Source organism: Mesorhizobium sp. P2_A8, from assembly GCF_056404935.1.
Map to the genome: position 1 here is coordinate 398059 of NZ_JBFUDB010000004.1, position 56743 is coordinate 454801.

The window sequence follows — 56743 nt, forward strand, 5'->3', positions numbered from 1 at the left end:
TGCCCGCGACTATGCAGCGCTGATCGAGGCGCAGGCCAACGCCCGCATCGAATACGCAATCTATTCGGCGACTGCCTATGCAACAGCGTCGCAACGCTGCGGATGTATCGAGCCGCTCGTCGCTCCGGTCGATTTTGACGGCGCCATCGGCATCCGCTCCGTTCTGCTGACCCGGGACGGCAAGCTGCCTGATCTGGCGGCATTGGCGGGCCATCGCATCGCAATGGCGCCTTCAGACAGCGTCGGCGGTTCTCTCTTGCCATTGGCGGCGTTGGCCGCGGAAGGCCGCAAGATTGCGGAAGATGCACCGTTTCTGGTCCATGCCGATTCGGCCGCTGCGGCGGAAACGATGCTGGTCGATGGCAAGGCCGATGGCCTGTTCGGCTGGGTGACGGCCGCTGCCGACGGCCGGCCGGAAGCATCGGGCACGCAGGCAAGGCTCGAAGCGGCAGGGCTTTCGGCGGCGGCACTTCAGGTCGTATGGACGTCGGGCCTGCTGAGATATGGCCCCCACGCGGTCCGCAGCGATCTCGACCCTGAAGCCAAGCGCCGGCTCACCGTGTTCCTAACCAACCTCAAGTCGATGACGCCAGATGTCTACGACCTCCTGGAAGCGAAGCATTCCGGTGGCTTCGCCGTCGTGACGCCCAAAGACTACGAGACGGCCGCTTCGGTCGTGCGCTTCATCTCGGGCAGTGGGTCGCAGCAGTAACGTGACGCGCTTCGGTTCTGCGTTTCCGTGAAGCGATGAACCGCCTGGCGGCCTCGGTTCAGCAGTCGCTGCAAGGGATCGTCACGCTCCGGCGGGGACGCAGATAATAGGTTTCGCCCATCGATATGTTGTTGAAAGCCGAGGTCAATCCAAGCTTCTGCTGGCTGCCCGCCGACCATGTGATGACCGGCGTGTAGCCGAGATTGCTGTCGACGCGGATAAGGAAGGTGCCGCCGACCCTGAGTGTTGTCGGAACCGTGGTGGTGGTAGGGCCAGCGCTGGCGACGCCATTGACCAGCTTGCGCGACCACACCACCTGCACCAGCGGCGTTGCGTCGGTCGTGACTTGAATTGCCGTCACGGTGATGCTCGGCGTCGAGCGGTTGTAGGGCTGAAGGGTGACGGTGCCGATCTGCATGATGGCGTCGATATCCGCCTTGACGATGGTTGGCTGCTGCGTGATCAGATCAGCCACCATACTGCCGATACGACTGACCTTCTTGCTGGTCTCGATGGCCTGAGACGCCTCCATGGTCACGAAATACATGATCAGCAGAAGAGGCATGATCAAGGCGAATTCGACTGCCGCGATACCACGGCGGTCGGACCAGAACCGGATTGCTTTCCGCCAAATTCCTGTAGTCCTGAGATGTGCCCCCGCACGCATCATGCCCATTGCCCTTTTTTCTTGTACTGCTCGTGAACCCGCCTCGAACTCAATTGTCGAACGGCTCGTTCTGCCAGGTCACCGATGCGAAATGCAGGGTCTTGTTGCCGCCCATGGACTGCGCCAACAGATCGGTCATGATCGGCCATTTGTAAAAGACCCGCAGCATGTTCCTCGATTCCGCCGGACCCGGCGCAACAGTAAAGGACTGTGTGGTGGCGCCGTTCGTCAGGATGACCTCACCGTTCTGGATCTTGAAGCCGGCCGAGGCCGCGGCGGCGAACGTCGCATATTGGCGGAGATCCACCATCAGCAGATTGGGGCAATCCTGGGAGACGATGATCTCCAGTTTGTCGCAGATCTTGTCCCTCAAACTGGTTCCGGCGACGTCGGACGGCCTCAACTGGCCGGTGCGCAGCTGGCGCGCGACATCATCGGTGATGTTGGCCATCACTTCCTGGCCGGCAAATGAGATGCAGCTTTCCAGAATGGCAAAGACAAGCAGCGCGAATGGAATTGCAAGGATTCCGAATTCGATTGCCGTGCTGCCGCGCCGGTCGCGAAGGAAGCGGGCAAAAAACCTTGGGCGTCTCGCCTTGTGCTCATCTGCCGAGCCGAATTCCTTGCTCATGTCTGATCCTGCCGATCTCTATGCGGTCTCGGACGGAGCATTAGCGCAAACCAATTGAGGCCCGGTTTGAATGATCGTTAAAGTCGGCGTTGGCGTCTTAACCAGCCGATAACCTGAACGGCATTCCACCGCGCCATCCTATCGGCTGGCATTCATCTCGGCCTCGGAGGATTTCTCCGCATCGCTCTTGTAGGAGCTTTCGCAATAAGGTGTGCAGGACATGGTCTGTATTTCGGCGCGCCGATAAATACGCACGGACGAGGCGGCCTGCCGCACGACGGTAACCTGCTCGTCGACAATCGGGCTGCCGTCCGTATCGAGCACGACCAGATTGGTGACACCAAAACCCTTGCCGGTCAGCACGATCGTCGAGGCGTCCTGTACGGAAGCGTCGGCGATTGCCGGATTGCCGACCACGATCGTATCGGCGGGGCGCGACAGCTTGACGATCTTGGCCTGGTTCATCGTGACCTCGATGCCGGCGCCGGCCATGGCGGGCGCGACGAAGGCCGTGGCGGCAAGAAGCGCGGCAATCAGGATTGACGATCTCGGCTGGGCCATTGAGGCGCTCCACGCAAGCAGACTGATCAACGGAACATGAACGAGATTGGTGAACCAACGGTTAAGCGGGCACCCTGGCCGAAGCTGCGGGGAGCCAACATGATTGCAGGCGCAAGTGCGGGCCCCACCATCGACCCGAGAAAACGGAAGGGCCGGCAGCACTTAGTCAGAGGTTAACCACGCAATATGTTCGAACCGGGAAAGGAATCGGTAAGGCTGTTTATTAAGCCGATCGAAAGAGCTTCTCCCTAGATTGGCAGCATCCGATCAACCATCACAGAAGTTGACGGAAGTGCTGTAACACGTGGAGTAGGAGCTCTCAAATGTCTAATCTCATCGCACGTTTTGTGAAGGACGAATCCGGCGCGACCGCTATTGAATATGGTCTGATCGCCGCTCTCATCGCGCTCGCCATCATCACTGGCGCCGGCGCGCTCGGCAATGCAATCAACGGCAAGTTCACCCTTATCGGCAACACCTTGAACAGCAGCGGCAGCTAATCTGCCGTATTGCTGGGCGCACTATTGCCTTCTGGAAAAGGGCCGCCACCTGGCGGCCCTTTTTCTATGCCGCTGCCAATATCATTATCAGTCGTCTTTTCATTCCGGGCCTCATCAATCGTTAATCGAACATGTCTAGATTGAGCCCCGTGAAATCGGACAATAGGCATAGCGCCGATGCTTGAAGCCCTGATCTTCGTCGTCTTTCCGTTCTGCATGCTGTTTGCCGCGATCTCCGACATGTTGTCGATGACGATCGCCAATCGCGTGCCGGTCCTGCTTGTCGTCGTTTTCGCGCTGGTTGCGCCGCTGACCGGTATGGAGTGGGCGACCTATGGCGGGCATTTCGCCGCCGGCGCCCTGGTCCTGGCGGTGACGTTCGGTCTGTTCGCAATGGGTGGCATGGGCGGCGGCGACGCCAAGCTGCTGGCCGCCACCGCGATGTGGATGGGTCTCAATGTCCATCTCGTCGAGTATGTTGTGGCATCGACAATCCTCGGTGGCCTGCTGACGCTCGCTATCATCCTCTATCGCAAGTCGATGCTTGCGGCCGTCACCGGCCGAAATCCGTTTCTGCGCCATTTCGCCGATGAGGCAAATGGCGTTCCCTACGGCATCGCACTTGGCCTTGGCGGGTTGCTGACCTATCCGGATTCGCCTTTGATGGTGTGGGCGCTGGCAAGGCTGGCGACCTGAGCACGACGTGATTTCTTTTTATCTCATCAGCATGACCGCGGCCGGCTTTCAACAAGGCCGCGCCGGCCATTTGGGCCGGTCTGGCCACATTCCGGCTAATTTATGTAAACCTTAAATTAATCACGATCGTAAGCATTACATTAACCTTGTTTTGACGATTGCCGCTGCAAAGTCCGGCTTGGCTACGTGGTTTGCCAGGGCAAGGGTTCGGACAGATGCCAGCATCGCGGTTGATAATTCTGAGCGTGGCGGTAGCCGCCGCGGGTGGTGCCGGTTATGTCGCGAAAAACATGGTCGCACCGCCGCCCCAGATCGTCGTCGATTCCGGCCCGCAGGCGCCGGCGGTGGCTCTGCAGGATGTGCTAGTACTTTCGGGCGACGTTCCGATGGGCAACCCGCTCGAGAACAACATCGCCTGGCAATCCTGGCCCGCAGACGGCATCAACGCGAATTTCATCACCCGCACCGCCGAGCCCGAAGCGCTGGACAAGCTGAAGGGTTCCGTTGCCCGCGTGGCAATGTACGCCGGAGAGCCTCTGCGGCGTTCCAAGCTGATTGGCGAGGGGCAGAGCTTCATGTCGTCGATCCTGCCTTCCGGCATGCGGGCGGTCGCCACGGCCATCTCGGCTGACACGTCGGCCGGCGGCTTCATTCTTCCGAACGATTTCGTCGATGTCATCATGACACGCAGGGCCGAAGCCACCGCCGGCGGCGCCACCAATTTCAACACCGAAACCATCCTCAAGAACATCCGCGTCCTGGCAATCGACCAGACCATTCAGGAGGACGAGGAAGGCAAAAAGACCAGGGTGGGCCAGACCGCCACGCTGGAACTGACACCGCGTCAGGCAGAGATCATCACGGTTGCCCAGCAGATGGCGGATCGCCTGACACTGGCGCTGCGGGCGGTCGCGGACACCCAGGAAAAGAATCTGGGTGAGGCCGACTATCTCGTTTCCGGCAATGGCCGCAGGGGAACGGTGAGGCTGATCAAGTCGGGCGAAGTTTCCGAAGTAGGGGCAAGGAAATGAGGCTAAGTGGTAAACTGCCGGCAATCGTGGCCGCGGCATTCGGCCTGCTGCTCGTCGGAACGAATCTGCAAGGCGTTGTCGAGGCAAAGAACGCACAGGTCACCGCATCGACGGCCACCCAGCGCGTCAAGCTTGGTCTCAACAAGTCGGTGGTCATCGACCTGCCGAGCGATGCCTACGACATTCTCGTCGCCAACCCGGCGGTCGCCGACGCGGTGACCCGCACCGCAAGGCGTATCTACCTGTTCGGCAAGGCGGTCGGCGAGACGAACATCTTTGTCTTCGGTCCGAATGGCGAGCAGATCGTCAGTCTGGATCTGGCCGTCGAACGCGACGTTGCCGGCCTTGAAGACTATATCAAGCGCTTCATCCCGACGTCCACCATCAAGGTGGAACTGCTGAATGACAACGTCGTCCTGACTGGAACGGTCGACACGCCGCTGGACGCAAAGCGCGCGGTCGACCTGGCGACGATCTTCGTCTCGGGCGGTGAAGCGACGACGGGGCAATATTCGCAGACCGCGGCCGGCGGTTCGGCTCAGAGCGGTGTCGACATCAACAACCCCGACCAGGAGCGCCGCACCAGCAAGATCGTCAACCTGCTGCAGATCATCGGCGACGATCAGGTCACGCTGAAGGTGACGGTCGCCGAAGTCAGCCGCTCGGTGATGAAGCAGCTCGGCGTCAATATGGTCGGCAGCGGCGGCAGCAACGGCATCAGCTACGGCGCGCTCAGCGACAATTTCACCGGCCTTGGCAAGCAGCTGTCGAATTCGGGCTTCACGATCGGCGCCTCGGGCCTGCAGTCCTATATCAACGCCATGGAGCAGTCCGGGGTCATGAAGACCTTGGCCGAGCCGACCTTGACCGCCGTATCCGGCGAGAAGGCGACCTTCAAGGTCGGTGGTGAATACAACATGGTGAGCAGCGTCTCCGAGAACGTATCCACCGACAACCAGACCGGTCTGAAGAACTATACCATCGACAAGATCGAGTACGGCATTGGCCTGGAATTCCAGCCGGTTGTGTTGTCTCCTGGCCGCATAAGCCTGAAAGTCAGAACCTCGGTTTCCGAGCCGACAACCGAGGGATCCGTGTCGCTCTCCTCAGGTGTGACGAGTCCCGGCATGAATGCCCTGTCGCTGCGCAAGCGCCTTGCCGACACGACGGTGGAATTGCCCTCTGGTGGCTCCATGATGATCGCCGGCCTGGTTCGCGACGATGTCAGGCAAGCCGTCAACGGATTGCCCGGGCTGACCAAGATCCCGGTGCTCGGCGCGCTCTTCCGCAGCAGGGATTTCGTGCGCAACGAGACCGAGCTCGTCATCATCATCACGCCCTATCTGGTGAAGCCGGTGGCACGCAACGACCTCGCCAAGCCGGACGACAATTTCAACGCCGCCAGCGACGGCGCCGCCATGTTCCTTGGCCGGGTCAATCGCGTCTACGGCACCATGCAGACCGACAAGCCCAACGGCCGTTACCACGGCGTTGTCGGCTTCATCTACAAGTAAGCGGGGAAGCGGACATGTCTCAGTCAGCATTGAAGGCAAGCACCATCGCCACCACGATGCGCCTTGGCCGTTCGCGGATCTGCGGACGCGCCGCACCGGTCCTGGCGGTTGCGGTGGCGGCGTTGCTGGCCGGCTGCGCCCAGCGCGACAGCATCACCGTCGGCGCCATTCCGGACGACTATCGCACCAATCATCCGATCGTGATCGCGGAGAAGAACCAGAAGATCGACCTGCCTGTCGGCGCCGGCGATCGCGGCATGACCGGATCGCAGCGCGACACGCTTCTGGGCTTCCTCGACGGCTATGACAAGAGTGCCGCCCCGACGCTGACCATCCAGGTCCCGAGCGGATCGGCCAACGAGGTCGCCGCGACGGCAGCTGCTCGCGATTTTGCCCGGCTCGCGGTCGCCGCCGGTGTCAAGCGCAACCGGATCGTCGTCACCTCCTATCAGGCCGCCTCGGTCGAGATCTCCTCGCCGGTTCGCGTCGCCTATGTCGCGGTGCGAGCCCAGACCGACAAATGCGGGCGTTGGCCAGATGACCTGGTCGATACGGCGGAAAACAAGCACTATGCCGACTTCGGCTGCTCCTATCAGAACAATCTTGCCGCACAGATGGCCAACCCGGCCGATCTGCTCGGTCCGCGCAAGCCATCCACCATCGATGCCGAAAATCGCGGCGCGGTGATCGATGTCTACCGCGCAAGAGGCATTTCGGACGAGTTCCTCGGCAATTCGGAAGTGACGTACTGAGCCGCCAGTCTCGGATAGAACAGGCCACGGGAAAGAGCATGACGATGAGCAACCTCGCCTACGACGCCCCGGTGGATGGCAGCGATACCTCGCAGCAGGACATCGCCGCGATGCAGGCACTGCGGCCCATTCCGCGCATCTCGATCCAGGCATTCTGCGAGACCGAGGGCGTTGCCAATCCGGTCGAACGCGCCGGCGAGGATCGCCGCATGACGAAGGCGCATCTCAAGGTCCACATGGGCGGCGTCCCCACCGCCATCGAATTCTACCAGTCGGCGCCAACGCCCAACCTGATCCTGCTGGAATCGCGCAGCGAGCCGAAGCAACTGCTGGAGCAACTTGCCCAGCTCTCGGAATACTGCGATCCGACCTCGAAGGTGGTGGTGATCGGTCACTACAATGATGTCGGTCTCTACCGCGAGCTCATCCGCTCCGGCATTTCCGAATATGTAATCGCACCAGTGTCGATGGCTGACATCGTCAGTGTGGTGTCGTCGATTTTCATTGATCCGGAAGCCGAGCCGCTCGGCCGCTCGATCGCCTTTGTCGGCGCCAAGGGTGGTGTCGGCTCCTCGACGATTGCCCACAATGTGGCCTGGGCGATGTCCTCCCTGTTCAAATCCGAGGTGGTCGTCGCCGATCTCGATCTCGCTTTCGGCACGGCCAACATCAATTTCGACCAGGATCCGGCGCAAGGTATCGCCGAGGCGGTGTTTTCGCCGGAGCGCATCGATGAAGTCTATCTCGACCGGCTGCTGACCCAGTGCGCCGAACACCTGTCGCTGCTGGCGGCACCTTCGACGCTCGAACGAGTCTACGACTTCGATCCCGAGGCCTTCACGCAGCTCATCGACACTGCCCAGCGCAGCGTGCCGCTGCTGGTGCTCGATGTTCCCCATGCCTGGACGGGCTGGACCAAGAACACCCTGGTCAAGGCCGACGAGATCGTCATCACGGCAACGCCGGAACTGGCCAATCTGCGCAACACCAAGAACCTGGTCGACATGTTGAAGCGACTTCGTCCCAACGACCCGCCGCCGAAGCTGATCATCAACCAGGCCGGCGTGCCCAAGCGCCCGGAGATTTCACCGTCCGATTTCGCCGAGCCGCTCGGCCTGACGCCGATGTCGGTCATTGGCTTTGACCCATTGCTGTTCGGCAATGCCGCCAACAACGGGCGCATGCTTGGCGAAATGGATGCCAAGAACTCGGTTGTCGCAATGATCAATGAAATCGCGCATGTGCTGACCGGTCGCAGTGAAATCAAGACCAAGAAGAAAGCCGGGCTTGGCAATCTGCTTGGCAAGCTCTCGCGCAGCAAGAAGTGACGTTTCAGCGGTGGAATCGGTAGCAGATCATGTTTGGTAAAAGAGGCAGCGACGACGGAAGCCGGTTCACGCCGGAGTTTCGCCAGCCAGCACCGGCGCCTGTTGCACCGGCGGCCGCAAGTTCTGCGGATACGGCGGTTCTGGCCCGGCCTGCGGCTGCGCCCAGCGCACCTGTCGCGCCGCCGGCGCGGCGCGCGATCGAGGCTCCGCCATCGGTGCCGGAGCCGAAGCGGATCCAGCGCGAAAAGAGCGAAACCTACTACGACACCAAGAGCCAGGTTTTCTCCGCACTCATCGACACGATCGACCTGTCGCAGCTCTCCAAGCTCGATCCCGAAAGCGCACGCGAGGAAATCCGCGACATCGTCAACGACATCATCGCGATCAAGAATTTCGCGATGACGATCGCCGAGCAGGAAGAACTGCTCGAGGATATCTGCAACGATGTGCTCGGCTATGGGCCGCTCGAGCCGTTGCTCGCGCGTGACGACATCGCCGACATCATGGTCAACGGCTCCAAGAACGTCTACATCGAAGTCAACGGCAAGGTCGAACAGACCGGCATCCGCTTTCGTGACAACCAGCAACTCCTCAACATCTGCCAGCGCATCGTCAGCCAGGTTGGCCGCCGTGTCGACGAATCCAGCCCGATCTGCGACGCGCGTCTTCCCGACGGCTCCCGCGTCAACGTCATCGCGCCGCCGCTCTCCATCGACGGTGCCACGCTCACCATCCGCAAATTCAAGAAGGACAAGCTGACCCTCGATCAGCTGGTCAAGTTCGGCGCCATTTCACCGCAGGGAGCCGAAGTTCTCAAGATCATCAGTCGTGTTCGCTGCAACATCGTCATCTCGGGCGGTACCGGCTCGGGCAAGACGACGTTGCTCAACTGCCTGACCAATTATATCGACCGCGAGGAGCGCGTCATCACCTGCGAGGACTCGGCCGAGCTGCAATTGCAGCAGCCGCATGTCGTGCGCCTCGAAACCCGCCCGCCCAATCTGGAGGGCGAGGGTGAGGTGACGATGCGCGACCTGGTCAAGAACTGCCTGCGCATGCGGCCCGAGCGCATCATCGTCGGCGAAGTGCGCGGACCCGAGGTGTTCGATCTTCTGCAGGCGATGAACACCGGCCATGACGGCTCGATGGGAACGATCCACTCGAACAGCCCGCGCGAATGCCTGAACCGTATCGAATCCATGATCGCCATGGGCGGTTATTCACTGCCGCAGAAGACCGTGCGCGAAATCGTTGTCGGCTCTATCGACGTGATCATCCAGGCGGCGCGCCTGCGCGATGGATCGCGACGTATCACCCACATCACAGAGGTGATCGGAATGGAGGGCGACGTCATCATTACGCAGGATATCGTCCTCTACAATATCAAGGGCGAGGACGCCAATGGCCGGCTGCTGGGAGAGCATGTATCGACCGGCATCGGTCGTCCGCATTTCTGGGACCGGGCTCGTTATTATGGCGAGGAGCAGCGCCTCGCCACTGCGCTCGAGGCGATGGAGAAACGCGCTGACTGACGGCGTGAGGGTTCTGGCCAATGTTTGGATTTGACGGCACAGTACTGGCGTTTGTCGTGCTCGCCGGCTTCAGCGCCGGCGCGGTCGCCTATGCATTTCTGTTCACCCGGATCAGCAACGAGAAACAGGTCGGCAAGCGCCTTGAAACGATCAAGACCGCCGAGACGGATCGCTCTGTCGTCAAGGCCTCGCGCGACCGCGCGGCGGAAGCCGTCAAGCGGCGCAAATCGGTTCAGGATTCGCTGAACGAGCTCGACGCAAAGCAGAAAACCAAGGACAGCGCGGTCAAGAAACCACCGCTGAAAGCCCAGCTTCGTCAGGCCGGCCTGAAGACCACAGTCGAGCGCTTCTATGTATACTCCGCCATATGCGGCCTCGCTTTGACGATGGCTGTCTTTGTGGCAGGAGCGCCGCTGATCGTGTTGCCGGGTGTGCTGCTGGCCGGCGCGCTCGGCCTGCCGCGCTGGTTCGTCTCGTTTCGTCGCGCCCGCCGCGTCAAGGCATTCCTCAACGAATTTCCAAACGCGCTCGACATCATCGTGCGTGCCGTCAAATCTGGCCTGCCGCTGAACGACGCCGTGCGCCTGATCGCCAACGAATCTCCCGAACCGGTGAAGACCGAATTTCGCCGTATCGTCGATTCCCAGCAGATGGGCCTGTCGATTCCCGATGCGACGTTGCGCATGCCCGAAACCATGCCTTGCACGGAGGCAAGCTTCTTCGGCATCGTCATCCAGATTCAGTCGCAGGCCGGTGGCAATCTATCCGAGGCGCTGGGCAACCTTTCGCGCGTGCTCCGCGATCGCAAGAAGATGAAAGCCAAGGTCCAGGCCCTGTCGATGGAAGCGAAAGCGTCCGCCGCCATCATCGGTGCGCTGCCTTTCATCGTCGCGTTTCTCGTCTACCTGTCGAGCCCGAGCTACCTGATGCCGCTGTTCGTCACCAGCGTTGGACACCTGATCCTTGGGTGCTCGGCAGTCTGGATGTCGATCGGCATCTTTGTGATGCGCAAGATGATGAACTTCGAAGTCTAGGATCGCCGCATGACCGACCAAGTCATCAAATCTCTGACGGATCCGACCTTCCTGATCGCGTTGCTGGTCGGCATAGCGGTGTTTGCGACGGTCTTCACCTTGCTGCCGGCGTTTGGCGGAAACCAGCTCAAGTCACGCATGAAAACCGTCGCGCTGGAACGCGACGAACTGCGTGCCAAGCAGCGCGCCCGGCTTGCCGTCGAGGCGGATCGCCGTCGCAAGGGCCTGCGCGAGGAGCAGTCGGTTGGCATGCGCAACATTGTCGACCGGCTGGATCTGAGGCGCGCGCTCGCCGATGAGGGCACATTACAGAAACTCAAGGTGGCCGGGTTTCGCGGACAGAACCCGCTGACGCGGTTTCTTTTCTTCCGTCTCGTGCTTCCTTTTGTCGGTTTCGCGCTCGCCGCAGTCTACATCCTCGTACTCGGAGGATTGCCCGACAAGCCATTGGTCATCAGGCTGTTCGTTTGCATCCTCGTTGCCTATGCCGGCTTCTACGCCCCGGTCGTCTACGTCAACAACCGCGCTACCAAGCGCAAGCAGTCGATCCAGATGGCATGGCCGGATGCGCTCGATCTGATGCTGATCTGCGTCGAATCGGGCATGTCTGTGGAAGCGGCCCTGCGCAAGGTCGCCGACGAGATCGGCGCCCAATCAGTGGCGCTGGCGGAAGAATTCATCCTCACCAACGCCGAGCTTTCCTATCTGCAGGAGCGCAAGCAGGCCTACGAGAACCTGGCAAGCCGCACCGGCCTGGAATCGGTCAAGTCGGTGTCGCAGGCCCTCGTCCAGGCCGAGCGTTACGGCACGCCGGTGGCGCATGCACTGCGCGTGCTTGCCGCCGAAAGCCGCGACATGCGCATGAATGCCGCCGAGAAGAAGGCCGCCGCCCTGCCGCCGAAGCTCACCGTGCCGATGATCCTGTTCTTCCTGCCGGTGCTCTTCGCCATCATCCTCGGTCCCGCCGGCATTCAGGTCAGCCAGCGCGGCATCTTTGGCGATCATTCGGGAGCAGCACCAACTTCCCAATAGCGGCGAGGCACATCCGGGCATGACATGCGAAGAAGCCGCGCTGAACGCAGCGCGGCTTCTTCATTTTCAAGGTCGTTGCGGATTGTCGTCTAATGCATGTCGGGCTTAAGCGCGTCGACTGGTCCGTTTTCAGCGCGACGCGCTTTAGTTGGTCGCGGGCTTTGCCTTGTCCTGGTCCTTGAGCTGGCTCCAGGCGTTCTGCTGGGCCAGCATCTGGCGCAGATAGGCGACGTTTGCCTGCGCCTGATCGGGAGACAGTTCCTGCGAGGCGATCTTCTCGGCTTCGTCGAAACGGCCCTGCAGGCCGACGACCAGCGCAAGATTCTGGCGCACCCGGCTGTCCGCACTCGGCTGCTGCGCGGCGGAGCGCATATAGGTTTCGGCGGTGCGCAGGTCACCTTCCAGAACATAGGACATGCCCAGGTTGGAGAGTATCGAAGGCTCGTTCGGCTTGAGATCGAGCGCCTTGCGGTAAAGCTGGCGCGCATCGTCCTTCTGGCCGGTCTGGTCGAGAATGGCCGCTTCCGCCGATACCAGCCTCCAGTCCGGATATTCCGGTGTCTGAGCGCGTCGCACGGCGTCCAGCGCAGCCTCGAACTGGCCATTGGCGGCCAGTGCCTTGCCATAGGCGGCGAGCACGTCACGATCCTTCGGCAGTGCGATCGCCAGCTTGCGCATTACGGCGAGCGACTGGTCGGCGTCGCCGTCCATCTGCAATGCCGCCGCATAATTTGTCGCTATCCGCTTGTCGTTGGGGTTCCTGGCGTAGGATTGGCCAAGTGCCCCCGTGGCATTGTGCAATTCTCCCGCCGACATGGTTTCCAGCGGTTTGCCGCTGGTGCGTCCGATCGAGCCGGTGGTGAACTTGTCGGTTGCGCAGCCGGCGACACCTGCCGCGAGCGCCAGCACGAGGGCCGTGGTGATGAGCCGTTTTCCCCTGACGTTGATCGTGCGGTTGGTCGGCATCGGCACCGGGCCTCCATTCATGCGCGGCCATTGCGTGGCCGTCTTCCCTACCCCAGAAATATTCTGTTAACCCTAACGGATGGTTAAGAACGGCGACTCAGGGCCGCCGCACGGAGAACATCGAATGCCTGTCGAACTCGTCGAGAAGAAATTGCCGGGCGCGCTGCCGGTCCATCTGGTCGCCAGGGACGGTCTGGAGGCGGCCGGTCTTGCGCCAGCCGCCATCGCCTGGGCCAGGGCCAACGGCTTTTCCGGCGAGGCCGGCAGGACACTGGTCGTGCCCGGCGAAAACGGCGCGCTCGGTGGCGCCTTGTTCGGTGTCGGCGACGGTGAGGGCGCGCTTGCCGTCGGCGCGTTGTCGAAAGCCTTGCCGGAAGGCGACTGGCATTTCGCCTCGGCGCTGGCCGAGCCGGAACTGGCAGCAACCGCGCTGGTTCTTGGCGGGTATGTCTATACCCGTTACGGCAAGAAATCCGGCAAGGCACTGCGCTTCGACTTGCCGGCCGGCGTCGATGCCGGGCGCGTTCGCCGCATTGCCGACGGCGTCTTCCTGACACGCGATCTGGTCAACACGCCGACCAGCGATATGGGCCCGGAAGAATTGGAGAAGGCGGTGCGGATCTTGGCCGGAACGCACAATGCCGAAGTCTCGGTGGTGAAGGGCGACGATCTCCTCGACCAGAATTTCCCGATGATCCATGCCGTCGGTCGCGCGTCGACCGGGGCGCCGCGCCTGATCGACATGAGATGGGGGCAGCAAGGCGCGCCGAAGGTGACGCTGGTCGGCAAGGGTGTCTGTTTCGACACTGGTGGTCTCGACATAAAGCCGTCGTCCGGCATGCTGTTGATGAAGAAGGACATGGGCGGCGCGGCCAATGTGCTTGGCCTGGCCTCGATAATCATGGCAGCCAAGTTGAACGTGCGTCTGCGCGTGCTCATCCCCGCGGTCGAGAATTCGATCGCCGGCAACGCCTTCCGGCCCGGCGACGTGCTGGCAAGCCGCAAGGGCATCACCGTCGAGATCGGCAACACGGACGCCGAGGGACGGCTGGTGCTGGCCGATGCGCTGGCGCTGGCCGACGAGGAGGAACCGCGGCTTCTGGTCGATATGGCGACGCTGACCGGGGCAGCCCGCGTCGCGCTCGGCCCCGATTTGCCACCCTTCTATACCGGCGACGAAGCGCTGGCGTCCGACCTGGCGGCGGCTTCCGTCGCGGCCGAAGATCCGCTGTGGCGGATGCCGTTGTGGCGGCCTTACGATGCAAAACTGTCATCGAAGATCGCCGACATCAACAACGTCACCACGGACGGTTTCGCCGGCTCGATCACGGCGGCACTGTTCCTCAAGCGTTTTGTCGAAAAGACCGCGGGCTGGGCGCATTTCGACATCTTCGCCTGGAACCCCGCCGACCGTCCGCATGGCCCCGCCGGCGGCGAGGCGCAAGGCATCCGCGCGCTGGAGCGGATCATCTCGAAACGATTTGGCTGATGGCGACGGCAGAGCCGGCAAATTGCTGAAACTGAAACGGAACCGAAACAATTTGCCGTCATGCTGGCTCGATGTCGATTGCGATGCGCCCGAGCCAGGCCTTGCGACTGTGGCAGCAGGTGATGCTGTCGCAGGTGCGCGACGACGCGCCCGATCTGACCATGCGTCAGACGGCGATCTTGTTCACCATCTATCTCGACCCGCCGCCGCACACGGTGCGCGGGCTCGCCGCCCGGCTCAATGTCACCAAGCCGGTGATCACCCGCGCGCTCGACACGATGGGTGCGTTGAAACTGGTGTCGCGGCATCGCGACGAACTCGACAAGCGCAATGTCCTGATCAGGCGCACGGTCGAGGGCGCGCTCTTTGTCGAGCGCTTCGGCGATGGTATCATCGCCAAGGCCCACGAGTTGCCGATCTGACCGACCAATCTTGACCGAGTTGCCGATTTGACTGCCAGGGATGCCCGCCTTCACGCTTTCCGTTCCGACCTTGCCGATGCACGGCTGAAGGGCGAGGTCGCCGCCGACCGCTTCGTCGCCGGTCGGCCGGCGCGGATCACCGCATCCGTGGCCGATGTGCGCAAGGCGCCGCGGCCGGATGCCGGCGTCAATACGCAGCTTCTATTCGGTGACGATGTCCTCGTCTTCGAGGTCGCCGAAGGTTGGGCCTGGATCCAGGCCGAACGCGACGGCTATGTCGGCTATATCGCCGATACCATGCTGGGCGGGCAGGACCATGCCGCGACCCACATCGTGTCGGTGCCGCGCACCTTCCTCTATCCCGGGCCGGATTTGCGGTTTCCGATCGTGGGACAATTGTCGATGGGATCGACGGTGACGGTGGCGGATGCTGCCGAAACCCGGGGCACGCATTATGCCATCCTGCCCTCCGGCGAGGCGATCATCGCTGGTCATGTGCGGCCGTTCAGTAATGTGGCCGCCGACTATGTTTCGGTGGCCGAGATGTTCCTCGGCACACCCTATCTCTGGGGTGGCGCCTCGGGCTTCGGCATCGACTGTTCGGGCCTTGTGCAACTGGCGATGCGCATGGCTGGCAGCGACGTGCTGCGCGATTCCGACATGCAGGCGGCGACCCTCGGCGAGCCGCTCGATCCTGGCCCGGACTATGGCGGGTTGCGGCGCGGCGACTTCGTCTTCTGGAAAGGCCATGTCGCCGTCATGACCGATACCGACACCATGATCCATGCCAATGGGCACACCATGCTGGTATCGCGCGAAGGGCTGAAAGAGGCGATCGCCCGCATCGGCTACCTCTATGGCGGCCCAACCGGGTTTCGGCGGCCTTAATGCATGCCGCCTAAAAGTGGATCCCCGGTTTTGGGGAACGATATGCATCAGCTTCGATCCCCTTTTGTTCCGATTCTTCTTGGCGATTGACCGCCGTCGCGCTACCTCTGGCGGGTGACAGAGCAGCCGCGCCTTGCCGAACAGAATGCCACTGTGGCCCTGCCCGAACCATTCATCAGGTGGTTTGGCGAGAAAGGCTGGTCGCCGCGCGCCCACCAGATCGAATTGCTGGCAAGAGCCCAAAGCGGGCAGTCGGTGTTGCTGATTGCCCCGACCGGCGCCGGCAAGACGTTGGCCGGGTTCCTGCCGTCGCTGACCGAACTGGCCAACCGGCCAAGGCGAAAACCGGGGCAGGCGCATCGCGGTATCCATACTCTCTACATCTCTCCGCTGAAGGCGCTGGCGGTCGACATCGAGCGCAATCTCGGCAAGCCGGTGGAAGAGATCGGCCTGCCTGTCACGATCGAGACGCGCACCGGCGACACGCCCGCGCACAAGCGTCAGCGCCAGAAGCTGGTGCCGCCGGACATTCTGCTCACCACGCCCGAGCAATTGGCGCTGCTGATCGCGGCGCCCGACGCCCGACGCTTCTTCGAGGATCTGCGCTATGTCGTGCTCGACGAGTTGCACTCGCTGGTGACGTCGAAGCGCGGGCATCTGCTGGCACTCGGCCTGGCGCGGCTGCGCAGCTATGTGCCTGGCCTGCAGACGATAGGCTTGTCGGCTACGGTCGCCGAGCCCGACGAATTGCGGCGTTGGCTGGTCGGACAGAATCCGCCGGGCGCCATGGCCGGCCTGATCACCGTGGCCGGTGGGGCCAAGCCCGACATCTCCATTCTCGACTCGGAACAGCATGTGCCGTGGTCCGGCCATTCGGCTCGGTACGCCATTCCCGAAATCTATGAGGCGATCAAAAGGCACCGCACCACGCTGCTGTTCGTCAACACCCGCAGCCAGGCCGAATTGCTGTTCCAGGAACTGTGGCGGGCGAATGAGGACTCGCTGCCGATTGCGCTGCATCACGGCTCGCTCGATGTCGGCCAGCGCCGGCGTGTCGAGAAGGCGATGGGCGAGAATGCGCTGCGTGCCATCGTCGCGACATCGACGCTCGATCTCGGCATCGACTGGGGCGATGTCGATCTGGTCGTTCATGTCGGTGCGCCGAAGGGGGCGAGCCGGCTGGCGCAGCGCATCGGCCGCGCCAACCACCGCATGGACGAGCCGTCCAAGGCGATCCTCATTCCGGCCAACCGTTTCGAGGTGCTGGAATGCCGGGCGGCGCTTGACGCCAACTATCTCGGCGCGCAGGACACGCCGCCGCTGATCAATGGTGCGCTCGACGTGCTGTCGCAGCATGTGCTGGGCGTCGCCTGTGGCGCTCCCTTCGATGCGGACCATCTGTTCGAAGAAGTGCGCGGTGCCGCGCCCTATGCCACGCTGGCGCGCGAGACCTTCGACCGTGTCATCGATTTCGTCGCCACCGGCGGCTACGCGCTGAAGAATTACGAGCGCTACGCCCGCATCCGCAAGACGGTCGGCGGGTTGTGGCGCGTCTCGCATCCGCGCATTGCCCAGCAATACCGGCTGAATGTCGGCACCATCGTCGAAATGCCGGAACTCAATGTCCGCTATGTCAGGCAGGGCCGTGGCATGGCTGGGCGCGGTGGGCCGGTGCTGGGCAAGATCGAGGAGTATTTCGCCGAGACGCTGCGGCCTGGCGACAATTTCCTGTTTGCCGGCAAGGTGCTGCGCTTCGAGGGTATCCGCGAAAACGAATGCGCCGTCTCCAACGGCGCCGGCGCCAACATCATCGTGCCGTCCTATGCCGGCGGCAAGTTTCCGCTGTCGACCTACCTGGCCGATCAGGTACGTGGCATGCTGGCCGATAGCGACCGCTGGCAGGCGCTGCCCGAGCAGGTCGCCGACTGGCTGCGGCTGCAGAAGGAAAAGTCGGTGCTGCCGAAGCGCGGTGACCTGCTGGTCGAGACCTTTCCACGCGGCAACCGCCACTACATGGTCGCCTATCCCTTCGAAGGCAGGCTGGCGCACCAGACGCTCGGCATGCTGTTGACGCGGCGGCTGGAGCGCGCCAATGCCCGCCCGCTCGGCTTCGTCGCCACCGACTATTCGCTGGCCGTCTGGGCGCTGGACGACATGGCGGCACTGTTCAAGGCGAAGAAGCCGTCATTGGCCGCCTTGTTCGACGAAGACATGCTGGGCGACGATCTCGAGGCCTGGCTGAACGATAGCTGGATGCTGAAGCGCACCTTCCGTACCTGCGCGGTCATCGCCGGATTGATCGAGAAGCGCTTTCCCGGGCAAGAAAAGAGCGGCCGCCAGGTTACCGTGTCGGCCGACCTGATCTACGACGTGCTGCGCAGCCACGAACCGGACCATATCCTGCTGCAGGCGACGCGCACCGATGCATCTGCGGGACTGCTCGATGTCAGCAGACTTGCCGAGATGCTCTCGCGTGTCCGCGGTCGAATCATGCATAAGCATCTCGAGCAGATATCGCCGCTGGCCGTGCCGATCATGCTGGAGATCGGCAAGGAATCGGTGAATGGCGGCGCCAACGAGTCGCTTTTGATGGAAGCGGCCGATCTGGTCGAGGAGGCCATGGGCCAAAGATGAGACGGATTTCCTGATGAATTTTTCGCTGGCGCGCACGTCGCTGATCGCCGAGGCCGACCTTGTCGGCATCGCCGGCGAGCGTGCCGTCTGCGACCCGCGCGGCGTGCTTTATTTTCCCGAGCTTCGGCTGTTGGCGGTGTCCGATCTGCATCTGGAAAAGGGTTCGTCACTGGCGCGGCGCGGCGCGCTGATCCCGCCTTACGACACCGGCGCGACCCTGCTCAGACTGCAGGCCGTGATATCAGACTATCAGCCGTCCATCGTCATCAGCCTGGGCGACAGCTTTCATGACGGCGGCGGCGCCGAGCGCATGCATGCGAGCTTCCGCGAACGGCTGGAAGCGCTGATATCAGGCCGCGACTGGTTCTGGGTTGCCGGCAATCACGATCCGGAAGCGCCCGCTGATCTGCCCGGCGAGACGGTGCGTGAACTCGCCATAGGCTCGCTGCTGTTTCGGCATGAGCCGTCGAAGCAGCGTGTCGAAGGTGAAATAGCAGGCCATCTGCATCCTTGCGCGCGCATCGTCCAGCGCGGCCGTTCGGTGCGGCGGCGCTGCTTTGCCGGCGACGGCGGCCGCATGATCATGCCGGCCTTCGGCGCCTATACCGGCTCGCTCAACGTGCTCGACCGCGCCTACGCCGGGCTGTTCCGGCTGGACACGCTGATGGCTTACATGCTTGGCACTGACCGCATTTTTGCGATTTCCCGCTCGATGCTGCGGCCGGGCTAGCGGATATTCAGATTTGCGCCATTGACGATCTGAGTGCAGCCGGGGAGGCCAAACTGCTCGCCCCATATGCATAACGAACCTGCTGCTGCATTGAGCGCCGCTCCGCGTTCTGTCAGCGAATAGACGACCTTCGCTGGGACCTCAGAATAGACCTTTCGGTCGACTAGTCCATCAGCCTCTAGCTCACGCAATTGTTGCGCCAGCATCTTTTCACTGACGCCGGGAAGCGCCTGTCTCAGTCGGCCAAATCTGCGCGAGGCCGTTCCGAGTTCGCAAAGGATATCTACTTTCCATTTTCCTTCGACCATCTTGACGGCCGCTGCAAAGCCATTGTCCGCCGACTTGTTCATCGCGCCTTCCTTACCGTTTGGTGACCACTTACGCCCGGGTGCGTATCGCGCGCCGCTCGTTTTGGCATACCTCTCAAAAAGATTCAGCAAAGCGCGGTCGCGCGCCGCCGATTGATATGGAGCATTGGGATGGAGCGTTCAATCACGGTCATTGGAACGGGCCGCATGGGGTCGGCGCTCGTACATAGCCTGCTTCGGTCGGGATATCGGACGACTGTCTGGAACAGAACAAGACACAAGACCGATCCACTGGTCAAACTCGGCGCGGCAGTTGCGCCTTCCGTGCTGGAAGCCGTCAATGAAAGCGAGATCATCATCGTGAATGTCAGCGACTACGCGGCGACAAAAGCGCTGCTACGCAGCGACCCGATTGCTGCGGTTATTCGCGGCAAGCTGATCGTGGAACTGACTTCGGGAACACCCAGCGGCGCACGGGAAGCTGCTGAATGGTGTACACAGCATGGCGCGTGCTATCTTGATGGCGCGATCATGGCCACGCCGGATTTTATCGGCACGGAAGCTGGAACAATCCTGATTTCGGGGGCCGTTGAGGCTTTCGATTCGAACAGTGACGTTTTTCGCGCTTTGGGCGGCAATGTCCAGCATATCGGCGAAGAACCGGGACGTGCGAACGCGCTCGATAGCGCACTTCTGGCCCTCATGTGGGGCGCTCTGTTCGGAACGCTCCATGCGATCGCCGTGTGTCAGGCCGAAGAAATTGAACTCGGTGAACTGGCGCGGCAGTGGACCGCAACCGCGCCTGTTGTCGACGGCCTTGTGGCGGACCTAATCAAGCGTGCGCGCGCTGGTCGATTTGCAAGCGATGACGAAACGCTCTCGTCGATCTCCGCGCACCATGGATCATTGCAGCATCTGTTGGAGTTGATGCAGTCCCGCAAGATCGACCGCTCCGTGGTCAATGGTTATGATGCGATCTTCAAACGGGCGATAGCGGAAGGCTACTTGGAAGGTGATTTCGCGGCGCTTTCACAATTTCTGGTGACAGGAAAATAACATGTCGCTGGTACATATGATCGATACATATTGTGCTTCGTGGTCCACCGAAAACACCGAGCAGCGGCGGGCGTTGCTGTTACCGATCTTGAGCGACGGGGCGACGTATACAGATCCAACTGTTCACGCTATTGGCGCGGAAGAACTGCTCGTCCACATCGCGGGAATTCAGAGCAAGCATCCCGGTGCCAGCATTCTGCGAACAAGCAACGTGGATGTTCATCACGGCATCGCGCGCTTCACTTGGAAATTCGTGATGCCAGATGGATCATCCTTGCCAGAGGGCTTTGACATAGCTTTTCTTGATGCTGAGCAGGTACAAATCACACGCATCATCGGCTTCTTCGGCTTGTTGCAACGGTCTTGATTTTTCGGTCCGGATCGTGTTTCGGACGGTAGGATCGGGCGACTGAGCAGATGACGAAGAGGCTCGAGCATCGGACCCAAAACTGGTTTTGGAAAATCCGATGCTCAAGCAAGAAGATAGGGCTGCGACACAGTCCGACTTCAAGTTGCGGCTGTGGCTCTATCTTCCGTAGTAGAGCGTGACCGTGTGTTTCGCCTCGGCGAAGAACAGCCATCTTTCGACCAGCATGCCGGCGAACTGAGCGACGGCGGCAAGGACCGACAGCATCGCGGCGAGTGGCCACGGCAAGGCGAACGCAATTGCAAGAAGCAGGACGGGCAAGGCGAAGGCCAGAAGCTGCGTGATCTGGCGCAGGCGGGCGCTGTGCTTGCGCGCGATGCGGAACCCCATTTCCTTGAGCAGGTAGTTCTCCTCGGTATGCGGCCATTCCAGCGACCGTACCGTTCCGTCGGTCAGCCCCGTCGCGGTGTTGGCGGTGGTCGGGATTTCCAGCCGGTCATTGTAGCGCCAGGTCGCCAGTTTCCAACCCCAGCCGAGCAGACCCAGCAGCACCGAGGCCGCCAGAAGGGTCTTCGAGCCGATCGCAAATCCCTGCAGCAACGCGTTCAACAGCACACTGCCGGTCATCGCGGAGAAGATCAGGTAGGCCGGCAAAGTGAAGCGACTGTACCACTGGGCGATCGGCTTGAGCGACGCATAGATCATGCCGGTGGTGCAGACAGTGACGACCGCGCCGATGGCCGCCAGCAATCCGGCGATGGCCACCCAGCCGCCGGTGCGGCCGAAAAACACCCAGCCGATGCCGAACAGTCCCGCCGGGATGAAGGTGACGACAGAGGCAACGCCTTCGCGCGACAGCCATGAACTGCGCCATTGCGAGAACGCCCGCCATGCGCGTTCAGGCCTGCCGAGGTGGCCGGTCGAGGACAACAGCCCGGCCACGATCAGGCCGAGTGCCAGCCCCATGCCGATCAAGCCCAGCCAGAAATCGGGCGCGATGATCTGGAGGCCTCCGAGCACGCCCAGCAGCGCCAGCAGCCCATAGCCGGCGCCCGTGGCCGTGGTGAAGAAGACGACGGAGAAGGCTGGATGCATGGATGTCAGTTCGAAAGCATGCGGTCGACCCAGCCGAGGAAGCCGCCTTCGGCCCGCACCGGTTCGAGTGCCGGCGCGGCCACCGATGCGGCGCGCTTGGTGTGGGCGCGCGGCGGCAAGTATTTGTTGGTCGGGTGATAGCAGAGCTCCGGCATCAGGTCGACGCCGCCGCGCTCCGCCACCAACTGCGAGACGGCCGACGCGGGATCGCCGAGATCGCCGAAATGCCGGGCGCTGGTCGGGCATGCGGCGACGCAGGCCGGCACGCGGTCTTCTTCGGCCAGATTGTCATTGTAGATGCGGTCGACGCACAACGTGCACTTCTTCATCACCCCGACATCGGTGTCGAATTCGCGCGCGCCATAGGGGCAGGCCCAACTGCACAATTTGCAGCCGATGCACTTGTCCTCGTCGATCAGCACGATGCCGTCCGAGGCTCGTTTGTAGGAGGCGCCGGTCGGACACACCGTGACGCAGGCCGGCGTTTCGCAATGCAGGCAGGAACGTGGGAAGTTCACGGTCCGCCCGCCCATCTCGGTGGTGTGTTCGTAGCTGTGGACGCGGTTGAACCAGACGCCGTCGACATGGCCGCCATAGGGGTCGATGTCGGTCAACGGTGCCATGTGGCCACCTGTGTTCCACTCCTTGCAGGCGGTGACGCAGGCCTGGCAGCCGACGCAGGTATCGAGATCGATGACCAGGCCGAGCTTCTTACCGCTTTGACTTGGCAGACAGGTCATTCGGCCACCTCTCTTGCCCGCCGGAAGTCAGCGCCGAAACTGAGCTTGTCGGGTGAAGGTTCGAAATGCGGCGGTTGCTGGAAACGTTCGAATTGCGGCTCGGTGAAGCCGGCTTCCTTGGCCCCGCATTTGACGATGCGCACGCGCAGATCGAACCACGCGGCCTGGCCGGTCACGGGGTCGGAGTTCGAATAGCGCTTGCCATTGGTGTCAGCCGAGGTCTGGTCGCCGATGATGTGGTTGAGCAGGAAGCCGCGATTGGATTCGGCGGCGTCGTCCTTCAGCCCCCAGCTGCCGCGTCGCTTGCCGATGGCGTTCCAGGTCCAGACCGTGCTCCCGTTCACCCCGTCGACCAGCTTGATCTGCCCCTTGACCCTGCCGTTGATACTTTCGATCCACACCCAGTCGTCATCGATCAGGCCGAGACCAGCGGCGGTCCGGTGATGCACGAACAGCCGGTTCTGGCTGGTGATTTGTCTCAGCCACGCATTCTGCGCGCCCCAGGAATGATACATATGCATCGGCCGTTGCGTCAGCGCATGCAGCGGATATTTTTCGAGGTCGACTGCCGCTTCCTCGAAGGGCGTATACCAGAACGGCAGCGGGTCCATGTAGGTCTCGATGCGCTGGCGGTCGCCCTCCGGCGGCAAGACGCGGCCATGGCCACGCGCGGCGAGGCGGAAGCGCTGCAGGGGCTCGCTATAGAGCTGGAAGACGATCGGCTCCGCCTTGGGGACAAAACCCATCTGCACCGCGAAGTCGAGATAGGAGCGGTTCGCCATCTTGTAGTAGCGCTGATCTTCAGCGAAATCCTGGTGCCAGAAACCGCCATTGTCGATGTAGCGCTGCAATTGGTCCGGATTGGCCTCGCCCTTGCCAACTAAGCTTCCGTCCTTGCCGCGCCAGCCGGCAAGTGGGCCGATTCCGGGCGTCCGCTCGTGGTTGACGATGTAATCGGCATAGTCGCGGTATCTGGTGGAGCCATCATCATTGACGAAGCCCGGCAGGCCAAGTCGCGCACCGAGTTCGATCAGCACCGACTGGAACGGCCTGACGTCGCGGTCCGGCTCGACGACGGGATGGCGGATGGCGTCGCCCGGTCCGTCGGCATGGCTGATCGGCCGGTCGAGCAGGCTGATGCAGTCATGGCGTTCGAGATAGGTCGTGTCCGGCAGCACCAGATCGGCGAACGGCACGGTCTCGGAATAATAGGCGTCGGAATAGATGATGAAGGGGATCCGGTAGTTGCCCGCTTCGTCGCTGTCGGTCAGCATCGCCATCGTCTCGACGGTGTTCATCGAGGAATTCCAGGCCATGTTCGACATATACATCATCAACGTGTCGATGGGGTACGGGTCGCCGGCCCAGGCATTGCGGATGACGGTGTGCATGAGACCGTGCGCGGCGAGCGGCGCATCCCAGGAATAGGCCTTGTCGATGCGAACAGCTGTGCCGGCCTCATCGACCAAAAGGTCGTCCGGGCCGCAGACGAAACCGAGTGGCATGCCGTCGAGCGGCGTCATCGGCTTGACGGTCTTGCCGGCGGGCTTCGGCCCGGGCGGCGCGGACCTGGGGTAGGGCGGCTTGAAACGGAAGCCGCCGGGAACGTCCACGGTGCCGAGCAGCACCTGCAAGAGATGGATGGCGCGGCAAGTATGAAAACCGTTCGAATGCGCGGAGATGCCGCGCATGGCATGCATCGAGACCGGCCGGCCCTTGATCGTCTCGTGCCGGCGCCCGGCCCAGTCGGTCCAGGCCACCGGCAGTTCGATCGTCTGTTCGAAGGCGACATGCGCGAGTTCGGCGACGATCCTGCGGATCGTGTCGGCAGGAATGCCGCAGCGCTCCGCGACCGCATCGGGTGCGTAGCTCTCATCGAGGTAGCGGTCGGCAATGAGCTGGAACACCGGAACGCAGCGGCGGCCGTCGACGGTGAAGCTGCCGGTCAGTGCCGGTTTCGCACTGGCATCGGTGGCGCTGACCGGTCGCTTCGCAACCCTGTCCCAGCCCAGCGGGTTGCCGTCGGCGTCGCGGACGAACAGCCCGTCATCGGCCGCGCCCGGCTCCTGGATGACGAGCAAGTGGGCGTTGGTGTAGCGCAGGAGGTAGTCGAGATCGACGCGACCGGCCTTCAGCAGTTCGTGGATGAGGGCGAACACGAACAGGCCGTCGGTGCCGGGCCGGATGCCGATCCAGTCGTCGGCGATCGCATTGTAGCCGGTACGGCACGGATTGATCGAAACCACCTTGGCACCGCGCGCCTTGAGCTTGCCGAGGCCGATCTTGATCGGGTTGGAATCGTGGTCCTCGGCAACGCCGAACAGCATGAAATATCTGGTGTTGTCCCAGTCGGGTTCACCGAACTCCCAGAACGAGCCGCCGATCGTATAGAGGCCGCCGGCCGCCATGTTGACCGAACAGAAGCCGCCATGGGCGGCGAAGTTCGGTGTGCCGAACTGGCTTGCCCACCAGCCGGTGAGCGATTGCGACTGGTCGCGGCCGGTGAAGAAGGCAAGCCTCTTCGGATCGGTCTGGCGGATGGCCGAGAGCCGGTCCGTGGCAATCGAGAAGGCTTCTTCCCACTCGATCTCGCGGAATTCGCCAGAGCCGCGCGGGCCTGTGCGCAACAGCGGCTTCTTCAGCCTTGCAGGACTGTAGTGCTGCATGATGCCGGAGCTGCCCTTGCCGCAGATCACGCCGCGATTGATCGGATGGTCCTTGTTGCCGTTGATGTAGCGGACCTTGCCGTCCTTGATGTGCACATCGATGCCGCAGCGGCAGGCACACATGTAGCAGGTCGTCTTGGCGATGCTGTCGGAAATGCTTGGCGAAGTGTCGACGCCGTCGCCTTCATCGGGCGCGCGCGTGTCCGCAAGCGGGCGTTGCGATGGTGCCGAATTCGCGCCGCGCGGCGGTCCGGGCATCATGATCTGGTGGTGCCTGCGCGGCCGGCGGATTTGGCTCGCGTCTTTGGCCCGGGGCCGCGCATGTAGTGCTCTTCCGGGTGATAGCGGTCGCCGGCCAGCCGCCGCCGGATGCCGCGGGTCCAATGGGCAACTAGGGATCTGAACCGCCCGATCATTTTAGTCTCTGCCATCCAATGGCGAATTTTTTCTAACTTCGCTCGAAAACGTAGAATAAAGCTATCGATCTGTCTAATCAGTTGTTCTTGTAAATTCGATCGATATTGGTTCTTAATGCGCGCATGACCCTGGACCAGTTGCGGATTTTCGTCGCCGTTGCCGAGCGTGGCCACATGACCAAGGCGGCGGAGCTGCTGGGCATTTCCCAGTCGGCCGCGTCGGCCGCCATCCGCGCGCTTGAAGAACAGCACGGCGTCCATCTGTTCAACCGCGTCGGCCGCAATATCGAGCTCGCCCAGACGGGACACCGGTTCCTGCCAGAAGCCAAGGCTGTGCTGGAGCGAGCCGCCGCTGCCCGCAACGTGCTGGAGCATGTCTCGCAGACGGTCACCGGCAGCCTTTCGATCGCCGCCAGCCAGACCATCGCCAGCTATTGGCTGCCGCGCCGGCTGGCTTCCTTCCACGAAGCCTATCCCGCCGTCAGGCTGAGCGTCACCATCGGCAACACCAGGCAGGTCGAGGCCAATGTCCTCGACGGTGCGGCGGATCTCGGCCTGGTCGAGGGGCGCACCGAATCCGACATCCTGCGCCGCGCCAAGGTCGACGTCGACAGGCTGATGCTGGTCGTCGCCAGCTCCCATCCGGAGATCGCCGAGGTCTCTCAGGGCCGGCCCGATATCAAGGGCCTGCGCTGGATCATCCGTGAGGGTGGTTCGGGCACCCGCGAGGTGCTGGAGGATCTGGCCCGCCGCGAAGGCATTTCACTCGCGGACCTGCAGATATTCCTGGTGCTGCCGAGCAACGAGGCGATTCGCCAGGCGGTCGAGGCGGGAGCCGGCGCCACCATCATCTCGGAGCTTGTCGTGGCGCGCGCCGTCGCCGAAGGCAGTCTCAGATCCGTGCCGCTCGAATTGCCGAAGCGCGACTTTGCCATGATCACCCATCGCGATCGCCAGGCAAGCCTGGCCCAGATGGCGCTCAAGGTACATCTCGGCGCCGGCGCCGATGAAACGGTGCCCGCTCGCCCGTGAGTGGGGCGTGTCAGCCGAACTTCCGTTGTGCGTCCAGCGCGAGGCCAAGTCCGACCGAGCCGAACATGTCGCCGTCGATGACGGATGCCTGTGGCACTAGCGACAGGATCTCTCGTCTTGCCAGCGGGATCGCGGTCGATCCGCCGGTCAGGAACACCGCGGTGATGTCGGATGGCTTGACCTGGGCGTCGCGGATGGTCTGCCCGACCGTTGCGGTGACCCGCTCGATGTCCCGGGCAATCGTGGCGTCCAGCCCTTCGCGCGTGATGTCGGCGGCGAACGCCGCGCCCGGCAGCTTCACCGCCACTTCAGCCGATGATCTGTCGGTCAGCTCGATCTTGGCCTTTTCGACAAGCGCTGCCAGCGCATGTCCATAGCGGTGTTCGACGATGTGGATGAAGCGGTCGACCAGGTCGGCGCGCACCGCCTCGTAGCGGATCTGGCGCAGATGCGTCATCGCCTTGGCGGTGTAGACCAGGTTGATGCGCTGCCATGTCGCGAGATCGATGAAGTAGCTGGCCGGCAGGTTGCGCTTGCCGTCCTTGGTCGGGGTCAGATAGCCGAGCTGCGGCATCACATGGGCGATGCTCAGCAGCCGATCGAAATCCGTGCCGCCGATATGGATACCGCGGCTGGCCAGGATGTCGTCCTTGCGGTCGAGCGACCGGGAGCGCTGCGGTGAGACGCGCACGATCGAGAAGTCCGACGTGCCGCCGCCCATGTCGATGATCAGCGCCAGTTCCTCGCGCGTCACCTTCTGCTCATAGTCGAGCGCCGCCGCGATCGGTTCGAACTGGAAGGCGATGTGCTTGAAGCCCTGCGCTCGCGCGGCCTTTTCAAGCTCGCCCTGGGCGTTTGCATCAGCCTCGGGATCGTCGTCGACGAACTGCACGGGGCGGCCGAGCACCACCGTCTCGACCATGCCGCCGGCATCTTCCTCCAGTTTTTTGCGGAGATGGCCGAGGAACAGGCCGACGATCTCCATGAAACCGATCGAGCGGGCCTTGATGCGGGTCTTCTCGTGGGCAAGCGAACTGCCGAGCACGCTCTTCAGCGAGCGCATCAGCCGGCCTTCGATGCTGTCGGTGTAATTGGCGATGGCGTGGCGGCCGAAACTGGTGCGATTGTCCTCGAAGTTGAAGAACACGGCACTGGGCAGCGTGACCTGGCCATCTTCAAGCGCAACGAGCCGCGGCTGCCCATTGCGGACCACGCCGACAGTAGAGTTTGAAGTGCCGAAGTCGATACCGCCGAATGCTGGTCGCATGGCAAGTTTCCTGTATTTCATCTTTTGGGGAGCGGCAGCTCGTGTTCGGCCAGGCCGGGGGCGTGCTCTAACGCAAGACACCGGAAAGGGAAACCTTTTTTCGGAAAAAAGTCCGGCGCTTAAAGCACGTCTGGTCGAAACGGATTCATACGACGCGCTTTAAGCGACATGCATTAGTCCTTTCGGAACACCACTCTTCCGAGCCAGCCCGTCAGCATGGCCAGCGACACCGCAAAGACGCCGTAGAAAAAGGAATAGTCGTGGGCGACGCGGAAGATCGATTGCTCGAAACCGGACTTGCGGATTTCGAGCTGGGCCGAGCTTTCCTTGATGAACAGGCCGCTCTTGAACAGGAAGGCGCGCGCCTTGTGGGTGCCGACTGGAACATTCGGCGCCAGCCTGACCGTGGCGCGGAACAGATTCTGCGACAGGAATTGCACGCCGCCGACATTCTCGCTGTAGAGGCCGGTGGCCGACTTGCGGTCGCGCAGTGCCGCGGTGAATTCCTCGATGGTCGCCGGGCTGTCGCCGGCATCGGCGGGCTGCATGTAGAGGTTGGAGGCGCCGAGTGACAGCTGCCTGTAGCTGTTCGGTTCGGTGATGTCCTGCAGCGGCCGCGTCGTCGCCACCGAATAGGACATCGGCACGTTCTCGAAGGTTTCGGACTCAAGATTGACCCACACGCCGAGCACCCGGTCCTTGCGCCGCACCACCACCGGTCTTGGCGGACCCTCGAGCACGACGATGACATCGTATCTACCTTGACGGGCAACCAGCGGGTCGGGATTTTCCAGCGAGCCGAAAATGGTCAGGTCGGCGCCGGAGAAGCCGGCGGTGATCGACACATTGTCGGTGGAGAGCCCGATCTGGATGCCTTCCGTTAGCGGTGTCTGTGCCTTCGCTGGCACAGCGGCCGCAAGCAGCGACAGGAGAAGGACGGCTGCGAACGCTTTCGGGCCTGTCATCAGTTGAGGCCCGCGGCGGACAGCGAATAGAGATTGGGCGGGGTGACGAAGAGATCGATGGCGAGCCGGATCGCCACCGCCAGCACCAACAGCGCCAGCAGCGCCCTGAGTTGCTCGCCGCGCAGCCTCTGGCCGGCCTTGGCGCCATATTGCGCACCGGCAACGCCGCCCGCCATCAACAGGAAGGCCAGCACGACATCCACGGTCTGGTTGGTGGTGGCGTGGACCAGCGTCGTATAGGCGGAGGTGAAGATGATCTGGAACAGCGAAGTGCCGATGACGACGTTGGTCGGCACTTTCAGGAGATAGATCAGCGCCGGCACCATGATGAAGCCGCCGCCGACGCCCATGATCGACGACAGGAAGCCGATGCCGGCGCCCAGACCCAGCACCGGGATGACGCTGACGAACAGTTTCGAGGCCCTGAACCGCATCTTCAGCGGCAAGCGGTGGATCCAGTTGTGCTGGCCGGATTTCTTCAGCACCGGTGCCGCACCGCTGCGCGTGGCGCGTAGCGCATTGACGCTTTCGACCAGCATCAGCCCGCCGACGGTGCCGAGCAGAACGACGTAAAGCAGCGAGATGAACAGGTCGAGCTGGCCGAGCCTGCGCAGGAAGGCGAAGACGAAGATACCGCCGGTGGAGCCGACGATGCCGCCGGCCAACAAGACGCCACCGAGCTTGAAGTCGAGCGTGCCTCGCTTCATGTGCGAAAGAACGCCGGAGAAGGAGGAGGCGATGACCTGGTTGGCGCCAGTGGCGACCGCGATCGCCGGGGGGATATTGTAGAAGATCAGCAGCGGCGTGATGAGGAAGCCACCGCCGACGCCGAACATGCCCGACAGGAAACCCACTGCCGCACCCATGGCCAGCAGCACGAAGACGTTGACGGAAATTTCCGCGATCGGGAGATAGATGCCCACCCGTCAGTCTCGATCAGTTCTGCCTGTCGGTGAATGCAACCGTTGCGGGCATCTTGAACCCGACAAGCCAATTTGGTCTTGCGCTGGAGGTGCAACGAAGTCAAACGCGTCGCGCCGCCGAAACAAAAAACATCTCAATCAGTTAACAGGCAAATGTGTGGCAAGGGCGTCGTGGAAGCGACGCATCTGCCGTTATTTGCGCGCCAGCAGCGCCTTGACCAGTTTTTCATCGACCGCGCCGGTCGCCGGCATCTTGTTGTCGGTCTGGAAAGCCATGATCGCGGTCTTCGTCTTCTCGCCCATCTTGCCGTCGGCGTCGCCCGCATCGTAGCCATTCTTGTTGAGAATGCGCTGGATGTTCTGGACGGCCTTCTTCATGTCGATGCTGGCGGTCGTCTGCGGCGTGCCGTCCTGCCAGGATTCGGGAATGTCGGCCGAGTTGGCTGCCGCATCCAGCGGCTTGGCCTTCCACAGTTCGGCCGCGGCGCGGGCGCGTTCGAGCTGCTCGGGCCGCAAAGCATTGGCGATCTCGTCGCGCTTGGCCGCTGCATCCTTGTCGCCGGTCTTGGCGACGAGGGCGAACCATTTGTAGGATTCCTCGAGGTTCTGCTTCATGCCGACGCCCTTGGCGGCGAGGATGCCGAGGTTGAACTGGCTGTCCTTGACGCCGACGTGGGCGGCCGCCTGGAACCAGTGCGCAGCCGATTCATTGTCGGTGACACCATCCGCGGCCATGGCGAACAGCACGGCCAGATTGTGCATGGCGCTGGCGTTGCCCTGCTCGGCGCCGAGCTGGTACCAGGTCTTCGCTTTCTTGATATCGCGCGCGACGCCGATGCCCTTCTCGTAGAAATTGCCAATGCGGTATTCGGCCGGCGCGAAGCCGAGCTCCGCTGATTTTTCGTACCATTTGGCGGCTGCCGCCAAGTCTTCCTTGACGCCGCGCGACTCGGCGTAGCGCGAACCGATCTCGAACAACGCCTTGGCGTCGCCATTGCCGGCGGCATCGCGCAATGCGACTGGGCCGACGTCGGTGGGAATGTCGATCTTGGCCGTGGCCGCCGGCGAAGCATCCGCCGGCGGAACCGCGCCTGTCGTGTCCTTGGCGGTGGTCGGCTCGGCCGCCATTGGCTCGGTATCGGCGTCGCTCGCTTGCGCGGCGGTCGCGGCAGTCGGGGCCGAACCCGCTGAAGCTGACGTGTCGGACGCCGCCGCGTTCGCATCGGCGGGCGTGGTCGACGCAACAGGCGCGGGAACCGACTCCGCGGGAGGCGCGGCATCCATCGACGGCTCGATGGTTGGCGGCGTGGCCATCGTACCTTGCGCGGCCATGTCATCCTTGGTTGCCGGTTCGGACGGCTCGGCCTGTCTGACGGCACGGGCCGGTGCGCTTTCCACCGCTGAGGGCTGAACGTCCTTTTTCGGCTGGGCTGGGGCGTCCACCGAGGCGGTTTGCACCGGTTGCGGGGCGACGATCGGCGCGGCGTCGTTACTCGCCACCTGCGCCGGATCGGCGAAGAAAGCCTTGCCCAGCTGCAGGCCGGCAAGCGCCAGCATGATTGCGGCGGCCGCCATCAGGATCGGCTTGCGCCGCGCCTTGAGCAGGTCGCCGATCCGCAGCGCCTTCACCGGTCCGGTCATCGTCGATTGCCGCTTCAGGGCATCGGCTTCGGCGGCAGCGGCCTGCGCCGCACGCCGGGCGGCGGCAATGAAGTCCGACTTGGCGGCATCGGTTTCGCTGGGCTTGGCCGGCTGGCCGCGCTCGTCACGCACGCGCTTCATGATGGCATTGAGATCAGGTGCGCCGGAACCGGGCTCCAGCGGCCGGTTGGCCATTTTCGGGTCAAGCGGTTCGTCGAGGTCGACACTCGGGATCGAGGCAGTCGGCGCCGAGCCGGCCAGCGGTGGAATGTCCGCCTCCTTCTTGCCCTTGAATGCACGTGCCAGCCCGCCGAACAACGATTTGCGTCCGCCTGCCTGTTCACTTTTCTCGGCGATCGTGTCGGAGCTGAGAGCAGCCATGGCCGCGGCAGCGGCGGCCTCGGCCGGCGAGCGCGTGCCCGGGTCGCTGCGCATGACCGGTTCATTTCGCGAACCCGGCTCATTGCGCAGGATGGCAGCGGCGCGGCCATCGAGATCGGCCATGTCTTCGGTCAGCGGCATCGGGTGATCGATATCCATCGACGGGGCATCGACGGCCATCTTGGAGCGCCGCGCGCCGCGCCGGCTGTTCGGTTCGACAGACGCCGCATCCAGGAGTTCGCTCACCGCCTCGACCGGCTCGCCGGGTTCTAGCGAACCCAGCCTGTCGACGATCTTGAGCAGCGTGTCGTGGATGGCCTCGAACGTTCTCGAATTGCGCTCGTCCGAGCGCCGCGTCAGTGTTTCAAGCGTCTTCAGATCCTGGGCGAGGCCGGAAACGGCCATCGTGTTGGCGCTCGAACCGGCCAGCGAATGCACAGCGTTCTCGGCTGCTTCGCGCGCCGCGCCGAGGATGGAATCGCGGGTTCCGGCCAGCGACTTTTCGATCTCGTCGAGACGCGGGCTGATGTCCTCGAATTCCGGCAGCGGCGTGCTGGGCTTTGAAAGGTGTAGGGACAGACCGGCGACCTGCGCCTCCAGGCTGCGGATGAGCGCCGGATCGATGCCGGCCACCTGCGCGGCCGACGCGTCCAGCCGGCTTGAGATGTCTTCGAGCCGGCTCTCTAGGCCCCGGATCGCCGCTTCGCCTGCAGGATCGGGAACACGCGTTTCGATGCGCTTGGCCAGCGCGGTGAAGCGAGCGTCGATGGCTTCCATGATGCCGGCGCTGTCGACTTGCGGCATGCGCTGGTCCAGCCTGTCGGCAACCTCGTCCAACCGTCGTTCGAGATCGCGAAACAGCATGTTGCCCTGTTCGATGGCGTCACCCTGCCGGCGTTCCATCATGCCCGACAGCACGTCGAAGCGTTGCTCCAGTCCGTGGAAGATATAGTCGGCGTCAGGCATGGCCGGCGCCTGGTCGATCTTGTCGGCGATGAGGGCGATCTGCTTGGCCAGGCGCTCCATCGCCTGCTCGGGCAGGTTGGCGCGGCCGGCGAGCTCGTCGACACGGCTCGATAGCGTGCTCAGCCGGTCCATGACCGCATTGCCGGGACGGTCCTGCGCCACCTCCTCGATCTGCTGGGCAAGCGAGTCGATCCGCCTCTCGATGCGCTCGAAGGCTTCGTGGTCGAATGAATTGGCTTGCGCCGCGACCGTCGAGGCGACGATGGCGCGGGAAATCTCGTCCAGCCGCTCGTCGATCATGCCAAGCGTGTCGCTGCCGCGATTGTCCTGCTGGCTGGCGAAATGGTCGACGGCGCCGGCGAGCGTGCGCACCTTTTCCTCGAGCGAACGCAGCGACAGCGATTCCGGCAGGTTGTTGACGGCATTGCTGATCTGCTCCAGCCGGTCGGTCAGAACAGACAGGCCAGGGTCGTCCGAGCGCTTCCGCTGATCGGCGTCGACGCGATCCTCGAAGGCTGTCCAGCGGCGATCGAAATCGTCCCAGCGGCGGTCGACCTTCTGCACGCTCTCCTCGCGCGCCAGTGTGTCAAGCGCGGCTTTGACCTGCTCGAGCTCGAGCCGCAGCATGTTGACGCTTCTGTCATCACTTTTCTCGGCCAGGGTCTGGATGGCGCCGGAAAGCCGCTCGAATTCAAGGCCGAGTTCGGCGCTGCCCTTGGTCGAGGCGCCGGGCTTGGCGCCTGACTGGAAAGCCCGCTCGATGTCATTGCGCAGCGCTTCGAATTCCCGCTGCAGCCCGGCCGTCATCTGGTGGCGCAGTTCCTCGCGCATGCCGCGCAACTCGCCGGCGATCTTGCCGACCATGGCAACGCCGTCTTCCTGGCCGCGCACGCGATCGATGTCGCGGGCAATGGCCTGATAATTCTGCTCGAAAGCGGCGGCGGGCTGCATCGGGCTCTTCTGGCGCGGCGCCGGCTGCGGATCCTCATACCAGCGCTGCTGGCCGGTGGGGTGGGCAGCGGGATAGCGCGCGTCGGTGCCGTGTTGGCGGGGATCCGGACGTGCCATCGGGTCCTCGCGCGTCCGCTCCAGCCGCTGCTCCAGCGTTTCGAGGGAACGGTTCAACTGCTCGAGCGTGGTCTGCGGCCTGCGCTGCCTGCCGGCGTTGAGTGTGTCGAGATAGGACCGCTTGTTGTTCATCGTTGCGTCCGTCTTTCAGAATGGCTGGCTCGCGGCCAGGTTCCCCCAAGTCCCTGTCGGAACGAGGCGACAGCGGCTAGGCCGCAGCGGAAGACTAGCTTCCCGGGTTCTCACCCGCGCTCCGAAAAACCGTGAAAAATTCGATACAGGATAAACACGGGTAGCCGACGCGCCCACATTTCGCCCAACGTGGTAAACAACGCGTTAACCAAACTTAAGAAGTTGCAAGGATGTTGGATGCCGGCCTGACGGTGCGGCATAAAGCTCGGCGCGCAGAACGCCCTTGCGTCATGAGGCGGCTATCGGTATAGAATTGACGTAAACGTAAAAGGCGCATCGAGCGTGCTGTTTGCGATTTGTTTGTTGAAACCACGACCGGAAGCAAGCCCCCGCTTCCAGTCAGGCGACGCACGGTCAAGGACCGCGACGCCACCAGACGGGGAAAGCCAGTGACCATGAAGCTTATCTCGGCCGGCGAGACCGCGGCCAATACCAACAATATGACTGTCGAAACCAGCGAGGACCTTGTCCGCATCGGCGAGATGGCCAAGAAATATGGAGTGACGCTGCGCACGCTGCGTTTCTATGAAGACAAGGGCCTGCTCAACCCGCAGCGCGACGGTTCGACCCGTCTCTACACGCGCCGCGACAAGGCCCGGCTGAAGCTGATCCTGCTTGGCCGCAAGGTCGGCTTCTCGCTGCGCGACGTCAAGCAGATGATGGACCTCTACGATCCGACCGGCTCCAACACCAAGCAGTTGCGGCTGGCGCTGGACAAGTCGGAAAAGCAGCTTGCCCGCCTGCAGAAGCAGCGGGCGCTGATCGATGACGCCATCAATGAACTGAGCGGCTCGATGTCGGCGGTGCGCCAGATGCTGGCTGATCGTTCGGCGCCGCAGGCGAGCGTCGCGGGTTAAGTCATCCGCTGATTGTCTGACTATCAAAGCCGCGTGGCCCTGCCGCGCGGCTTTTCGTTGTCTTGGCCACGCCCATGCAGCGCTGGCGTGTGCGACGTCGCACAGCTACGCTTCGCTGCACGCGGCGGGCGGGAAATCTTGTCGCATCGAAAAAATTGACGTTTACGCAAACGTCAATTTTTGCTATCCCGACCCCAACATAAGTCCGTATGCCGCCCCTGGCTGACTTGGGGGGCTTTCGGACCAGGTCTGCAGGGTGGAGAAAAAGCATGCCGACATACAGGGCCCCGGTCCAGGACACGCTGTTCGTGCTCAACGAGGTGCTGGGCTACCAGCGCTATTCGAACCTTCCCGGATTTGCCGATGCCACGCCCGATGTGCTGGAGGCCATCCTCGCCGAAGGCGCCAAGCTCGCCGAAAACGTCATGCATCCGCTGAACCGTGTCGGCGACATGGAAGGCTGCGTCCGCCATGACGACGGCTCGGTGACGACGCCGAAAGGCTTCAAGGAGGCTTTCGACCAGTATCGTGAGGGTGGCTGGATGGGTCTGGCCGCACCGGTCGAGTTCGGCGGCCAGGGCCTGCCCTACGCCGTGCACACCGCTGTCGCCGAATACATGGTGTCGGCCAACATGTCGCTGATGATGTATCCTGGCCTGACGCAAGGCGCGATCGCGGCGATCATCACCCACGGCACCGACGAGCAGAAAGCCCAATGGCTGCCGAAGATGGTCGAGGGTGCCTGGACCGGCACCATGAACCTGACCGAGCCGCATTGCGGTACCGATCTTGGCCTGCTGCGCACCAAGGCGGTGCCGAATGGCGACGGCACCTACAAGATTTCAGGCCAGAAGATATTCATCTCGGCCGGCGAGCACGACATGTCGGACAACATCGTCCATCTGGTGCTGGCCCGCATCGAAGGCGCGCCAGAAGGAGTCAAGGGCATCTCGCTGTTCATCGTGCCGAAGCTCAAGCTCGATGCATCGGGCAAGCCGGGCAAGAGGAACACCGTCTCCTGCGGTTCGATCGAGGAGAAGATGGGCATCCACGGCAATTCGACCTGCGTCATGAACTATGACGAGGCCGAAGGCACGCTGCTCGGCGAGGCCAATGGTGGCTTGAAGGCGATGTTCACGATGATGAACGAGGCGCGGCTCGGCGTCGGCCTGCAAGGGCTGTCCCTGTCGGAGATCGCCTATCAGAACGCCGTCGCCTACGCCAAGGACCGCTTGCAGGGCCGCTCGCTGTCGGGGCCGAAGGCGCCGGACAAGAAAGCCGACCCGATCATCGTCCATCCCGACATCCGCCGCAGCCTGATGACCATGAAGGCTTTCAACGAAGCAGGCCGCGCGCTGGCGCTGTGGACGGCGATCAAGTCCGACATCGCCCACCGCTCCGCTGACGACAAGGACCGCCAGGCCGCCGACGACTACACCGGCCTGATGACACCGGTGGTCAAGGGCGTGCTCACCGACAAGGGGTTCGACCACGCCGTCATGGCGCAGCAGGTGTTCGGCGGTCACGGCTATATCGAAGAACACGGCATGAGCCAGTTCGTGCGCGATGCCCGCATTGCCATGATCTATGAAGGCGCCAACGGCATCCAGGCGCTCGACCTCGTCGGCCGCAAGCTCGGTTTGAATGGCGGCCGCGCCGTGCAGGCCTTCTTCAAGGAGGTCGGCGAATTCTGCGAGGAAAACCGCTCCGACGAGAAGATGGCGCCCTTCACCAAGGCCCTGAAGAAGGGCCTCAACGATCTGCAGGCGGCGACCATGTGGCTGCTGCAGAACGGCATGGCCAAGCCCGACAATGCGGGCGCTGCCTCGACCGATTTCATGCATCTCTTCGGCCTTGTGGCGCTGGGTTATATGTGGGCGCAGATGGCGAAGGCGGCACTTGGCAAAACGGGCGCCAACGGTTCCCAGTCCTTCTACGACAACAAGGTTGTGACGGCGCGCTTCTTCATGGAGCGGATCATGCCGGAGACCGGCGCTCACCTCGCCCGCATTTCGAGCGGTGCCGATACGCTGATGGCTCTGCCGGCGGAAGCGTTCTAAGCTCGAACGCCGGCACCGCCGGTCCTGTCTGTCGATATGCGGAGGAAATCGTGGCGACAAATCCCGCCGAAGTGCTCTCTTTGCCGAAGCCCGCCTGGGCGGCGGATGAGGTCGGCATGCTCTACGACATGGCGCACCGCTTCATGTCGGAGGAGATCGCGCCGCGCTACGACGAATTCGAGAAGAACGAGATGGTCGACCGCGAGAGCTGGCGCAAGGCCGGCGCTGCCGGCCTGCTCTGCGCCTCGATGCCGGAGGAATATGGCGGCTCCGGCGGTACCTTCGCGCATGAGAGCGCCATCATCGAGGCCATCGGCCATGTCGGTGTCGACGGTTTCGGCATCGGCCTGCACAATTCGATCGTCGCCCCTTACGTCCTTCACTACGGTTCGGAAGAGCAGAAGAAGAAATGGCTGCCGAAGCTGGCGACCGGCGAACTGATCGGCGCCATCGCCATGACCGAGCCCGGTGCCGGCTCCGACCTGCAAGGCGTCAAGACGCGGGCCGAAAAGGATGGCAACCAGTACAAGATCAACGGCTCCAAGACCTTCATCACCAATGGCCAGCTTGCCAACTTCATCATCGTCGTCACCAAGACCGATCCGGAGAAGGGCGCCAAGGGCACCTCGCTGATCGTCGTCGAGACCGATGAGGTCGAAGGCTTCCAGCGCGGCCGCAACCTCGACAAGATCGGGCTGAAGGCCAACGACACCTCGGAGCTGTTCTTCAACGACATGCGCGTGCCGACCTCCAATCTGCTCGGCCATGAGGAAGGACAGGGCTTTGTCCAACTGATGCAGCAATTGCCGCAGGAGCGGCTGCAGATCGGCACCGGGGCGATCGCCATGATCGAGCGAGCGCTGGCGCTGACCATCGACTACGTCAAGGAACGCAAGGCGTTCGGCAAGGCGATCATCGAGTTCCAGAATACCCAGTTCAAGCTGGCCGAGCTGAAGACCGAAGCGACCATCGGCCGTGTCTTCTACAATGATTGTGTGACCCGCCACATCGCCGGCGGCCTCGATCCGGTGACCGCATCGATGGCCAAGTACTGGCTGTCCGACCTGCAGGGAAGGGTCGTCGATGAATGCCTTCAATTGCATGGCGGCTATGGCTACATGAATGAATATCCGATCGCCCGCATGTTCCGCGACGCTCGCGTCCAGCGCATCTACGGCGGCACCAACGAGATCATGAAATTGCTGATCGGACGCTCGCTCTGAGCTGCGTTCGATAAACCCAAGGAGCAAAAAAATGGCCGAAGCTTATGTCTATGATGCCGTGCGCACGCCGCGCGGCAAGGGCAAGAAGGACGGATCGCTGCACGAGGTGCCGGCGGTGCGGCTTGCTGCCAAGACACTCGAAGCGTTGCGCGACCGCAATGGGCTCGACACCGGCACAGTCGATGACATCATCTTCGGCTGCGTCGATCCGGTCGGCGAGGCGGGTTCGGTCATTCCGCGCGCCGCCGCTTTCGAGGCCGGCTATGACACCAAGGCGCCCGGCATGCAGATCTCGCGCTTCTGTGCGTCCGGCCTCGACGCCATCAATTTCGGCGCCGCCAAGATCGCGCAAGGCGCCGATGAGATCGTCATCGCCGGCGGCGTCGAATCGATGTCGCGCGTTGGCATGGGCGCCTCCGGCGGCGCCTGGTTCATGGATCCATCCGTCGGCCTGCCCGGCTGGTTCGTGCCGCAAGGCATCTCGGCCGACCTGATCGCCACCAAATACGGCTTCTCGCGCGACGACGTCGACGCCTATGCGGTCGAGAGCCAGAAGCGCGCGGCAAGATCCTGGGCCGATGGCCGTTTCAAGAATTCCGTCATTCCGATCAAGGACCAGAACGGCCTGACCATCCTCGACCATGACGAGCATATGCGCCCGTCAACCGACATGCAGTCGCTGGCCTCGCTCAACCCGTCCTTCGTCATGCCTGGCGAAATGGGCGGCTTCGATGCCGTTGCCGTGCAGAAGCACCCCGAGGTGGAAGAGGTCAACCACGTCCACCATGCCGGCAATTCGTCCGGCATCGTCGACGGCGCCGCCGCCGTGCTGCTCGGCTCGAAGAAGGCCGGCAAGGCGATGGGGCTGAAGCCGCGCGCCCGCATCCGCACCTTCGCCAACATCGGCTCCGAACCGGTGCTGATGCTGACCGGTCCGGTCGACGTCACCGAGAAGCTGTTGAAGCGCGCCAAGATGAAGCTGTCCGACATCGATCTGTTCGAGCTCAACGAGGCCTTCGCTTCTGTCGTGCTGCGCTACATGCAGGCTTTCGATATCGAGCACGACAAGATCAACGTCAACGGCGGCGCCATCGCCATGGGTCATCCGCTCGGCGCCACCGGCGCGATGATCTTCGGCACGGTGCTTGACGAACTCGAGCGCCGCGATTTGAACACCGCTTTGGTGACGTTGTGCATCGGTGCCGGCATGGGCACCGCAACGATCATCGAACGCGTCTGACGGGGAGAGAAGCGATGAGCTACACCAATTTCACCCTCGACATCGATACCGATGGCATCGCGCTGCTCACCTGGGACATGCCGGGCCGGTCGATGAATGTCTTCACCGAAGAGGCGATGCTGGAACTGAACGCCATCGTCGACAAGGTGGCGGGTGACGCCGCCATCAAGGGCGCAGTGATCACCTCCGGCAAGGACAGCTTCTCCGGCGGCGCCGACATCACCTTGCTTCAGAAGATGCTGACCACCTTCGCCGCCGAAAAGGAAAAGGATGTCGAAAAGGCCACCAGAGCGCTTTTCGACAATGCCGGCTATATGACCGGCCTGTTCCGCAAGCTTGAGACGTCGGGCAAGCCCTGGGTGTCGGCGATCAACGGCACCTGCATGGGCGGCGCCTTCGAATTGTCACTCGCTTGCCACGGCCGTGTCGCGGCCGATAGCGACAAGGTCAAGATGGCGCTTCCCGAGGTGAAGATCGGCATCTTCCCGGGCGCCGGCGGCACCCAGCGCGTGCCGCGGCTAACCGATCAGCAGCAGGCCCTGCAGATGCTGACCTCCGGTCAGACGCTGTCGCCGCAGAAGGCCAAGTCGATGGGCCTGATCCATGAGATCGCCGAGCCGGCCAGGCTGGTCGACACCGCCAAGGCGATGATCAGGAACGGCCTGAAGCCAGTGGCGCCGTGGGACGAGAAGGGCTTCAAGCTGCCCGGCGGTCCGATCTATTCAGTGGCGGGCGCCAATCTCTGGCCGCCGGCCATCGCCATCCTGCGTCGAGAGACCTATGGCAACTATCCTGCCGCTGCCGCGATCCTGAAATGCGTCTATGAAGGCCTGCTGGTGCCGTTCGACACCGGGCTGCGCATCGAGCAGCGCTATTTCACCGAGATCATGCAGACCAAGGAAGCGGCGGCGATGATCCGCTCGCTGTTCGTCTCGCTGCAGGAGCTGAACAAGGGCGCGCGTCGTCCGGCCGCAGTGCCGGAAACCAGGTTCAAGAAGATCGGCATTCTCGGCGCCGGCTTCATGGGCGCCGGCATTGCCTATGTCACCGCCAAGGCGGGTATTCCGGTGGTGCTGCTCGACCGTGACATGGAGTCGGCCGCCAAGGGCAAGGCGCATTCCGACAGCCTGGCCTCGGATCAGGTGAAGAAGGGCCGCGCCAAGCCCGAGGAGAAGGACAAGTTGCTGTCGCTGATCACGCCGACGGCCGACTATGCCGATCTCGCCGGCTGCGATCTGGTGGTCGAAGCGGTGTTCGAGGATTCCGCCGTCAAGAAGAGCGCCACCGAACAGGCGGAAGCCGTGCTGAAGCCGTCAGCGATCTTTGCGTCCAACACCTCGACCATCCCGATCTCGTCGCTGGCCAAGAATTCGGCGCGGCCGAAAAACTTCATCGGCATCCACTTCTTTTCGCCGGTCGACAAGATGATGCTGGTCGAGATCATTCTGGGCAAGAAGACCGGTGACAAGGCGTTGGCCACCGCGATCGACTTCGTCCGTGCCATCAAGAAGACGCCAATCGTCGTCAACGATACGCGCGGCTTCTACGTCAACCGCTGCGTGCTGCGCTACATGTCGGAAGCCTACAAGATGCTGATCGAAGGCGTACCTGCGCCAATGATCGAGAACGCGGCAAAGGCCGCCGGCATGCCGGTTGGCCCACTGGCGCTCACCGACGAAACGGCCATCGACCTCGCGCAGAAAATCATGAAGCAGACCATGCGCGATCTCGGCGACAAGGCCGTCGACCAGAAGCAGATGGCGCTGATCAACACCCTGGTCGATACCCATGGCCGCTTCGGCCGCAAGAACGGCAAGGGTTTTTACGACTATCCCGCCAAGCCGGCCAAGAAGAAGCTGTGGCCGGGGCTCAAGGACCTCTATCCGCAGCTGGCACCGGAGAAGGTCGATTACGAGGAGCTGCAGCAGCGGCTTCTGGTCACCATCGCGCTGGAAGCGGCGCGGGTGATGGAAGAGGGCATCGTCACCGATCCGCGCGAGGCCGATGTCGGCTCGATCCTGGCCTTCGGCTTCGCGCCCTACACCGGCGGCGCGCTGTCTTATATCGACGGCATCGGCGCCAAGGCATTCGTCAAGATCGCCAAGAGCCTGCAGAAGAAATACGGCGCCGAATTCAAGGCGCCCAGGCTGCTGCTCGACATGGCCGAGAAGGGCGAGACCTTCTACCAGCGCTTCGATCCCTACGCCAAGGGTGCCGTGAAGCAGGCGGCCTGACGCCAGCCGATGTATGTCTGGGCGTGACTACAGTGCCGCGCGTTCTTCGGCCGCGCAAAGCACGCCAGGGCGGGTTGCGCTGTTATGGCCGCACAGAGTTTTGTTGGCGATCCGGCCGCACCCGGTGGACATCGCGGCGGTGGCGCGTTAGACAGGAAGAGGCATTTTTTCCTGTTTAGAGGGAGAGCGAGATTGCTCTCGCATGACCGTGTCTGGGCTGCCATAGATGCTCTCGCCGAACGCTATTCGCTGTCGGCTTCGGGCCTGGCCCGGCGCGCGGGGCTCGATTCGACCGCCTTCAACAAGTCGAAACGTCTGTCGTCGGACGGCCGCCCGCGCTGGCCTTCGACCGAATCGCTGGCCAAGATCATCGAGGCGACGGGCGCTTCCCTCGACGAATTCACCGGCCTGATCGAAGGCCGCGCCGGATCCGTCCAGGCCGCATCGGTCGCCCGCATACGCTCCGTGCCGTTGCTCGGCTTTGCCCAGGCCGGCGCCGGCGGCTTCTTCGACGATGCGGGCTTTCCGGCCGGGCAGGGCTGGGATCTGGTTGAGCTGCCGGCGCAATCGACCGAGAGCTCCTATGCGCTGCAGGTGCAAGGTGATTCCATGCTCCCGCTCTACCGCAATGGCGACGTTCTCATCGTCGAGCCGGGCGCCGTCACCCGCAAGGGCGATCGCGTCGTCGTCAAGACCACCGCCGGCGAGGTGATGGCCAAGGTGCTCGAGCGCCAGACCGTCAAGTCGATTGCGCTGGTCTCGCTCAATCCCGATCATCCGGACCGCGACATTCCCATGCGCGATGTCGAATGGGTGGCGCGGATCGTCTGGGCAAGCCAGTAGGCCCGGCCGGTGCGGCTCCCTCATCTTGCCCTGGCGGTTCTGATGGTCCCTGTGATGGCGGCGATCGTCGTCGCTGGCGGTCGCGCGCTGAAAGGAAGCGAAAGTGTGATCACGGTGGATCAGGTTGATCCGGGCACCGATACGCTCCCGCAGGAGGGCGCCGGGACGGTGCCCGAAGAGCCGGTCACCTCAGCCATATCAACCCCGCAGCCGCCAAAGCCGGCGCCACATTCGAGGGCGATCGATCCCGAAACTATCGCGCCACCTGAACTGCCCGCCGAGGGACTTGAGCGTGTCGAGCCGCGCGCGCCGTTGAGCAAGCTGGCGCTGGCCGTGCCGCCCAAGCCGAAAATGCCCGACGACTGGAACGGGACAAAGCTGTTCCAGCCGGTTGCGCCGGCTGCCGGCCTGATCCAGGCGAAGGGCTATTCGGTCGCGGTTTCCGGCGTCGACGTCGTCAGGCAGGACGAGACCTGTAGCGATGACGGCAAATCCTGGCCGTGCGGCGTCCGGGCGCGGACAGCGTTCCGCGCCTTCCTGCGCGGTCGGGCGGTGGTCTGTACCGTGCCGCCCGAGGGCGGTCGCGACCTGATCGCCGCCGAATGCCGGATCGGCAAGCAGGATGTCGGCCAATGGTTGGTCGAGAACGGCTGGGCGCGGGCCGCCAAGGGTGGGCCCTATGTCGAGGCCGGCGACAAGGCCCGCACAGCGAAGAAAGGCATTTTTGGATTGGCGCCGAACCTGTCCGGCATGCCGGCGATGCCGGCCGCACCGAGCCCGGCGCCTCAGGCGCCGAGCTCGATCCTGGAAGAGGTCGACGGCGTGCTCAAGCCAACTGACCAGCCAGCGCCCGCTCAATGAGCGCCCGCGTCTCGGCAATGCCATAGAGCGCCGCGAACGAGCCGAAGCGCGGGCCGCGCTCCTGGCCGATCAGCACCTGGTAGATCATCTGGAAGAAGGCGCCCGATACGCCGGGCCCGCCTTCCGGGCTCTGTTTGGAATGATCCTGATAGCGTTCGATCCTGCGCGCGACGTTGAGCGAAGCGTTCTGGATCGCTTCGCCGTTGGCGTCTGCCGGCAGCGCGCCAAGCGCCGTGTCGAGGGCTGCCAGCGCTTCGCGCTCGACCTCGTCGGCCGGGCGGAAGGTTTTCGTCGGCTTCACGAAATCGTCGAAATAGCGGATCGCGTGGCCGACCAGCTGGTCGAGCTCGGGATGCGTCTTTGGCGTCACGCCTTGGGTATGGCGCGAAATGAAGCCCCACAGCACATCCTTGTTCTGCGCGTTGGAGGCGCTGACCAGATTGAGCAGCAGCGAGAACGGCACCGGCATGTCGATGGCAGGCGGGTTGCCGTCATGCATATGCCAGACCGGGTTGCCGAGCCGCTCCTTCCAGTCCTGCCTGATATAGGCGGCAAGGAAAGTGTAATACTCGTCCACCGCCCTCGGGATGACGTCGAAATACAGTTTCTTGGCCTGCCGCGGCCGCTGGTACATATAGAGCCCTAGGCTTTCTGTCGGCGCATAGGTCAGCCACTCGTCGATGGTCAACCCGTTGCCCTTCGACTTCGAGATCTTCTGGCCGTTCTCGTCCAGGAACAGTTCGTAGACGAAATGCTCCGGCGCGCGCCCGCCCAGAATGTTGCAGATGCGGTCATAGACCACCGCATTGGTCTGATGGTCCTTGCCGAACATCTCGAAATCGACGCCAAGCGCTGCCCAGCGCATGCCGAAATCCGGCTTCCACTGCAGCTTCACCCTGCCGCCGGTGATCGAAAGTGTGGTCTCGGTGCCCTCGTCGTCGAAGGTGACGGTGCCGGCCTTGGCGTCGACATGCTTCATCGGCACGTACAGCACGCGGCCGCTCTTCGGCGAAATCGGCAGGAACGGGCTGTAGGTCGCCTGCCGCTCGGGGCCGAGCGTTGGCAGCATCACCGCCATGATCTGGTCATAGCGTTCGGCCGCGCGCAGCAGCATCGTGTCGAAGCGGCCCGACTTGTAATATTGCGTCGCGCTGGCGAACTCGTAGTCGAAGCCGAACGTGTCTAGGAAGCGGCAAAGCATCGCGTTGTTGTGATCGGCAAAGCTCGCGTAGTCGCCGCCGAAAGGGTTGGGGACCGACGACAGCGGCTTGTGCAGGTGCTGCTCCAGCGCTGCGCGATCCGGCACGCTGTCGGGTATCTTGCGCATGCCGTCCATGTCGTCGGAAAAGCACAGCAGCTTGGTCGCAACCTTGTCCTGCGTCAGGACGCGGAAGGCATGCCGCACCATCGACGTGCGCGCCACCTCGCCGAAGGTGCCGATATGCGGCAGGCCGGACGGTCCGTAACCGGTCTCGAACAGGATTGTTTCGGGAAAGTCGGTGCCTTTGTAGCGTTCGATGATCTTCTTGGCTTCCTCGAACGGCCATGCCTTGCTCTCGGTCGCAGCCGCCAGCAGCTCGGGATTGAGATCGATGATGTTTGATCCCGCCATGTCACTGTTTTCCAAATCATTCGCCGGGCCAGATCATTCGAAGAGGGGCCGGAGCAGGGGTTTTCAACCGGTCTCTAGGCGTGCATCGCCGGAGCGTCAACGCGTGCAACGCTTTTTCCTTGCGGTGCAGATACTGCGTTCCTACTTTCGGAGCCCATTCAAGGAGAAAAGAATGTCGTTGCCGACGCCGCATGAAGCGCTGATCTACCTGATGGTCATCACCTCGGCCTCCGATCGCGACATGACCGATGTCGAACTGGCACGAATCGGCGAGGTCGTCCGCTCATGGCCGGTGTTCGAGGATTTCAACCACGACCGGCTGGTCGGCGTCGCCCAGGCTTGCCAGCAGATGCTGCTAGAAAAGGACGGGCTGGAAGGCGTTCTTGCGCGGGTTGCCGAGGTTCTGCCCGAGCGCTTGCGTGACACCGCCTATGCAGCCGCCTTCGAAGTGGCCGCCGTCGATCTCGAAATGCGCATGGAAGAAGTGCGGGTGCTGCAGCTCATCCGGCGTCAGCTCGATCTCGACACGCTGACTGTCGCTGCCATCGGCCGCGCCGCCAAGGCGCGGCTGCGTACTTTGACCTAGTCGGCTCTGTGTTCGCCTAGAAAAAACTGACCGGAAAATAGCGCAAATAGAATTCGGCGAACGTGCCTTTCATCGAGATCTCCTGCAGCGCGTAGTCGAGTGCTGCGGCCAACGCCGGGTCGTCCGCCCTGGTGGCGATGGCCATGCCCGACCCCAGGTATTCGGGCGCCAGATAAGGACCGCCGGCAAAGCGGCAGCAGCCCGCCGCGTCCGAGCCCCCAAGCCAGAAGGCCAGGCGCATGCCATCGCCGAAGGCGGCGTCGAGTTTGCCGGCCTTGAGATCGGCATAGAGATCTTCCGGCCTGTCGAAGGGGACGATCTGAACGGTGTTGAAATAGTCGCGCAGCATGCGCTCATGCGCCGAGCCGGCGACCACGCCGACACGCTTGCCGCGCAGCTTGTCGAAGACCGGTTCGACCAGCGCCTTGCTCTTCGGCACGACGAAGCGTGCCGGGAACTGCAGGTAGGAGCGTGAGAAGGCGTATGTCGAGCGCGATTCCGGTGTCGCGGCGATGCCGGCGATGATCGCCTCGCCTTCGCCTTTCTGCAGCGCAGTCTCCAGCTCGGCCCAGGGCAAGGCTTGGATCTGGCATTTGTCGACAATGCCGAGTTCGGCGCAGATGGCACGCGCCAGATCGATGTGAAAACCGGACAGCTTTCCTGTACCGTCGAGGAAATTGAAGGGCGGGAAATCCGTGGTGGTCAGGAATCGCAACCGGGGCAGCGCCGAAAGGTCCGGCTTCGGCAACCGCTCCTTGGCATCCCACAGCACCGGAACCTGCGGCTGGGCGGCGCGCGCGGCACCAGCGACCGACAGCGCTCCGACCAGCACCGACGCAAGAGCCAACCTCCAATGGAACGCCACGATATACTCCGCCGCAGTCGCGTTGGCAGGGTTTTGGTACGAAAATGACACAGGTACAATGCTTTTTGATTTCAAAGCGTCGATTTCAGGGTATGCTTTAGGGGGATTGCAAATAGCAGTGGCTGCCTTGGTGGGGGGACCAGGGTTGAGAACCACAACCGGAAACGAGCGCTTTGCAATCCGTGGACCGTGGCGAAATGCAAACCAGGCATGGACCATCGGTCTCAATGCATGAGGCAACATGGGGTTGATGTTGCGATGGGTCAGTTCGATCGCACGCTGGAATACATAGATCAGCTACAGCACGCCGGAACGGCGGCGGCAGTCTGTGAAAAGCTGCTGGGCATAACGTCGGATTTCGGCCTCACCGCGCTGATGGCGGGAACCGTGCCGCAGCCGGGCACGCCGGCCGGCCAGCAAAAGCAGCATGTGCTTCTCTGTGACTGGCCTGTTGAGTGGCTGGAGCGCTATGTCGCGCGCAACTATGTCGATCACGACCCGGTCGTCAGCCACATGAAGCAGTTGCAGGCGCCGTTCCAGTGGCGCGAAGCCTCGCAGGGCGGCCGCATCGACAAGGGCAGCGGCGAAGTGATGGGCGATGCCGGCGTGTTCAAGTTGCGCGACGGACTGGCCTTCCCGCTGATCACACTCGATGGCCAGATCGTCATGGTGTCGCTGGGCGGCGAGGCAGTCGAATTGTCGGCGGCCGAGTTCGGCCTGGTGTCGCTGGTGTCGACCTATGCGGTCGGCCGCGCCATGCAGCTCCACACGATGGCGGACAAGACCATCGATCATATCGTATTGACGCCGCGCGAACGCGAATGCCTGCAATGGGCCGCCGTCGGCAAGTCCGAATGGGAGATTTCGCAAATCCTCGGCATCTCCGAACACACCTCGGAGAAACATCTTCTTAACGCCAAAAGCAAACTTGGTGCCGTCAACCGGGTGCAGGCCGTCGCGGAAGCGATAAGGCGCGGCTACATTAGTTAGGTCGGCCGTGCCGGCCTAGCAATTCTAACCTACGCGATCACGCACTTTTCTCATCGAAGCACGGCCGTATCTTCCTCTGGAACCAGGAGATGACGGTATGCTTTTTTCTCTTTCAACCCAAGAATTGATGGAACGTCCAGACCTTTGGGAGGCCGTCCATCGCCTGCGCTACAAGATATTCGTCGAGGAGATGGGATGGGATGATCTCAGGCGCCCCGACGGGCTCGAATGCGATCAGTTCGATCATGACGAAGCCGTCCATCAAATCGTCATCAGGGGCAGTGAAGTCGCAGGCTACCAGAGGCTCTTGCCGACGACACGCGGGCATCTTCTGACCGAGGTGCTGACCGATCTCTTTGAGGGAACGCCACCCTCCGGACCGAGCATCTACGAGTTGACCCGTTATGCGGTCGCTCCCGGTTACCGCGATGGCCGTCGCGGTGTGTCGACTGTCGGCACCGAGCTGATTGCCGGCTTCGTCGAGTGGGGGCTGAAGCGCGACGTCAACCAGATGATCATCGAGTTCGAGCCGATGTGGGTGCTGCGTGCATTGCAGCTGCATTTTCTGGCGACGCCGCTGGGCTATCAGCGCACCTATGGCAACCAGCAGGTCGTCGCCACCCTGCTTACCTTCAACGAGCACACGCTCGATGTGGTGCGTTCGCGCCGCAATCATTTTGCCCCCGTGCTTGCCAGGGGATATCCCGACATGCTCGGACAGAGGCGCGCGTCATGAGATCGGAGGCAGTCATGGGCGCACACCCGCAACCCGAACTCCGCAACCACACGCTGATCGTCACCGTGTCCTCAAATGACGGCCGGCCGGTGCTGGACAGGAGAGCCTACGAAAGCCTGGCGAAGACCTTCCACGAAGCCGCCGACAATGAGGAGGTCCGCGTCGTCGTGCTGCGCGGCCTGGCAGGCTGCTTCTGTCTCGGCGGCGATTTCTCCGAATTCCTCGACGCCACCAAGCACCAGAAACTGATCGCCGCCGTCACCGATCTGTTCCGCACGCTGGCGACGTTTCCGAAGCCCATCCTTGCCTGCGTCGATGGCGATGCCGTCGGCGTCGGTTGCACGATCCTGTTCCATTGCGACATGGTGATTGCGTCCGATCAAAGCACGTTCCGGGTCCCGTTCGTCGATTTCGGCCTGGTGCCGGATGCGGCGACCAGCATCCTGGCGCCGCAGAAGCTCGGTTATGCCGGTGCTTTCCGCTTCTTCTGCCTCGGCGACACGCTTCGCGCCGAGGACGCAAGGGCGCTCGGCCTCGTCGCCGAGATCGTGCCGGGAGGCAGCGTCGAGGAAGCGGCCCTCGGCAGGGCGAGACAGCTTGTCAAGAAGCCGGTCGCCGCCTTGCTTCAGACACGCGGCCTGCTCAAGGGCAACACCGGCGCCCTGTGCGACCGCATCGACCAGGAGATTTCGCTCTTCCAGCAGGCGCTGCAGGATGACACCACGCTGCGTCGCCTGCAGCGCATTGCCCGGCTGGTAGCTTAGGAGCCGCGAGAAAAAAGCATCGCCGCGCGGCCTCTGGCTGCGCGGCGCAAAAGCGTCAGTCTTTCAAAAATGACGGCCCTTCGCCGATGATCTTCTTGTCTTCCTTGCCGATAATTTCGAGATCGCGGCCGTCATAGGGCAGCGACAACAAGATGCGCCGCATCACCGCCAGCCGCGCGCGGCGCTTGTCGTTGGCCCGTATGATGATCCACGGCGCGAACTCCTTGTGGGTGCGCTCGAACATGGTGTCGCGGACCTTGGTGTAGTCGTCCCATTTGGTGATACCGGCAATGTCGATTGGCGAAAACTTCCAGCTCTTCAGCGGACTGTAGCGGCGATCGTGGAAGCGCTCGAGCTGCGTTTCCCGGCCGATGTTCAGCCAGAACTTGAAGAAGTGGATGCCCTCGTTGGAGATCATCCGTTCGAAATGCGGCGTCTCGTCGAGAAACTGTTCGTGCTGCTTCGGCGTGCAGAAACCCATCACCGGCTCGACACCGGCACGGTTGTACCAGGAGCGGTCGAATGTGACGAATTCGCCCGATGTCGGGAAATGGGAGACATAACGCTGGAAGTACCACTGCCCCTGCTCGGTCGGGGTCGGCTTGGTCAGTGCAACATTGCGCGCGGTACGAGGGTTCAGATATTGGCGCACCACAAAGATGGTGCCGCCCTTGCCGGCGGCGTCGCGGCCCTCGAACAGCGCCATTACCCGTTTGCCGGTCGCCTGCAGCCACGCCTGCGCCTTGACCAGTTCGATCTGCAATTTCTCGAGCGTCTCGTCATAGTCGTCGCTCTTCATCTTCTTGTCGTAGGGATAGTCGCCGGCGGTCAGCTTGTTGTCCTCGACCCAGTCGGGAAGCACGGGATTTTCGATATCGAACTCCCGCTCCTTGCCGTCGATCCTGATCTTCAGCGGACCCGACGACGGCGCGGCGGGAGTTTCCTTGGTTTTTTTCATCGAGACCAACCCCTTTCCTGCTTCCGGACTCATGCTATTGGGAGCCTCCGGAGCGGTCCAGCGGAAGTTTCCTTCAACCGTGCGACCGGTGTGAAGACGTGGGGTGCGGGCGCGCGAGCGAATGGCTGACCTGGACGCAGAGCAGAAAGGCATCGGGCAAGCCCTGGCCGTCCGGCTGTGGAACAGCCGCTGGCTGCTGACCGCCGGTGTCGTCGCGGTCCTCGCTGTTTATGCTTTGGCGGCGATATCCGCCTATGTCGTCCTTGCGGCGCTGGCGCTGCTGCTTGCAGCGGCAATGCTGCCGGCCACCGGCACGCGCCAATCAGCCGAGAATGGCTCAGCGATCGAGGCAATCGGTCTGCAACGGCTCTCCGGCGAATATCTTGCCGCCGCCGTCGCCGACCCGCTGATCATCTTCGACCGGACCGCCACCATCGTCCATGCCAATGCCGCCGCTTTTGCCGCCTTCGGCGGGATCGCACCTGGCATGTCGCTGCCGCTAAAATTCCGGGCACCGGAAATGCAGGCTCTGCTGGACGGCGTGCTGTCGGGCGATGTCGCCTCCGACGTCGTCGACTATGCGGAGAAGCTGCCGGTCGAACGGGCATACCGGGTGAGCGTGTCCTCGGTCGGCCATGGCACCGATCTCTACGTGCTGGTGTTCAAGGATCAGAGCGAAGCGCGCAGGATCGACCGCATGCGCGCCGACTTCATCGCCAATGCCAGCCACGAACTGCGCACGCCGCTCGCCTCGATCTCCGGCTTCATCGAAACGCTGCGCGGACCGGCCCGCAACGACCCGGCGGCCCGCGACCAGTTCCTGCAGATCATGCAGAGCCAGACCGGTCGCATGGCGCGTCTGATCGACGATTTGTTGTCGCTGTCGCGGCTCGAGATGAAGCCCTATCTGAAGCCGGGAACCGAGGTCGACCTGCGCGAGACAGTCGACAGCGTCATCGATTCGCTCGGGCCGCTGGCCAGCGAAAACAGCGTTGCCATCGAGCGGGACTACGCCGACGGGCCGTTAGATGTGCCGGGGGATCGCGACGAGCTGTTCCAGGTTTTCGAGAACCTGCTGGAAAACGCCTGCAAATACGGCCAATCGGGCGGGCGCGTCGTGGTGTCGATCGCACACAGCGATGCCGGCCCGCAGCCGGGCATCGACGTGACCATCAGGGACTTTGGCCCCGGAATTCCCGAGGAGCACATTCCGCGTATCACCGAGCGCTTCTATCGCGTCGATGTCGAGACCAGCCGCACCCAGAAGGGCACCGGTCTTGGTCTGTCGATCGTCAAGCATATCCTGACACGCCACAACGCTCGGCTTTCGATCAAGTCCGATGTCGGCAAGGGCGCTGCCTTCTCGGTTCATTTGCCGACGCACTGATACCGCCCTAGTTTCCACGGGACGGTTTCTTTTTTCTGTCATCCGGCTAGCGTATCAGCGGGGATTCGAGGAAACGACTCAAGTCAAAACAGCCGTGGGAAGGCATTCGTCCATGCAGTCCGTGCATACTGTCAGCGCCTATGACGAGGAGTTGAAATATCTGTCGAAACGGATCGCGGCGATGGGCGGCCATGCCGAGCGTATGGTCGAACAAGCGATAGCCGCCCTCGTCAATGCCGACCCCGGCCTCGCCCAGAAGGTCATCCGCGACGATGCCGTGCTGGATGAAGGGCAACGCGAAATCGACGACAAGGCGATCATCATCATCGCCAAGCGCCAGCCGATGGCGACGGACCTGCGCGAGATCGTCGGCGCCATCCGCATCTCGGCCGACCTCGAACGGGTCGGCGACCTCGGCAAGAACGTTGCCAAGCGGGTCGTCGCCGTCACCGATGGCCGCCAGCCGACCAGCCTGTTCCGCGGCCTCGAGGCCCTGGCCAACCTGGCGTTGACCCAGCTCAAGGAAGTGCTCGACGTCTACGCATCGCGCTCGGTCGACAAGATCGGCTTCGTGCGCGACCGCGATGACCAGATCGACGCCATGTACACATCGCTGTTTCGCGAATTGCTGACCTACATGATGGAAGATCCGCGCAACATCACGCCGTGCACGCATCTGCTGTTTTGCGCCAAGAACATCGAGCGGATCGGCGATCACGCCACCAACATCGCCGAGACCATCTACTATATCGTCACCGGGGAACAGATGCCGGCCGAGCGGCCGAAGGGCGACAAGACCGACAAGATCACCATGTCCTCGACACCGCCGGTTAATTGAACGGTCGTGCTCTCGAAGGGTCGGCCGAATTGCGCTAAGCTTTCCAGGCTTTCCTGTATCCTCGTCCGTGGATTTGTTTCGGGAGGTCGTGATGGAAAATGTTCGGAACCTGACCCCGGCGCCTGCGCCGACAGCCGGCATTATCGCTTGCAGCGTCTATACGGCCGGGCGTCGCATCGCCGACATTTCCATCGAGGAAGCCGGCGAATGGGCAAAGAAATCCGGTCACGTCGTCTGGATTGGCCTGCTCGAGCCCGACCGCAACCTGCTGCTGCGCGTCCAGGCACAGTTTCACCTGCATGAGCTGGCGATCGAGGATGCCGAGCACCCGCATCAGCGCCCGAAGATCGAGCAATATGGCGACGCCTTGTTCATCGTCGCCCGCACCGCGCAGCTGATCGACGGCCGGGTCACCTTCGGCGAGACCCATTTGTTCGTCGGCAGCGGCTACATCGTCAGCGTCAGGCACGGCCCGTCCACCTCCTATGCCGCCGTTCGTCAGCATTGGGAAAGCTGTCCCCATTCGCTGGCCAAGGGCGAGGACTTCGTCCTCTATGCCATTCTCGATTTCATCGTCGACAACTACATGCCCGTCCTCGAGCAGATCGAGGACGAGGTCGAGGCGATCGAGGACAGGGTTCTGCTGAAACCGATGACCGGCCCCGACATCGAGCGGCTCTATATGCTGCGCCGCGATCTTTTGCGCCTGCGCAATGCGGCGCTTCCGCTGGTCGAAGTCTGCCGCCGGCTGACCAGCGCCGAGCTGCCGCAGATCCATACGGCCATGCATCCGCTGTTTCGAGACGTGACCGACCATATCCGCACGGTGCAGGAAAAGATCGACAGCCTGCGCGAGGTGCTGGCGTTTGCATTCGAGGCCAGCCTTCTGGTCGGCCAGAGCCAGGAAACGGCGAACACCAAGAAGCTCGCCTCATGGGCCGCCATCCTGGCGGTGCCGACGGCGCTCGCTGGCATCTACGGCATGAATTTCGACGACATGCCGGAACTGAAGATGGAATACGGCTATCCGGTGGTGCTGGCCACGATCGCGCTGATCTGCGCGTTTCTCTACTGGCGTTTTCGCAAGAACGGCTGGTTGTGAAAGAGGGCGAATAGCGAATAGGGGAAACAGGATTGCCGCCCTCGCGGAGGCTCGATCAGTTTCTATTCGCTATTCGCTATTCGCTTAGCGACTCCGCCGCCGCTCCGATGCCGGCTGGAAAGCCAAGCGGGCGTGGTACTTGCAGTAGGGTCCGGTTTCGGCGGCATCGTTGCCGCAGAAATGGAAGTCCTCCGAAAGCGGATCGCCGTTCGGCCATTTGCAGGTCCGCTCGGTCAGTTCGACGAGCTGCAGATGCCGTGAGATCGGTACCACGACATTCTCGACCGGGCGGATGTAGTGGTGGCGCGCCACCGGTTCGGCGTCGAACTGCGTCTGCAAGGCCGTGGAGCCGATCGATGACGTGACATGACGGACCGCGCTTGCGGCGCGCGACACGGATTTCTGAACGGTCGATCCTTGCGCCGCCTTCTTCTGGCGTGCCGGCGTGGCGGTCGAACGTCCGCGGCCCGACAGTTTCAGCCGGTGCACCTTGCCGATGACCGCATTGCGGCTGACCCCTCCAAGCTGCGCAGCAATCTGGCTTGCGCTCAGACCCTCCGACCACAGTTTTCTGAGAAGTTCTACCCGCTCGTCAGTCCAGTTCATGAGACCGCGCTCCTCTAAGCGTGCGGCAATCGGAATCCACTCCCGACCCGACAACATTTGCCGGGGCAGACACCACATATATCTGGTGATTAGGTCCGCCGCACGAAATCTAGTTATTTCTCGACTACAACTACTCTATGCGCTGACTCGGTGACAAGAGTCCCAGGTGCAACACGAATCGGTTTTTTCGGTTTTCCCCAACTTGCCCGGTCGCTCGTGAGCCGGCGCTGCGTTGGAGGGCTTGTTGCGCGCCACTACGCGACGTTTTCGTTGACTTCATGGCCGAAAAACACGATAAGCCGCAAAGGCCGCCGCTTTGGCGGCTTTTTTGATTTTCCGGTACCGGAGACGCATATAATGAGCGGTTCGGCGCTTTACGAGACCTTTGCTCGCGCCCCCCTGGCCTTCGACCACGGGGAAGGCACTTGGCTGATTACCGACAAGGGTGAGCGATATCTCGATTTCGCCGGCGGCATCGCCGTCAATTCGCTGGGCCACAGCCATCCGCATCTGGTCGCAGCGCTCACCGAGCAGGCCACAAAGCTTTGGCATGTGTCCAATCTCTACGAGATTCCGGGGCAGAGCCGGCTCGGCGAGCGGCTGGTGGATGCCACCTTCGCCGACAAGGTGTTCTTCACCAATTCCGGCGCCGAGGCGCTGGAATGCGCGATCAAGACGGCGCGGCGCTACCATTTCGTCAAGGGGCATCCCGAACGCTTCCGCGTCATCACCTTCGAGGGTGCCTTCCATGGCCGCACGCTGGCGACCATCGCTGCCGGCGGTCAATACAAGTACCTTGAAGGGTTTGGACCCAAGGTCGAGGGTTTCGACCAGGTCGGCTTCGACGATATCGATGCGGCCGAAAAGGCGATCACGCCGGAGACCGCCGCGATCCTGATCGAACCGGTACAGGGCGAGGGCGGTATTCGCCCGGTGCCGACGCAATCGCTGAAGCGGCTCAGGCAGCTGTGCGAACAGCACGGCCTGCTCTTGATCTACGACGAGGTCCAGTGCGGCATCGGCCGAACCGGCAAGCTGTTCGCGCATGAATGGTCCGGTGTCACGCCCGACATCATGGCGATCGCCAAGGGCATTGGCGGCGGCTTCCCGATGGGCGCCTGCCTTGCTACGGATGAGGCGGCCATTGGCATGACATCCGGCGTGCATGGCACCACTTTCGGCGGCAACCCGCTGGCCATGGCGGTTGGCAACGCCGTGCTCGACGTGGTGCTGGAAGACGGCTTCCTCGAGGATGTCCAGCGCAAGGCGCTGCTGATCAAGCAGGGGCTGGCAGCGGTTGCCGACGAGTTTCCCGAGGTCATCGAGGACATCAGGGGCACCGGGCTGATGCTCGGCCTCAAATGCGCGATGCCCAACACCAAGGTGAACATGGCACTGCGCGACCAGCACCTGCTGGCGGTTCCGGCCGGCGACAACGTCATTCGCCTGCTGCCGCCGCTCACCGTCACCGATGCCGAGATCCACGACGCGCTCAACCGCATCCGCGCCGGCGCCAAGGGCCTGGCGGAGGCGATCGCCTCCGCCGCCGCGAAGTAATCCCGGAACCATTGCTGATGTCAGTTCGCCACTTCACCGATCTTTCCGCCGTTTCCGAAGGCGATCTGCGCTTCATGCTTGACGATGCGGTGGTGCGAAAGGCTCGCCTCAAGGCCGGCGAGCGGACCAGGCCGCTCGACGGCAAGGTGCTGGCGATGATCTTCGACAAGCCGTCGACGCGCACGCGCGTGTCCTTCGACGTCGGCATGCGTCAGCTTGGTGGCGAGACCATCATGCTGACCGGGACCGAAATGCAGCTCGGCCGCTCCGAGACCATTGCCGACACCGCCAAGGTGCTGTCGCGCTATGTTGACGCGATCATGATCCGCACCACCTCGCATGGGCGGCTGCTGGAGCTGACCGAGAACGCCACCGTTCCGGTCATCAACGGCCTGACCGACGACACCCATCCCTGCCAGCTGATGGCCGATATCATGACCTTCGAGGAGCATCGCGGTCCGGTCGCCGGCAAGACCATCGCCTGGACCGGCGACGGCAACAATGTGCTGCATTCGCTGCTCGAGGCCTCGGCGCGGTTCCGCTTCAACCTCAACGTCGCCGTGCCCGAAGGCAGCGAGCCGGCGCAGAAGCATATTGACTGGTCGCAAGCGCATGGCGGCAAGCTGCACTTCACCCGCTCGCCCGAGGAAGCCGTCGATCAGGCCGACTGCATTGTGACCGATTGCTGGGTGTCGATGGGCCAGGAGCATCGCGCCCGTGGCCACAACGTGTTCTCGCCCTACCAGGTCAACGCCAAGCTGATGGCCAAGGCCAAGCCGGACGCACTGTTCATGCACTGCCTGCCGGCGCATCGCGGCGAGGAAGTGACCGACGAGGTCATTGACGGGCCGCATTCGGTGGTCTTCGACGAGGCCGAGAACCGGCTCCATGCGCAGAAGGCGGTTCTGGCGTGGTGCCTCGGCGCTTGATCCGGGCCGACTTGATCCGGGACCGCGTGATGCCTATCTGCGGGCCATCACGCAAAAACAGCGCGTTTCGACGCATGCGCCCCGGAGGGCGGCATGGCCGCGCCCCGGAGCTTTGTCATGTTGGAAACCTATCAAGTGACTGAACATCACCCCAAACTCGGCGAATTCGGCTACGCCGGTGACGATCACGTCGTGCCTTTCGAGGTCGGTCCGCTCGATGTGCGCGGCCGCACAGTTCAGCTCGGGCCGATGCTCGATGCAATCCTGACCCGCCACGACTATCCCGAGCCGGT

General features: G+C 62.8%; 51 protein-coding genes (2 of these 51 running past the window's edge). 35 read left to right on the forward strand and 16 right to left on the reverse strand.

From position 1 onward, the window contains the following. Positions 1-712: the 3' portion of a phosphate/phosphite/phosphonate ABC transporter substrate-binding protein gene (locus tag AC1D10_RS14380; protein WP_477272742.1), read on the forward strand. The gene continues 209 nt to the left of window position 1, outside the view; the window shows 712 of its 921 coding nt (coding positions 210-921); its start codon lies off the left edge, out of view; the stop codon is at positions 710-712. A gap of 58 nt (positions 713-770) precedes the next feature. On the opposite strand, the gene AC1D10_RS14385 is transcribed toward AC1D10_RS14380, so the two are convergent. The 3 genes from AC1D10_RS14385 to AC1D10_RS14395 form a co-directional block, all read right to left on the reverse strand. Beyond that, on the reverse strand, positions 771-1382 hold the full coding sequence (locus AC1D10_RS14385; protein WP_477273111.1) for a TadE/TadG family type IV pilus assembly protein: 612 nt from the start codon (positions 1380-1382) through the stop codon (positions 771-773). Between the two features lie 46 nt (positions 1383-1428). Further along, the gene (locus tag AC1D10_RS14390; RefSeq protein WP_477272744.1) at positions 1429-2010 is read right to left on the reverse strand and encodes a TadE/TadG family type IV pilus assembly protein; all 582 of its coding nucleotides are present in this window, start codon (positions 2008-2010) and stop codon (positions 1429-1431) included. Between the two features lie 138 nt (positions 2011-2148). Next, positions 2149-2571, reverse strand: a complete 423-nt coding sequence (locus AC1D10_RS14395) for a pilus assembly protein N-terminal domain-containing protein (RefSeq protein WP_379106972.1) — start codon at positions 2569-2571, stop codon at positions 2149-2151. A 323-nt stretch (positions 2572-2894) separates the two neighbouring features. Here AC1D10_RS14395 and AC1D10_RS14400 point away from each other — a divergent pair, with 323 nt between their 5' ends. From AC1D10_RS14400 to AC1D10_RS14440, 9 genes are all read left to right on the forward strand, one after another. Beyond that, entirely contained in the window at positions 2895-3071 is a 177-nt protein-coding gene (locus AC1D10_RS14400; RefSeq protein WP_379017606.1) for a Flp family type IVb pilin, read from the forward strand. A gap of 177 nt (positions 3072-3248) precedes the next feature. Continuing rightward, a complete protein-coding gene (locus tag AC1D10_RS14405) occupies positions 3249-3767 on the forward strand; it encodes an A24 family peptidase (protein WP_477272747.1) in 519 nt (172 codons plus the stop codon). A 215-nt stretch (positions 3768-3982) separates the two neighbouring features. Beyond that, on the forward strand, positions 3983-4798 hold the full coding sequence (gene cpaB / locus AC1D10_RS14410) for a Flp pilus assembly protein CpaB (protein WP_477272749.1): 816 nt from the start codon (positions 3983-3985) through the stop codon (positions 4796-4798). Further along, on the forward strand, positions 4795-6312 hold the full coding sequence (locus tag AC1D10_RS14415) for a type II and III secretion system protein family protein (protein ID WP_477272751.1): 1518 nt from the start codon (positions 4795-4797) through the stop codon (positions 6310-6312). Before cpaB ends, AC1D10_RS14415 begins: the two co-directional genes overlap by 4 nt. Positions 6313-6326: 14 nt before the next feature. Then, a complete protein-coding gene (locus AC1D10_RS14420) occupies positions 6327-7064 on the forward strand; it encodes a CpaD family pilus assembly protein (protein ID WP_477272753.1) in 738 nt (245 codons plus the stop codon). 38 nt (positions 7065-7102) lie between these two features. After that, the gene (locus AC1D10_RS14425) at positions 7103-8392 is read left to right on the forward strand and encodes a CpaE/TadZ family protein (protein WP_379106983.1); all 1290 of its coding nucleotides are present in this window, start codon (positions 7103-7105) and stop codon (positions 8390-8392) included. 29 nt (positions 8393-8421) lie between these two features. Further along, positions 8422-9924: a CpaF family protein gene (locus AC1D10_RS14430; RefSeq protein ID WP_477272755.1), complete on the forward strand. Its 1503-nt coding sequence runs from the start codon at positions 8422-8424 to the stop codon at positions 9922-9924. A gap of 20 nt (positions 9925-9944) precedes the next feature. Further along, on the forward strand, positions 9945-10958 hold the full coding sequence (locus tag AC1D10_RS14435) for a type II secretion system F family protein (protein ID WP_379106987.1): 1014 nt from the start codon (positions 9945-9947) through the stop codon (positions 10956-10958). A 9-nt stretch (positions 10959-10967) separates the two neighbouring features. Then, positions 10968-11990 carry a type II secretion system F family protein gene (locus tag AC1D10_RS14440; RefSeq protein WP_477272758.1) on the forward strand — a complete coding sequence of 341 codons (1023 nt, stop codon included), beginning with the start codon at positions 10968-10970 and terminating at the stop codon, positions 11988-11990. 144 nt (positions 11991-12134) lie between these two features. On the opposite strand, the gene AC1D10_RS14445 is transcribed toward AC1D10_RS14440, so the two are convergent. Beyond that, complete coding sequence (locus tag AC1D10_RS14445) at positions 12135-12956, reverse strand: tetratricopeptide repeat protein (RefSeq protein ID WP_477272760.1); 822 nt, start codon at positions 12954-12956, stop codon at positions 12135-12137. A 124-nt stretch (positions 12957-13080) separates the two neighbouring features. Here AC1D10_RS14445 and AC1D10_RS14450 point away from each other — a divergent pair, with 124 nt between their 5' ends. The 5 genes from AC1D10_RS14450 to pdeM all read left to right on the forward strand — a co-directional run bounded on the left by AC1D10_RS14450 (position 13081) and on the right by pdeM (position 19119). Beyond that, positions 13081-14445 carry a leucyl aminopeptidase family protein gene (locus AC1D10_RS14450; RefSeq protein WP_477272762.1) on the forward strand — a complete coding sequence of 455 codons (1365 nt, stop codon included), beginning with the start codon at positions 13081-13083 and terminating at the stop codon, positions 14443-14445. A gap of 71 nt (positions 14446-14516) precedes the next feature. Further along, a complete protein-coding gene (locus AC1D10_RS14455; RefSeq protein ID WP_056588405.1) occupies positions 14517-14867 on the forward strand; it encodes a MarR family winged helix-turn-helix transcriptional regulator in 351 nt (116 codons plus the stop codon). A gap of 27 nt (positions 14868-14894) precedes the next feature. Further along, complete coding sequence (locus AC1D10_RS14460; RefSeq protein WP_477272765.1) at positions 14895-15755, forward strand: C40 family peptidase; 861 nt, start codon at positions 14895-14897, stop codon at positions 15753-15755. A 114-nt stretch (positions 15756-15869) separates the two neighbouring features. Next, complete coding sequence (locus AC1D10_RS14465; protein WP_477272767.1) at positions 15870-18389, forward strand: ligase-associated DNA damage response DEXH box helicase; 2520 nt, start codon at positions 15870-15872, stop codon at positions 18387-18389. A gap of 13 nt (positions 18390-18402) precedes the next feature. Continuing rightward, on the forward strand, positions 18403-19119 hold the full coding sequence (gene pdeM, locus AC1D10_RS14470; RefSeq protein WP_477272769.1) for a ligase-associated DNA damage response endonuclease PdeM: 717 nt from the start codon (positions 18403-18405) through the stop codon (positions 19117-19119). On the opposite strand, the gene AC1D10_RS14475 is transcribed toward pdeM, so the two are convergent. Further along, positions 19116-19469 carry a winged helix-turn-helix transcriptional regulator gene (locus AC1D10_RS14475; RefSeq protein WP_477272771.1) on the reverse strand — a complete coding sequence of 118 codons (354 nt, stop codon included), beginning with the start codon at positions 19467-19469 and terminating at the stop codon, positions 19116-19118. The genes pdeM and AC1D10_RS14475 overlap by 4 nt on opposite strands. A 129-nt stretch (positions 19470-19598) precedes the next feature. Here AC1D10_RS14475 and AC1D10_RS14480 point away from each other — a divergent pair, with 129 nt between their 5' ends. Both AC1D10_RS14480 and AC1D10_RS14485 read left to right on the forward strand, forming a co-directional pair. Beyond that, entirely contained in the window at positions 19599-20483 is an 885-nt protein-coding gene (locus AC1D10_RS14480) for an NAD(P)-dependent oxidoreductase (RefSeq protein ID WP_477272773.1), read from the forward strand. A 1-nt stretch (position 20484) separates the two neighbouring features. Next, a complete protein-coding gene (locus AC1D10_RS14485; RefSeq protein WP_477272775.1) occupies positions 20485-20850 on the forward strand; it encodes a hypothetical protein in 366 nt (121 codons plus the stop codon). Positions 20851-21009: 159 nt separating this feature from the next. Here the strand turns inward: AC1D10_RS14485 and AC1D10_RS14490 are convergent, their stop codons facing one another. From AC1D10_RS14490 to AC1D10_RS14500, 3 genes are read right to left on the reverse strand one after another with little or no spacing between them, the layout of a single operon-like run. Then, positions 21010-21945: a dimethyl sulfoxide reductase anchor subunit family protein gene (locus AC1D10_RS14490; protein WP_477272777.1), complete on the reverse strand. Its 936-nt coding sequence runs from the start codon at positions 21943-21945 to the stop codon at positions 21010-21012. Positions 21946-21950: 5 nt separating this feature from the next. Continuing rightward, a complete protein-coding gene (locus AC1D10_RS14495) occupies positions 21951-22685 on the reverse strand; it encodes a 4Fe-4S dicluster domain-containing protein (protein WP_477272779.1) in 735 nt (244 codons plus the stop codon). Next, entirely contained in the window at positions 22682-25612 is a 2931-nt protein-coding gene (locus tag AC1D10_RS14500) for a molybdopterin oxidoreductase family protein (RefSeq protein ID WP_477272781.1), read from the reverse strand. The genes AC1D10_RS14495 and AC1D10_RS14500 overlap by 4 nt, the downstream gene beginning before the upstream one ends. Positions 25613-25890: 278 nt before the next feature. On the opposite strand from AC1D10_RS14500, the gene AC1D10_RS14505 reads away from it, so the two are divergent. Further along, entirely contained in the window at positions 25891-26799 is a 909-nt protein-coding gene (locus tag AC1D10_RS14505; RefSeq protein ID WP_477272783.1) for a LysR substrate-binding domain-containing protein, read from the forward strand. Between the two features lie 10 nt (positions 26800-26809). On the opposite strand, the gene AC1D10_RS14510 is transcribed toward AC1D10_RS14505, so the two are convergent. The 4 genes from AC1D10_RS14510 to AC1D10_RS14525 form a co-directional block, all read right to left on the reverse strand. Further along, positions 26810-28066, reverse strand: coding sequence for an Hsp70 family protein (locus AC1D10_RS14510; protein ID WP_477272786.1), 1257 nt, complete (start codon positions 28064-28066; stop codon positions 26810-26812). 173 nt (positions 28067-28239) lie between these two features. Continuing rightward, positions 28240-29031: a TIGR02186 family protein gene (locus AC1D10_RS14515; protein WP_477272788.1), complete on the reverse strand. Its 792-nt coding sequence runs from the start codon at positions 29029-29031 to the stop codon at positions 28240-28242. Next, complete coding sequence (locus AC1D10_RS14520; protein WP_379107011.1) at positions 29031-29954, reverse strand: sulfite exporter TauE/SafE family protein; 924 nt, start codon at positions 29952-29954, stop codon at positions 29031-29033. Before AC1D10_RS14520 ends, AC1D10_RS14515 begins: the two co-directional genes overlap by 1 nt. Positions 29955-30146: 192 nt before the next feature. Further along, complete coding sequence (locus AC1D10_RS14525) at positions 30147-34142, reverse strand: peptidoglycan-binding protein (protein WP_477272791.1); 3996 nt, start codon at positions 34140-34142, stop codon at positions 30147-30149. A 455-nt stretch (positions 34143-34597) separates the two neighbouring features. On the opposite strand from AC1D10_RS14525, the gene AC1D10_RS14530 reads away from it, so the two are divergent. The 7 genes from AC1D10_RS14530 to AC1D10_RS14560 all read left to right on the forward strand — a co-directional run bounded on the left by AC1D10_RS14530 (position 34598) and on the right by AC1D10_RS14560 (position 43520). Continuing rightward, positions 34598-35059: a MerR family transcriptional regulator gene (locus tag AC1D10_RS14530; RefSeq protein ID WP_477273113.1), complete on the forward strand. Its 462-nt coding sequence runs from the start codon at positions 34598-34600 to the stop codon at positions 35057-35059. Positions 35060-35328: 269 nt separating this feature from the next. Next, on the forward strand, positions 35329-37119 hold the full coding sequence (locus AC1D10_RS14535; protein ID WP_477272793.1) for an acyl-CoA dehydrogenase: 1791 nt from the start codon (positions 35329-35331) through the stop codon (positions 37117-37119). Between the two features lie 50 nt (positions 37120-37169). Continuing rightward, on the forward strand, positions 37170-38342 hold the full coding sequence (locus AC1D10_RS14540) for an acyl-CoA dehydrogenase family protein (RefSeq protein ID WP_477272795.1): 1173 nt from the start codon (positions 37170-37172) through the stop codon (positions 38340-38342). A 31-nt stretch (positions 38343-38373) separates the two neighbouring features. Further along, on the forward strand, positions 38374-39582 hold the full coding sequence (locus AC1D10_RS14545) for an acetyl-CoA C-acetyltransferase (protein WP_477272797.1): 1209 nt from the start codon (positions 38374-38376) through the stop codon (positions 39580-39582). 14 nt (positions 39583-39596) lie between these two features. Continuing rightward, entirely contained in the window at positions 39597-41816 is a 2220-nt protein-coding gene (locus AC1D10_RS14550) for a 3-hydroxyacyl-CoA dehydrogenase NAD-binding domain-containing protein (protein WP_477272799.1), read from the forward strand. A 192-nt stretch (positions 41817-42008) separates the two neighbouring features. Then, positions 42009-42659 carry a S24 family peptidase gene (locus AC1D10_RS14555; RefSeq protein WP_477272802.1) on the forward strand — a complete coding sequence of 217 codons (651 nt, stop codon included), beginning with the start codon at positions 42009-42011 and terminating at the stop codon, positions 42657-42659. A gap of 9 nt (positions 42660-42668) precedes the next feature. Continuing rightward, positions 42669-43520, forward strand: a complete 852-nt coding sequence (locus AC1D10_RS14560; RefSeq protein WP_477272804.1) for a thermonuclease family protein — start codon at positions 42669-42671, stop codon at positions 43518-43520. On the opposite strand, the gene AC1D10_RS14565 is transcribed toward AC1D10_RS14560, so the two are convergent. Beyond that, positions 43486-45132 (reverse strand): lysine--tRNA ligase, encoded by a 1647-nt coding sequence (locus AC1D10_RS14565; protein ID WP_477272806.1) that lies wholly within the window; start codon positions 45130-45132, stop codon positions 43486-43488. The genes AC1D10_RS14560 and AC1D10_RS14565 overlap by 35 nt on opposite strands. Before the next feature lie 172 nt (positions 45133-45304). Between AC1D10_RS14565 and AC1D10_RS14570 the strand changes: the two genes are divergently transcribed. Next, on the forward strand, positions 45305-45718 hold the full coding sequence (locus AC1D10_RS14570) for a tellurite resistance TerB family protein (RefSeq protein ID WP_477272808.1): 414 nt from the start codon (positions 45305-45307) through the stop codon (positions 45716-45718). 16 nt (positions 45719-45734) lie between these two features. Here the strand turns inward: AC1D10_RS14570 and AC1D10_RS14575 are convergent, their stop codons facing one another. Then, positions 45735-46583, reverse strand: a complete 849-nt coding sequence (locus tag AC1D10_RS14575; RefSeq protein WP_477272810.1) for a transporter substrate-binding domain-containing protein — start codon at positions 46581-46583, stop codon at positions 45735-45737. Positions 46584-46841: 258 nt separating this feature from the next. Between AC1D10_RS14575 and AC1D10_RS14580 the strand changes: the two genes are divergently transcribed. From AC1D10_RS14580 to AC1D10_RS14590, 3 genes are all read left to right on the forward strand, one after another. Then, the gene (locus AC1D10_RS14580; protein WP_477272812.1) at positions 46842-47573 is read left to right on the forward strand and encodes a helix-turn-helix transcriptional regulator; all 732 of its coding nucleotides are present in this window, start codon (positions 46842-46844) and stop codon (positions 47571-47573) included. Positions 47574-47670: 97 nt separating this feature from the next. Then, entirely contained in the window at positions 47671-48309 is a 639-nt protein-coding gene (locus tag AC1D10_RS14585; protein WP_477272814.1) for an acyl-homoserine-lactone synthase, read from the forward strand. Between the two features lie 14 nt (positions 48310-48323). Then, positions 48324-49073, forward strand: coding sequence for an enoyl-CoA hydratase-related protein (locus AC1D10_RS14590; RefSeq protein ID WP_477272816.1), 750 nt, complete (start codon positions 48324-48326; stop codon positions 49071-49073). Positions 49074-49128: 55 nt separating this feature from the next. Here AC1D10_RS14590 and ppk2 read toward each other — a convergent pair whose 3' ends face one another. Then, the gene (gene ppk2 / locus AC1D10_RS14595) at positions 49129-50031 is read right to left on the reverse strand and encodes a polyphosphate kinase 2 (RefSeq protein ID WP_477272818.1); all 903 of its coding nucleotides are present in this window, start codon (positions 50029-50031) and stop codon (positions 49129-49131) included. A 121-nt stretch (positions 50032-50152) separates the two neighbouring features. Here ppk2 and AC1D10_RS14600 point away from each other — a divergent pair, with 121 nt between their 5' ends. The 3 genes from AC1D10_RS14600 to AC1D10_RS14610 all read left to right on the forward strand — a co-directional run bounded on the left by AC1D10_RS14600 (position 50153) and on the right by AC1D10_RS14610 (position 53358). Continuing rightward, positions 50153-51418, forward strand: coding sequence for an ATP-binding protein (locus AC1D10_RS14600; RefSeq protein ID WP_477272820.1), 1266 nt, complete (start codon positions 50153-50155; stop codon positions 51416-51418). Between the two features lie 112 nt (positions 51419-51530). Continuing rightward, positions 51531-52256 (forward strand): phosphate signaling complex protein PhoU, encoded by a 726-nt coding sequence (gene phoU, locus AC1D10_RS14605; RefSeq protein WP_477272822.1) that lies wholly within the window; start codon positions 51531-51533, stop codon positions 52254-52256. A gap of 91 nt (positions 52257-52347) precedes the next feature. Next, entirely contained in the window at positions 52348-53358 is a 1011-nt protein-coding gene (locus AC1D10_RS14610) for a magnesium and cobalt transport protein CorA (protein WP_477272824.1), read from the forward strand. Positions 53359-53442: 84 nt separating this feature from the next. Here AC1D10_RS14610 and AC1D10_RS14615 read toward each other — a convergent pair whose 3' ends face one another. Then, positions 53443-53964 (reverse strand): GcrA family cell cycle regulator, encoded by a 522-nt coding sequence (locus AC1D10_RS14615; protein WP_477272826.1) that lies wholly within the window; start codon positions 53962-53964, stop codon positions 53443-53445. A gap of 357 nt (positions 53965-54321) precedes the next feature. Between AC1D10_RS14615 and AC1D10_RS14620 the strand changes: the two genes are divergently transcribed. From AC1D10_RS14620 to AC1D10_RS14630, 3 genes are all read left to right on the forward strand, one after another. Further along, positions 54322-55521 carry an acetylornithine transaminase gene (locus tag AC1D10_RS14620; RefSeq protein ID WP_477272828.1) on the forward strand — a complete coding sequence of 400 codons (1200 nt, stop codon included), beginning with the start codon at positions 54322-54324 and terminating at the stop codon, positions 55519-55521. A gap of 17 nt (positions 55522-55538) precedes the next feature. Next, positions 55539-56450, forward strand: a complete 912-nt coding sequence (gene argF, locus AC1D10_RS14625) for an ornithine carbamoyltransferase (protein ID WP_477272830.1) — start codon at positions 55539-55541, stop codon at positions 56448-56450. Between the two features lie 93 nt (positions 56451-56543). Then, positions 56544-56743, forward strand: partial view of an Hsp33 family molecular chaperone gene (locus AC1D10_RS14630; protein ID WP_477272832.1) — the 5' portion only. Its footprint extends 835 nt past the window's final position; 200 of the gene's 1035 nt are visible here — the first part of the coding sequence; it begins with the start codon at positions 56544-56546; its stop codon lies off the right edge, out of view.

Bases quoted from the DNA above. Each gene is read 5' to 3' on its own strand.
- AC1D10_RS14445 (WP_477272760.1), bottom strand. From the start codon at position 12,956: ATGCCGACCAACCGCACGATCAACGTCAGGGGAAAACGGCTCATCACC.
- AC1D10_RS14530 (WP_477273113.1), top strand. From the start codon at position 34,598: ATGAAGCTTATCTCGGCCGGCGAGACCGCGGCCAATACCAACAATATG.
- AC1D10_RS14420 (WP_477272753.1), top strand. From the start codon at position 6,327: ATGTCTCAGTCAGCATTGAAGGCAAGCACCATCGCCACCACGATGCGC.
- AC1D10_RS14615 (WP_477272826.1), bottom strand. From the start codon at position 53,964: ATGAACTGGACTGACGAGCGGGTAGAACTTCTCAGAAAACTGTGGTCG.
- AC1D10_RS14545 (WP_477272797.1), top strand. From the start codon at position 38,374: ATGGCCGAAGCTTATGTCTATGATGCCGTGCGCACGCCGCGCGGCAAG.
- AC1D10_RS14525 (WP_477272791.1), bottom strand. From the start codon at position 34,142: ATGAACAACAAGCGGTCCTATCTCGACACACTCAACGCCGGCAGGCAG.
- AC1D10_RS14475 (WP_477272771.1), bottom strand. From the start codon at position 19,469: ATGAACAAGTCGGCGGACAATGGCTTTGCAGCGGCCGTCAAGATGGTC.
- AC1D10_RS14430 (WP_477272755.1), top strand. From the start codon at position 8,422: ATGTTTGGTAAAAGAGGCAGCGACGACGGAAGCCGGTTCACGCCGGAG.
- AC1D10_RS14385 (WP_477273111.1), bottom strand. From the start codon at position 1,382: ATGATGCGTGCGGGGGCACATCTCAGGACTACAGGAATTTGGCGGAAA.
- AC1D10_RS14485 (WP_477272775.1), top strand. From the start codon at position 20,485: ATGTCGCTGGTACATATGATCGATACATATTGTGCTTCGTGGTCCACC.
- cpaB (WP_477272749.1), top strand. From the start codon at position 3,983: ATGCCAGCATCGCGGTTGATAATTCTGAGCGTGGCGGTAGCCGCCGCG.
- AC1D10_RS14435 (WP_379106987.1), top strand. From the start codon at position 9,945: ATGTTTGGATTTGACGGCACAGTACTGGCGTTTGTCGTGCTCGCCGGC.
- AC1D10_RS14505 (WP_477272783.1), top strand. From the start codon at position 25,891: ATGACCCTGGACCAGTTGCGGATTTTCGTCGCCGTTGCCGAGCGTGGC.
- AC1D10_RS14620 (WP_477272828.1), top strand. From the start codon at position 54,322: ATGAGCGGTTCGGCGCTTTACGAGACCTTTGCTCGCGCCCCCCTGGCC.
- AC1D10_RS14425 (WP_379106983.1), top strand. From the start codon at position 7,103: ATGACGATGAGCAACCTCGCCTACGACGCCCCGGTGGATGGCAGCGAT.
- AC1D10_RS14400 (WP_379017606.1), top strand. From the start codon at position 2,895: ATGTCTAATCTCATCGCACGTTTTGTGAAGGACGAATCCGGCGCGACC.
- AC1D10_RS14550 (WP_477272799.1), top strand. From the start codon at position 39,597: ATGAGCTACACCAATTTCACCCTCGACATCGATACCGATGGCATCGCG.
- AC1D10_RS14600 (WP_477272820.1), top strand. From the start codon at position 50,153: ATGGCTGACCTGGACGCAGAGCAGAAAGGCATCGGGCAAGCCCTGGCC.
- AC1D10_RS14510 (WP_477272786.1), bottom strand. From the start codon at position 28,066: ATGCGACCAGCATTCGGCGGTATCGACTTCGGCACTTCAAACTCTACT.
- AC1D10_RS14415 (WP_477272751.1), top strand. From the start codon at position 4,795: ATGAGGCTAAGTGGTAAACTGCCGGCAATCGTGGCCGCGGCATTCGGC.
- AC1D10_RS14535 (WP_477272793.1), top strand. From the start codon at position 35,329: ATGCCGACATACAGGGCCCCGGTCCAGGACACGCTGTTCGTGCTCAAC.
- ppk2 (WP_477272818.1), bottom strand. From the start codon at position 50,031: ATGAAAAAAACCAAGGAAACTCCCGCCGCGCCGTCGTCGGGTCCGCTG.
- AC1D10_RS14500 (WP_477272781.1), bottom strand. From the start codon at position 25,612: ATGATGCCCGGACCGCCGCGCGGCGCGAATTCGGCACCATCGCAACGC.
- argF (WP_477272830.1), top strand. From the start codon at position 55,539: ATGTCAGTTCGCCACTTCACCGATCTTTCCGCCGTTTCCGAAGGCGAT.
- AC1D10_RS14610 (WP_477272824.1), top strand. From the start codon at position 52,348: ATGGAAAATGTTCGGAACCTGACCCCGGCGCCTGCGCCGACAGCCGGC.
- AC1D10_RS14570 (WP_477272808.1), top strand. From the start codon at position 45,305: ATGTCGTTGCCGACGCCGCATGAAGCGCTGATCTACCTGATGGTCATC.
- phoU (WP_477272822.1), top strand. From the start codon at position 51,531: ATGCAGTCCGTGCATACTGTCAGCGCCTATGACGAGGAGTTGAAATAT.
- AC1D10_RS14565 (WP_477272806.1), bottom strand. From the start codon at position 45,132: ATGGCGGGATCAAACATCATCGATCTCAATCCCGAGCTGCTGGCGGCT.
- AC1D10_RS14495 (WP_477272779.1), bottom strand. From the start codon at position 22,685: ATGACCTGTCTGCCAAGTCAAAGCGGTAAGAAGCTCGGCCTGGTCATC.
- AC1D10_RS14590 (WP_477272816.1), top strand. From the start codon at position 48,324: ATGGGCGCACACCCGCAACCCGAACTCCGCAACCACACGCTGATCGTC.
- AC1D10_RS14580 (WP_477272812.1), top strand. From the start codon at position 46,842: ATGGGTCAGTTCGATCGCACGCTGGAATACATAGATCAGCTACAGCAC.
- AC1D10_RS14455 (WP_056588405.1), top strand. From the start codon at position 14,517: ATGTCGATTGCGATGCGCCCGAGCCAGGCCTTGCGACTGTGGCAGCAG.
- AC1D10_RS14390 (WP_477272744.1), bottom strand. From the start codon at position 2,010: ATGAGCAAGGAATTCGGCTCGGCAGATGAGCACAAGGCGAGACGCCCA.
- AC1D10_RS14405 (WP_477272747.1), top strand. From the start codon at position 3,249: ATGCTTGAAGCCCTGATCTTCGTCGTCTTTCCGTTCTGCATGCTGTTT.
- AC1D10_RS14585 (WP_477272814.1), top strand. From the start codon at position 47,671: ATGCTTTTTTCTCTTTCAACCCAAGAATTGATGGAACGTCCAGACCTT.
- AC1D10_RS14395 (WP_379106972.1), bottom strand. From the start codon at position 2,571: ATGGCCCAGCCGAGATCGTCAATCCTGATTGCCGCGCTTCTTGCCGCC.
- AC1D10_RS14450 (WP_477272762.1), top strand. From the start codon at position 13,081: ATGCCTGTCGAACTCGTCGAGAAGAAATTGCCGGGCGCGCTGCCGGTC.
- pdeM (WP_477272769.1), top strand. From the start codon at position 18,403: ATGAATTTTTCGCTGGCGCGCACGTCGCTGATCGCCGAGGCCGACCTT.
- AC1D10_RS14440 (WP_477272758.1), top strand. From the start codon at position 10,968: ATGACCGACCAAGTCATCAAATCTCTGACGGATCCGACCTTCCTGATC.
- AC1D10_RS14515 (WP_477272788.1), bottom strand. From the start codon at position 29,031: ATGACAGGCCCGAAAGCGTTCGCAGCCGTCCTTCTCCTGTCGCTGCTT.
- AC1D10_RS14490 (WP_477272777.1), bottom strand. From the start codon at position 21,945: ATGCATCCAGCCTTCTCCGTCGTCTTCTTCACCACGGCCACGGGCGCC.
- AC1D10_RS14480 (WP_477272773.1), top strand. From the start codon at position 19,599: ATGGAGCGTTCAATCACGGTCATTGGAACGGGCCGCATGGGGTCGGCG.